Below are 44,371 nucleotides of genomic sequence, written 5' to 3' on the forward strand. Positions count from 1 at the left end.
TGCGAGCCACGTCGGATACCAGAACGAGCGGACCTCGCGTTTGGCCTGATAGCGCGAACCCGCGCCGCCATCGAATCCGTCGTACGACGGGGCCTGCAAAAACAGCGTTTTCATGAATGCTCCTGCACATCTCCGCATGCGTGTCCTGCGCGATCCGCGTGGCACCTGAACGGCTGATGCGCGGGCTGCGGGCAATGACGCGAATGGTACGGAGGGAAGCTGAAAGGAATCTTGACTTCTCGAGGATAACCCGGACAAGGATAACCCGGCCGCGAACAACACGTCACGACCATTACCGCCAGATTACCGGATTGTAATCACGTGCCGGATCGTGCGCCGGTATGATTCCACAATGAGTCTGGCGTGGAGCCTAACGATGCGAATCCTGATCGTCGAGGATGAAGTGAAGACCGGTGCGTACCTCAAGAAAGGTCTCGAGGAGTCCGGCTACGCGGTCGATGTCGCGAACGACGGCCCCCAGGGGCTGATCCTCGCGCAGGAGGAGGAGTACGACGTGATCGTGCTCGACGTGATGTTGCCCGGCATGGACGGCTGGGGCGTCGTCAAGACGCTGCGCACCACCCGCACGACGCCGGTGCTCTTCCTCACGGCACGCGACGACGTCAGCGATCGCGTACGCGGCCTCGAACTCGGCGCGGACGACTACCTCGTCAAACCTTTCGCGTTCGTCGAGCTGCTTGCGCGGGTGCGCACGCTCGCGCGTCGCGGGCCGTTGCGCGAGAGCGAACTGATCAAGGTCGGCGACCTCGAAATCGACGTCAACCGGCGGCGCGTGAAGCGCGGCACCACGCGCATCGATCTCACGCCGCGCGAATTCTCGCTGCTGCAACTGCTCGCGCGCCGCCACGGTGAAGTGTTGAGCCGCACGCAGATCGCCTCGTACGTGTGGGACATGAACTTCGACAGCGACACCAACGTGGTCGAAGTCGCAATCCGCCGGCTGCGCACGAAGATCGACGACGACTTCCCGGTCAAGCTGATTCACACCGTGCGCGGCGTGGGCTACGTGCTCGACGTGAAGGACGCCGCCTGATGCACCGCCGTTCGCTGACAGCGACGCTCTCACTCGCGTTCGGCGGTACCACGCTCGCGGTATTCGCGCTGGTCGGCAGCTTCGTGTATGTCGCGCTGGATCATCAGATCAAGGCCCAGGACGACCTCGACATCGTGCTCGCCGCGCGCCACGCGCGGCGGCTCGCGGAAGAACTCGACACATTGCGCGGCGTGCGCGAGCACGGCGACCGACTGATGAGCACGGTGCTCGGCAACGAGGCGATGTCGATGGAGGTCGTCGACCAGCAGGGCAACGTGCTGATCTCGCACAATCTCGCGAACGCGCCGGCTGATTCGACCGCTTCGGACGCATCGGCGGCGCTCGGCGAGCCGCTGCCGCACGTCGTGCCGGTGCCGTCCGCCGCCCGCATCACCGACGCGTCGATCGCCGATTGGCGCGACCGCGCCGGTGCGCCGATCCGCGGCATCGTGGCCGAAGCGAAGCTGCACAACGGCGACGTCGCGAACCTGCTGATCGCGCGCAACATGACCGACCGCTGGGAGCTGCTCGACCGCTATCGCGACCAGCTGCATACGGCGGGTGCCGCCGGCGTCGCGCTCGCGCTCCTGCTCGGCTATCTGCTGATCCGCGCGGCGCTGCGGCCAGTGCGCGACATCGCGACGAGTGCGGGCAGCGTCACCGTCGACCGCCTGCACACACGCATCTCGGTCGAACGCGTGCCGCGCGAACTCGAAACGCTGGTCGCGTCGCTCAACGCGATGCTGGAGCGCATGGACTACGGTTTCCAGCGTCAGTCGCGCTTCACTGCGGACCTCGCGCACGATATGCGCACGCCGCTCGGCAACCTGCGCGGCGCGACCGAAGTCGCGCTCGCGCGGCCGCGCTCCCGCGAGGAATACGAAGCGCTGCTCGCGTCGAACCTCGAGGAATGCGACCGGCTGTCACGGATGATCGAGAGCGTGCTGTTTCTCGCGCGCGCCGAGCATCCGCAGTTCGTCAAGCACATGCGCAGCTTCGACGCGGCGCAGGAACTCACGCGCGTCGCCGAATACTTCGAGGGCGTCGCCGACGAAGCGAACGTGACGGTCGGCGTCACCGGCCACGCGACGCTGACCGCCGACCTCGAACTGTTCCGCCGCGCGGTCAGCAACCTGCTCGCGAACGCGATCCGCTATACGCCGCCGCGCGGCCGCATCACGCTCGATGCGCACGCGGACGAGCAGGATGTGCAGATCGTCGTCGCGAACGATGGCGAGCCGATCGCACCCGAACACATCGAACGGATCTTCGACCGCTTCTATCGCGTCGATCCGTCGCGCAGCTCGCTGCGCCCATCGGGTGCTGCGAGCGAAGCGACCGGTTCGACCGGCCTCGGCCTCGCGATCGTGCGGACCATCATGGAACTGCACAACGGCTCGGTACGCGCCATGAGCGACGCGTCCGGCACCCGCTTCATCCTGACTTTCCCGCGCGGCTGACCGTCTGAGCGACGGGTGTGACCTTCTGGTCGCCGGGAGCAACCTTTTGCTCGCCGGGCATGACCTTTTGCTCGCCGGGCGTGACCTTTTGCTCGCCGGGCGCGTCCCATGGACCGCCCAGCGCCTTCAGCAACGCCACGCTCGCGGCGAAGCGACGCGCGTCGATCTGCTCGTCATTGCGCTCGTTCGTGAGCGCGATGGTCTGTGCGGTAACGACGTCGAGGTAGCTGACGGCACCCGCCTGGTAGCGGTTCGTCGTGAGGCGCAGCGAAAGATCCGCCGCGGCGGTCGCGCGATGCTGACTGACCGCTTCGTCCGCGAGCGTGTGCAGCGCGGACAGGTTGTCCTCCACCTGCTGGAACGCGACCAGCACCGACTGCCGGTAGTCCGCCACGGCCCCGTCGTATTGCGCGGTCGCGCCGTGCAGCGTCGCTTCGCGCCGGCCGCCATCGAACAGCGTGCCGGCCAGTTGCGGCCCGAGCGACCAGAACAGACTCGGCGCCGTGAGCCACGGGCCGAAGAACGTGCTCTCCAGTCCGGCGCTCGCCGATAGCAGCAGGTCCGGAAAAAACGCGGCATGCGCCTCGCCGATCTGCGCGTTGGCCGCGGCCACGCGCCGTTCGGCCGCGGCGACGTCGGGTCGCCGTTCGAGCAGTTGCGAAGGCAGGCCCGCGGGAATCGTGGGAATTGTGGGAATCGTGGGAATCGTGGGAATCGTGGGAATCGTGGGAATCGTGGGAATCGTGGGAATCGTGGGAATCGTGGGAATTGCGGGAATCGTGGGAATTGCGGGCAGCGCCGAAGGCGCCGACGACGCAGCGAGCGGCGGCAGCGAAAACGTCGACGCCGGTTCGCCGACGAGCGTCGCGATCGCGTGCTGCAACTGGTCGCGCGATACGTCGATGTCACTGTCCTGGGTGCGCGTGGATTCGAGTTGCGTGGTGGCCTGAGCGACGGCCGATGCGTCGATCGCGCCGTCGCGCAGCTGTTGCTGCAACAGTTTCAGCGCCGCTGCATCCGCGGTGACGGTGCGGTCGAGCAGCTGCTTTTGCGTGTCGAGCGAACGCAGCGCGAAGTAGTCGAGTGCGAGGTCCGCGCTGACCGACAGGCGCACCGCTTCGAGATCGGCGGCGCTCGCCTGCGCATTCGCGCGCGCGGCTTCGGTCGCATCGCGCACGCGACCGAACAGATCCGGCTCCCAGCTCGCGGTCAGCCCCACCGAGTAGTCGGGCACGGTCTGGCCCGCGAGCGAGTGGCCCTCCACGTTCTGCGACGTGCGGAAGCGGTCCGCCGCGAGACCCGCGGTGACGGTCGGGAAAAAACCCGCGCGCTGATAGTCCACCATCGAACGCGCCTGCTGCAACTGCGCGACTGCATTGCCGACGGTCTGATTCGAAATGTCGACGCGCGCTTCGAGGCGGTTCAGGTCCGGGTCGCCGAAGACCGTCCACCACGCGCCGCGCGGCATACCGTCCGCCGGCGTCGATGGCACCCAGCCGGCCGCGGCTGCGAGCGGCGCGCCCGCGTAATGCGCCGGCACGTCGACCGATGGCACACGGTAAGGCGGCAGCGTCGAACAGGCCGACAGCATGGCAATCGACAGCAGGGCCGCCACGAGCGGTTTCGTGCGCAATACGTGCAACACATGCGGTACATGCGGTTCGCGCGAACCGGAGAGCGTTGGGTGGGTCATCAGCTGTGCGCTCCCGCTACGATGCTGACCAGCTGGCCCGCGTTCAGCGAATCGCCGGGATTGTCGATCACGCGATCGGTGGGTACCAGGCCCGTCGTGATTTCGACACGCGTGCCGAAGTCGCGGCCGATATGCACGGTTTTCAGCGCGGTGCGGCCGCTCGCATCGACGACCGCGACCATCGTGCCGGCGGGACGGAACATCAGCGTGCTGACCGGCACGTCGAGCGCCGCCGACGTCGCGCGCAACTGCAGATGCACCTGCACGTACGCACCGGGCATCAACGCGCTGTCGGGGTTGTCCACGTCGACCTCGACGCGCAGCGTACGGCTCACCGGATCGATCGCGCCGGTCGTGCGCGCGACCCGTCCGACGATCTGCCGGCCGGGATACTGCGGCGCCGTCAGGTACACGCCGGTCGACGTCGTCACGTACGGCGCGTCGTCCTGCGGCACGTCGACGAACACACGCAGCGTGCCGGTCTGCTCGACGTGGAACAGCTCGCCGGACATCCCCGCCGCACCGGGCGTGCCGCCTGCGGTCACGAGCGCGCCGACGTCGACGTTGCGCGCGGTGACGATGCCATCGAACGGCGCGACGATCTTTTCATACGACACCAGCTCGCCGAGATGCGCGGCATTCGCACGCGCGGATGCCAGCATCGCGTCGCGCGCCTCCATGTCGTTCATCTTCGTGTCCGCGTCCTGCTGCGCGACCGACTGCGTTTTCAGCATGTCCTGCCAGCGCTGCGAGGTCGCCTTCGCGTAGTCGAAGTTCGCCTGGGCGGTCGCCTCGTCGGCGCGCGCCTGGCGATACTGCGCATCGAGGTCCGGCGCATCGATCACGGCAAGCGTCTCGCCGGCCTTCACGTGCGTGCCGATGTCGGCGGTCCAGTGCGCGAGATAGCCGCTCGTGCGCGCGTAGATCGACGCCTCCGCGAACGGCGTCACCGCGCCGGGCAGCAGCAGATCCTGCACGGCGGGCGCCGGCTGCGGCGCGATCACCGACACGCTGAGCGCAGTTTGCGCGGCAGTCTGCTGCGTGAGTGCGGCACTCGCATGCAGGCGCGGCACGATGCCGGCCGCGAGCAACGCGAGCGCGATCGCCGCGACGGCGAACGGCATCGTCTTGCGGCGCGGCTTGCCGCTCGCGGCGGAATCCGGCGGAGGAGATGAATCGGTCATGAGCAGTTTCTCGTCGAAGTCGGAATGGGAATCAGGGAGCGGAAACAGCGTCGTCGGCGTCGGCATGGGTGCGATCGCCACGTGCGGCGCGTGCGGCACGGCGGCGGTCGAGCGCCGCATGCGCGATCCCGTAGACGACCGGCACGAACAGCAGCGTCGAGATCGTGCCGAACGCGAGGCCGCCGATCACCGCGCGGCCGAGCGGCGCGTTCTGTTCGCCGCCGTCGCCGAGGCCGAGCGCCATCGGCAGCATGCCGATCAGCATCGCGAGCGCGGTCATCACGACCGGGCGGAAGCGGGTGAAGCCCGCATCGAGCGCGGCCCGCAGCGGCGGCACGCCGCCGCCATGCAGTTCGCGCGCTGCGTTGATCACCAGAATGCTGTTCGCGGTCGCGATGCCGATGCAAAGGATCGTGCCCGTCAGCGCCGGCACGCTCAGCCGCGTATCGGTCGCGAACAGCATCCAAGCGATGCCCGCGAGCGAGCCCGGCAAACCGCTGACGATGATCAGCGGATCGAGCCACGACTGGAAGTTGACGACCATCAGCAGGTACACCAGCGCGATCGCGAACACGAGACCGCCCGCGAGCCCGGAGAACGAATCGTGCATCGCCTGCACCTGGCCGCGCACGACGATCGACGCGCCCGGCGGCAATTGCGTGCGCGCCTGGTCGACGAGCTTCGTCACGTCCGCGGCGACGCCGCCGAGGTCGCGGCCCTGCACCGACGCGAAGATGTCGAGTACGGGCTGGACGTTGTAGTGCGACACCACCGCTTGCTGCGTGCCGCGCGACAGCGTGCCGAGCGCGCCGAGCAGGTTCTGCGGCTGCGGACCCAATCCCGCATTCGTCGGCGTGCCGCTCGCGGTCGCCGCGACTGGCACGTTCGCGAGCGCCTGCAGCGAGCCGACGTCGTATTGCGGCACCATCGTCATCAACGGATAGCTGACGCCGTTGTGCGGATCCATCCAGAAGTTCGGCGACGTCTGCGAACTGCCGGACAGCGCGATCAGCAGGTTCTGCGACACGTCGCGCTGCTGCAGACCGGCCTCTATCGCGCGCGTGCGGTCGACGTTCACGTTGATCGCCGGCTCGTCGCCGGGCTGCTGGATGCGCGCATCGACGAGCCCGCGCACGCCGCGCAGTTTCGCGAGCAGGCGGTCCGCGACGACGCGGTTCGCGTCGAGCTTGTTGCCGACGATCTGGACGTCGATCGGCGCGGGCAGGCCGAAATTCAGGATCTGGCTCACGATGTCGGCGGGCAGGAATGCGAACGTCACGCCCGGGAATGCGCGCGTCAGATCGTTGCGCAACGCGGCCACGTACTGCGCGGTCGGCCGGTGCCCTGCGGTGAGCGTGACCATCACGTCCGCGTCTTCGGTGCCGATCGGGTCCGACGAATCGTAGGTCAGGTTGATGCCGCTGACCGGCACGCCGATGTTGTCGAGGATCGTGGTGAGCTGCTGCGGCGGAATCACCTGGCGGATGCGCGCTTCGACCTGATCCGTGATGCGCGCGGTTTCCTCGATCCGCGTGCCGGTCGGCGCGCGCAGATGCAGCCGGATCTCGCCGGTGTCGACTGCGGGAAAGAAGTCGCGGCCCGCGAACGCGAGCAGCGATGCCGACGCAATGCAGACGATCAGGAAGCTCGCGATGAAACGGCCCGGCCGGTCGATCGCGCGCGAGAGCACGCCGCGATAGCCGTCACGCAAATGTTCGAAGCGTCGCTCGAACGCGGCCTGGAAACGCACGAGGCGTGCGAGCGGGCCCGTGCCCGTCGCGGGCTCCGCGCGGCGCGCGCGCATCAGATACATCGCGAGTGTCGGCACCAGCGTGCGCGAGAAGAAATACGACGCGCACATCGCGAACACCACTGCTTCCGCGAGCGGCACGAACAGATAGCGCGCGACGCCGGACAGCATGAACATCGGCACGAACACGATGCAGATCGACAGCGTCGACACGAATGTCGGCACCGCGATCTCACCCGAGCCGTTCAGGATCGCGTCGTGCAGCGGCTCGCCGTTCTCGAGGTGATGCGTGATGTTCTCGATTGCGACGGTCGCGTCGTCGACCAGAATACCGACGGCGAGCGCAAGCCCGCCGAGCGTCATGATGTTGATGGTCTGCCCGAGCACCGACAGCGCGATCAACGACGTCAGCACCGCGAGCGGGATCGACACCGCGATGATCAGCGTCGCGCGCCAGCTGCCGAGAAACAGCAGGATCATCACCGCGGTCAGGCACGCGGCGATCACCGCTTCGCGCGCCACGCCGAGAATCGCCGACTTCACGAACACCGACTGATCCGACAGCGGCGTGATGTGCAGCGCACTCGGCAACCCGGCCGCGATGTGCGGCAACATCGCCTTCACCTGCTGGATGATCGTAAGCGTCGACGTGCTGCCGGATTTCTCGATGGTCAGCAACGCGCCGCGCTTGCCGTCGCTGCGCACGATGTTGGTCTGCGGCGCATAGCCGTCGCGCACATGCGCGACGTCCCGCACGTAGATCACGCTGCCGCCCACCGTCTTCACCGGCAGGTTGTTCAGCGCCGCAACGGTATCGGTGCTGCCGTTCATCTGCACGTTGTATTCGCGCGTGCCGATCTTTGCGGTACCGCCCGGCAGGATCAGGTTCTGCGCATTGACGGCGTTGACGACGTCGATCGGCGCGAGCCCTTTGGCCTGCAGCGCGCGCGGGTCGATATCGACCATGATCTGGCGCACCTTGCCGCCGAACGGCAACGGCACCGATGCACCTTGCACCGTCGCGAGCTGCGTGCGGATGAAGCTGTTGCCGAGGTCGTACAGTTGCTGCTCGGACAGCGTCGGACTCGACAGACCGAGCTGCAGGATCGGCACCGTCGACGCGTTGTACGTGATGATGTTCGGCGGCAGCGTGCCCGGCGGCAGGATGCGCAGGATCGATGCCGAGTTCGATGCGGCTTCCGCGATCGCGCGATTGATGTCCGCGCCCTGATGGAAAAATATCTTGACGACCGATACGCCGTTCAGCGACTGCGACTCGATGTGTTCGATGTCGTCGACATCGGACGTGAGCGCGCGCTCGTAGCTCGACGTGATGCGGTTCGCCATGTCCTGCGCGGAGAAGCCGTTAAACGACCAGACGATGCTGACCACCGGGATATCGATGTTCGGAAAGATGTCGGTGGGCGTGCGCATGATCGACAGCGGCCCGACGATCAGGATCAGCACGGCGAGCACGATGAACGTATACGGGCGCCGCAGGGCGAGCCTGACAATCCACATGACGTGTTCCTGGGAAAAAGGGGAAATCGGAAGGCGCGGCGCGATGCGGGCGAGAGCGTGCGCGGCACGGACTTGGTGAGACGGGATTGTGCGGAACGGGGGCTTACCGGCCTACGTCGCGTGCATTACAAGCCCGTTATCTGCGTCGCGCGGCGAGGCGCACGCGCAATGCGCACGGCGATCGTGCGCAGATAACAGAACCGTAATCGAGGGGTCAGCCCGGGGAAAGGCCGGCTGACGACAATGGGTCATGTGGTGTGGTTCACGCCACTTTTATTTCCGACTCATTGGAGAGACATCATGAAACTGCTTGCCGCTTTTGCGCTGACCGCGCTCAGCCTGACCTTCGGTGCCGAAGCTTTCGCCCAGACCCCGGCGCCCCTCACCCGCGCCGAAGTGCGCGCCCAGCTGGTCCAGGCCGAAGCCCAGGGCCTCCTGCCCGTCCGCAAGAACGACTACCCGCCTTCAGCCACGACGATCGCGCGCAACCGCGAAGTCTATGCGCTCGAGCATGGGCAGAACGGGGACACCACGATGCAGACGTACGGCGCGCCGGCTGCGCAGCCGGGCAGCGCATCGGACTGACGATGCGCACCGGCTCGTCGTACGGCGCGGCGCACGGGCCATGCCCGGCGCGCGCCGCCTGCCGGACACGCGGATCGCATGACGCCGTGCATCGCACTGCGCGCGGCAAGCAACGCCGTTACACAGGCTCGCGGCACACCGCGAGCCTTTCCGGTCGAAGCCGCGTCAGAACACGTGGCGCATCGCAACGCGCGCGATGAACTGGTTGGCCGTCGTGGACGGCGCATCGGCGCCGGTAATAAACGCCGTATTGAGCGGTGCCGCGACCGCGCTGCCGCCGGCCACGTGCTGATACATGCCCTGCACGTACACATCGGTGCGCGGCGACAGGTTGTAGTCCGCCATCAGGCCGATCTGATGCCATTTCGGTTTCGTGTTGCCGGCCGCGCTGTCGAAATGACCCAGCGTGTAGGTGTACATCGCGCCGACGAACGCGTTCCTCAGGAACTGGTACTTCGCGTTCACTTCGAAGTTGTCGAACTTGAGACTGCTCGCCGGGTTCGAGAAATTACCCACGTACACCGAGCCCGTCGCGTCGTTCAGCGACGTGTGGCTATAGACGAAGCCGAGAATCGCCGGGCCGACCGTATAGTTGATGCCTGCACCCCATACCTGCTCGCGGCCCGCGAAGAAGTCGGTATCGTTCGTCGCGAGCGAGCCGCCTGCTGTTGCGCCCGCGTTGTTGATCTGCATGTACGCGGCCGCGATCGACACCGGGCCGCCGACATACTGCGCGCCGAGGCTGTACGAACGGTTGTTCGCGAAGCCGCCCGCCTGGTTACTGAAACCGTACAGGCCGCCGAACGAGAATCCGCCGTACGTGTTGCTCGCGTACTTGATGCTGTTGTTGAGCCGGAATGAGTTGTCGGTGTTGTCGTTGTCGTATGGGTGCGACAGCAGAAAGCCCGCCCAGTTGCCGTTGGCCGTGAGCGGCGCGAGATAGTCGACGACCGAGTCGTACTGGCGGCCCATCGTCAGCGTGCCGTACCGCGCGGAACTGATGCCGACATACGCCTGGCGCCCGAACATCCGGCCGCCCTGTCCCAGGCTGCCCGAATTCACGTTGAAGCCGTTTTCCAGCTGGAATACCGCCTTCAGGCCGCCGCCCAGATCCTCGGTACCCTTCAGCCCCCAGCGGCTTCCCTGCGCGAAGCCGCTTTGCATCTGGACCGCGGAATGGCCGCCGGTATTGTTCGTATAGTTCAGCCCTTCGTCGATCAGGCCATAGAGCGTCACGCTGCTTTGCGCGGAAGCCGCCAACGGGACCAGCGCGCAGCCGGCGGCCGTGCCGGCGATCAGGATTCGTTTCATCGGTGTAGTCGTCCTCAGTGTGGGAAACCCGGGCGGCCGGAACGGAAGGCCGGCAACCGGTGCTCGCACTGTATGACCTACAAAATGCCGTTCCGCAGCAATTCTGAATTGCCGGTCCGGTGTTGCGCGGCCCCCACTGGCGCGTGCCCGTTGGCCTCTGCGCGCGGGGGTTCGTCGCGATAGCGCGCGACGACGAAGTCCACGAAACTGCGCGCCGCGGCCGACATATTCGGCTGCCCCGAATACAGCACCCAGACAGTCCGCTCGGCGTCGCACAGCGACACGTCGGTCAGAAGCGGCAGCAGCCTGCCGTCACGCAGTTCGTCCTGAACCGTCGAGTGCGACAGCCGCGCGACGCCGAGCCCCGCCTCGACCGCGCGCTTGATCAAGAACGGGCTCTGCATGCTGAGCACCGGCTGGACGATCACGCGCTGCGTGCCGTGCGAGTCACGGAACGCCCAGTAGCGGCTCGGCGCGTCAGCCGCAAGCAGCACGTCGTGGCGCGACAGTTCCTCGGGCTTGCGCGGCGTGCCGCAACGCGACAGATACGCCGGGCTCGCGACGATCACGTCGCGCGTCTGCGCGAGTGGGCGGCACACCAGCGACGAATCGCGCAGACGCCGCTCGGTGCCGAAACACACGTCGAATTCGGGGACGGCGACGTCGGCCATGTTGTCGAACACGGTCAGCTCGAAGTTCGCGCGCGGTTCGTCGCGACGATAGGCGGCGAGCACGTCGGGCAGATCGGTCGCTGCGTAGCAGGATGAAGACGCGATCTTCAGCGGCCCGGTCGGCTGCGTCGTCGCCACCGACACACATTCGTCCATCAGTTCGAGTTGCCGGATCAGTTCGACGCAGCAGCGCCGGTATGTCTCGCCAGTCAGCGTCAGCGACACGCGGCGCGTGGTACGGTTGATCAGCCGCACACCCAGATGCTGCTCGAGCGTCGCGACGCTACGCGTCACCACCGACGCCGAGATACCGAGCTGCCTGGCCGCTTCCGCGAAGTTGAGGCACTCCGCCACGCGGGCGAAGATGCGAATCGACATGAGTTGGTTCATCGCTTGGTCCGCAGGCTTTCCGCGCGCCCGGCGCGAGCGAGCGGCCGGCCGCATGCGCGGGACGAACCAGCTTAGACGGACAGTCCTTACCCGATACCGTCGCGTTCATTACGATGTTGTTATCTTTGGCGACGGCCCGCGGGCGGTGCGTCGATGCGTTTGCGGCGGATCAGTCCAGCGGCGGAACGACGCCTTCGGACAGCGTCTTGAGCAGGCGTGCGCGGCGGCGTTCGAGGTCCGCGATCTGACGCTCGATCGAAGCGAGCCGCTTGCGCTGAGCCCCGGTGGTTTCGCTGCAGGCACTCGCGCCTTCGATCATCCGCATGCAGTCGGGAAACGCACGGATGTCGGCGAGACTGAAACCCGTCGCGATCATCCGCTGGATCTGCCTGACCTGCGTGACGGCCGCGCGTGGAAACACCCGGTAGCCGTTGCTCGCGCGCACCGACGCGAGCAACCCGTGTTCGTCGTAGTGGCGGATCGAACGCACGCTCGCGCCGGTCTCGCGTGCGAGTGCGCCGATGGTCAGCGGGTTGTGTGCGGAGGCCTGTTTCATGGAGAAAAAGGATAGCAGTATTTGCGATTTTTCCGCTTGACCCTCACATCAGCGTGAGGGTCGAGACTGGGGCATTCCGACAACCAGGAGTACTTGTCCATGCCTCTCCGACTGTTTCGTCACGCGCTATTCCGTGCCCTCTATCCGCTGGTCGCTTTCAGCGCGCTGCTTGCTGCGTCGCCCGCTGCGCTCGCGGATACAAAAACCTACACGGTCACGGCACCCGACGGCGTCGTGCTCGCCGTCCAGGAAGCGGGGAATCCGCAAGGCACGCCGATCGTGTTCATTCACGGACTGCTCGGCAGTCATCTAAACTGGGACGAGCAGGTGAAGAATCCGCGGCTTCAGCGCTATCGGCTCATCACGTACGACATGCGCGGCCACGGTCTTTCCGGCAAACCGACCGATGCCGATTCGTATCGCGACGGACGCCGCTGGGCAGACGATCTCGCCTCGGTCATCGAGACTTCGCATGCGCGCAAGCCGGTGCTGGTCGGATGGTCGCTGGGCGGTGTCGTGATATCGAACTACCTCGCGGCATATGGAGACGACGGCATTGCCGGCGCCGTGTATGTCGACGGCGTGATTGAACTGAAGCCGGAGCAGATCGTCGCGCATCCGGACGTGTATCGCGACATGACCTCGGCGGATCTGAAAACGCACCTCGACGGCGAACGCGCTTTTGTCGCCCTGTGCTTCCATCGCAAGCCCGATACGGCTACGTTCGAGCGGCTGCTCGCGAACGCGGCGATCGCGTCGTGGGACATGCAGCGTAACGTTCAATCGATGACGGTCGAGGCTGCCGCTGGTTTGAGCAAAGCGCGCGTGCCGGTCCTGCTGATCTACGGTGCGCGCAACGCGCTCGTGCAGGCCAGGCCCGCGATCGGACGGGCAATGCAGCTGAATCCGCGGATACGGAGCACGCTGTATGCGGAGTCAGGGCATGCACCGTTTATCGAGGAGCCGGTGCGCTTCGATCGGGATCTGGTTGCGTTTGTCGATGGGGCTTCGGTGGGGCGAGCGGAATAGTCGCAGCGAAGCTCGTATGACCGACGGCGAGGCGGCTCCCGGTTCGGAATCCGCTACTGGCCTTCGCAGAAGCGCACACGCGCCGCGACGTTCCCGATACGCTGAAACTGTCCGACCTCGACCCCAGGGAACTCCATGCGTACCGATGCAACAGGTAACCGTCGTGTCGGTACGCCGACTCCCGAGACGAACTCGCCCGCACCGGCGACACCACAACGAACGGCGGCGGCCTCACCCACCCCTGATTCATCGGCGTCGCACTTCGGAAAACTTCGCGATCTCGTCAGCCGAAAGAAACCTGTGCGCGACGAACCGCTCGATGTCGTCGCCGTCGGCAACGGCTTCGTCAGTCGCTTCACGGTGGGCCATATCGCGGATACACGCAAGGTCGCGCCGAAGGCATTGCGCGTCAATCAACAAAGCGCGGACGGCAACGTCAACATGGCGATCGTAGGGCCGTCGCTCGAAGACGTCGGGCGCGCGTATGGCCCGCGCGGTTATGCGTCGTGGGACGCGAAGCACCATCAGGTCAATCTGCAAGACTATCTGATGGAGTTCAACTGCGGCAAAAGACCGCCGATCGACGCAGAGCTCTACAAGATCACGCTCGACATCGAAGAACGCCGTCTGCGCGGCCAGCGGCCAGTCCGGTTCGCCAAACCCTACACGAACCCGGAAAACAACATCCGCTATACGCTCGATTCGGAGTACCGCAATCCGCACTCGCTGGAGAAATTCAACAGCGCACAGCGATTCCTCCATCCCAACAGTTATTCCGGCAAGAACGTGTCGCGCGAGACGTTTCGCCGCTATGTGATTCACACCGTCGAGAAAATTGTCGCCAGAAGCAAGCGGGTGAACGTGCGCGGTATCGAAGGCGAAGTCACGCGGATCGACTACGACGAGCAGAAACAGCTATTTACGTTGACGGTGAAGAAAGCCGGTTCCGATAAAACGGAGCAACTGACTGCCCGGCGAGTGGTCCTGGGGACGGGACAGGAGCGCGACTTCGTACCCGACGTACTGAAGGGTATCGTGCACGACGCGCGCTTTTATTCCGGCGACGACGTATATGACCGGCTGCTTTCGGAAGCGCACGCGAATCCTGCGCAGATGCAGAACCGCAGAGGGCTCCTGGTCGGCACGGGTCTCACGATGAACGATGTTGCAAAAAGCCTGCTACGACTGAAGGTCGGCAACTTCCACATCATCTCGCGCCATGTGCTCACGCACGAGCTGCCGCAGGACATGCCACCGCTCGAACAGTGCCTTGGCCGCGATTACGAGCCACTCCTCGAGAATCTGGACCGGATTCACGACAGACTGAATCCGGACCAGGTCCACCCTGCGTCCTTTAATGGACGGGGCGATATCGTCGATCGCTACGTCGGCAAGGTCAAGGAAACGTTCCTTTCTGCAAAATCGCTTGCCGACAGCTACGAACCGTCGAGCGACGAGCCGCTCATCATTCGCGGTCAGCCGTTCGACCGCAAGCTCGTGTGCCGCGCGTTGCTCGCACAGTATGCCGCGTACCGCTACGAAGGTCTGCGTGGCGGCCTCTTCCGCGAAAGGTATGGCGAAGAGACCGCGAACGAAATCGTCGAGCGGCTCTTCCGCGAGATCGATGAACCTTACTCTGCATGGATCACGACGTCGCATACCTCGAACACCGACGCCAACATCAAGGTCAATCGCTGGCTGCGCGAATCGGGCAAACTCGAAGCAACCTCGATCACCGGCGTGAAGAAGGTCGGCGAGCGTTTCGACGTCAGTTTCGCGAACGGCAAGACGGAGAGGTTCGACTACATCGCGAATTTCGCTGGACGTCGACAAGTACCGGTTTTCGATCCGAAAGAAAATGAAAACGATCAGCTGACGACGAGCCTCATTGAACAGGGCTTGATCCAGCCTCACCCGACGGGCATCGGCGCGAAAATGGATGAAACGGGACGCGCGGTTCCCGATCCACGGCGTTTGGGGAATGGTCCGACGCCGAACCTGTTCCTCGCTTCCGCATTGGCGAGGGGTGAACTGATGTTCCCGACGAATCCGGACCGCGACCCGCTCGGCCATGTCATTTCCCAGGCGGCGCCCGGTCTTGAGCCGTTGACGAAACAGATTGCGGATTCGATCGTGCTCGACATGACCGGCTGGAAACCGCACGCTGATCACGAACTGGACTTCGAGTACACCGAAGCTGGGGTCAATCCGGTGCCGCGCAGATAGAAGCGAGCGAGCTTCAGATAAACCGGCTTTGATCGTCGGCGGAGGGCAGGAAGCACTGCTCGCGGCGCCTGAAAATTCGATAGCGGTTCCGGGCCACGAATCGATAGGCGGCGTCGCGGATCGGCGCTGGTACGAGCCAACCGAGCCACAGCAACCGCCACGCGCCGCCGAGCTGATGGGCAATGCGCAGAATCGCGGCAGTATGCCGATACGATTGCTCGCCGTCGACGAGCAGAAGCGTCTCGAGGTTCTCGACGGAAAGTCCTGCCGCTTTGAGCAGCGCTTCGCCGGCGGGTGATTGCATCGACGCGAACCTGAAAACCTTGCGCCTGTCCCGCTTCAACAGGAACCGCACCCAGCTGCTGCACAACAGACATCTGGCATCAAACACAAGGATCATGTGCTTCCCCCTGGGGACCGACGTCGAGCGTTCCCCGATAGGCCACCATATGCCGCGTACCGGGCCACGTCGCGAGTACATCGAAGCGGAACGACCCATTATCGCCCTGTTCCACCGCGTGAATGCGCGGCACCAACGAACGCGGCACGGGAATACCCAGAAACGTGACCTTCCGCAGGTGCATCGCAAGCTGCACGCTACTCGCCTCCAGCGCAAACCAAAGACGAATCGGTCCGATCGCTTCGGTCAGGAAACCGCCACGCGCAGACAGACGGGAACGCATGGTTCGCGCAGGAAAGATGCGTGTCCATGATTCCTCGAGCGGGTTCGCATCCAGCTCGAACGCGAAGGTCTCGAGCTGCGACTCCGCCGGAAATCGCAGCGCCAGTGCAACCAGACGACCGACGGCGGTCGTCGCTCCCGTGACGGTGACCGTACCGCTCAAGCGAACGCGACCCTGCAGCGAATGAAACGCGCGCACCTCGAACGGCAGGTTCGCGAACTCGCTACCGAGTACCTGCCGATAGATCGGAGCGCCGGTGTTCAAAGCGTCTCCTCGGTCGTATAGATCGCAAGATCGCCGAATTGCGCCTCGAAGTCCTTAAGCGTCAGCAAGCCCACGCACGGCGTTGCCCCCGCTTCATGTAGATCGCCATTTTTCAGTTTGCGCACGAGTGCGGCTGCGGCGAGCGCCGGAACGTAAGGGCCGTCGCCGTCTTTCGCGACGAGCGTCCAGCGCTTCCCGAGCGGCTCGCCAGATAGGCCCTTGCCCACAACGTCGACATGCATCGCGCCTGCGTCGGTCCCGAGACGGATGACGGCCTCGCTGGCCCATTTCGCAAAAGACGCGAATGCGGTGAGATTCGGCAACAGACGAACCCGCCGCAACGCACTCACCGCCGCCAGACCGAGATGAAGCACGGGCAGTTCGAGACCGCCCCGGAACACGACGGACCGCACCGCAGGGTATCGATCGGCGTGAAGCGTGAGGTCGGGCACATCGCACAGTGCGAGCCATCGCGAGCCGACAGGTGCCGGGTACGCGTGGCGCACATGCTTGAACCAGCCCGCGGCACACTCCCAGCGCGCATTGTTCCAGATGCGGATCGGCTCGCCGCAGTAGCTGAGAATCGCCGCGACTGTCGCGGGCCCTCTGTCCGTGCGATTTCCCGGTGTGATGCCGATGTCGATGTCCGTCATTTCGGAAAACGCCGGTGCCAGGGTGTCGAGAACCGCGCTCGAGAACGCGGGGACCGAGCTGGCGCCGCTCGTGACCAGCAGGCCCGCCGCCTTCGCTTGCGCGTCGAGTGCGCCGATGCCCAGCACGAAGTCGCGTGCATCGGCGAGGTCGAGGTAGTGCGCACCCGCCTCGATGCACGCATGGGCGACGCGATAGTCCTGCCGTTGAAAAGGACCGTTCAGATTGACGACGATCGTCGCACCCGTTGCCGCAACCTGCGAAGACAATGTCGCCGAGGTGGAGTCGATCTGCGCCGATTCGAATTCGCAGCGAGCGCCCGCAAGCGAGAGCGCGTCGATGAGCTTGTCGGCTTGCGATCGATTGCGCCCGGCGATGACGACGCGAAGCTCCGCGTCGGGACTGAGCAATTTCGCCAGCCTTCCCCCGAAGAATCCGTAGCCGCCTATCAGTAGCACCGTGGTCTTGTGGTTTTTCATGGTCGAACAGCAGAGCGGTATGTTTGTCAGTGCGTATTCTCCGCTACGAATGACGGCACTGCATACTCCTGTTATCGAACCCTCTTCGGCTCGGTATTACATCGGGACGGAAGCATCGCCCAGCATCCCCCCTCGTTGAACAGGCTCGAACGCGAAGCGGCTGCCCATGCAAAACAAAGAGCAGCCGCTTCACTATTCGACATCTGTTAGTGCTTGACCACCGCCGTCGGATTCGCGTAGTAGCTGATCAACTTGTTCGCTAGCCAGCCGTGATCATCCGTGTTGCTGAAATTCTTGATCACGTTGGTGGTATTGCCGCCGCCCCAAAGGATCGCAAACACGTTGTTGTTAGCCGCAAGGGTCCGCTTGCCGTTGTCGCTGCTCCAGTTGTAGTTGTTCGCCTTGTTGTTGTACTCGAGCAGATATTGCTGGTAGCTCGAATTCGCCGTCAGACAGTTGTACGCGTTCGCTCCGCACGCCAGCGCGTAGTTCCCGACCGACGTATTCGTGTTCGAACTGCTCGCTGCGCCCTTGATCATGTTGCCGAGATTCGATGTGAGATTGCTGTCTCCAAAGAAGTAGACGGGGGCCGTGCTGAAGACATACGAGCCTGCCGTCCCCTGGAACAGTTCCGGGTTCGTTTCCGCCGTGTTCGGAATGTGCGAGCCGGGGATTTGCCACAACATGATCGGGATGTTGCGATTCGCCTGGCTAAGCTGCCCCACCGCGCTCAGATAGTTGTCCCATGAGCGGGCGTTGTAGAGCGTGGCCGCGCCGGGCGACGCGCTGTCGTCCATTTCATAGCGATCGAACAGGAAGAAGTCAGGACCGACCGCGTTCGACGTATCGATCGCAGCGGGGGCATTGGTATTCAGCCAGCTCGATACCGGTGTCGAATAGGCCGTGGCAATCTGCGCGCTGCTCAGACTTTGATGCAGCCAGAAACCCGAACCCACCGCCCACATGTTGTCCTGCCAGCCGAACGTCACCGTCCCCTTCGGGGCAAGCGTGCGGATCAGCCAGTTGTTGGCCTGCACCCAGCCTGCAAATCCGGCCGGAAAGGTCGGCGTGGGATAGGTGCTCGTGTTGTAGACCGGGTTGGTCACGCACGCATTAAACCAGCTTCCCACCTGACTATATGCACCGGCCGAAGTCGTGTTGTTGACGCTCGTGTTCCAGAAGGGATCGGTCTGGCCGTCAAGGCTCCATTCCGGGTAGCCATCCGCGAGAAGACTCCGAAGTATCTGCACCGGCGTACCGGTATAGGTTTTCCCCAGATAAGGCGCCGAACCCAGGCCGTTGGGGTTGGACGTGTTCGTGTAGCTCCGCGAGGTGGTCATCAGGCACATGGCCTGCGCGATCGCCTTGTTGACCGCGCCGGCAGGCAACGCCGAATTGACGTTACCGACATAGCCGTTTTGCTGGATTGCCCCGAGCAGGTCCGGATTCATCAGCAGCGACCCGTAGTAGTTTTGCCCCTGATAAGACACGGGGAAACTGCCCAGCATCATCGCGTCGGCCGCGAGACTGGCGAAGTGGCGTCCCATCAGATATGTCGCCGCCGGATTGCCTGAACTGAGGCCCGCGGCGCCGTTGGTGAAGTCGTCGAAGTTTGCGCCGCCACTCATCTGCGCGGTGTATTCGACAATGGCGACTCGCGTCGGATGCTGATTGATCGGAGCGAGCGCATTGAAATCGTTGGTCATCCGATAGGCGTTGGTCGGCGGATCGATCACGCCAGGATCGCCGTTCCCGTTCACGCCCGCATACTTGAAGACCACGTCGACGGGCTTGCCGCCAAAGTCGTCGTTGCCTCCGGTCGATGTGGCAGTCGGCGGCGTGATGTTGGGGCCGCCAATGGCGCCCATCGCGATGAATGACGGCCAACCGGGAACGGAGCCGCCGGTCCAGCTGGTCGGGGTCGGGGTCGGCGTGGGAGTTGGGGTCGGCGCGGGAGTTGGTGTGGGCGTCGGTGTAGGGGTTGGCGTCGGTGTAGGCGTCGGGGTGGGTGTGGGAGTCGGCGTTGGCGTTGGCGTCGGTGTGGACACGACACAGCTGCCTGCAACGGTCCATGGCTGACCGCTCCCGGAGACTCCGCTATTCGATGCCGGATTTTGCCCCTGGGTCCACCAGTTCGCGCGGTATTCGACACCGTTGTACGAAACGATGTTGCCGGCGGTGTAAGCCACGCTGCTATTCCAGCCTGCGGGGCAACTACCGGCGGAACCCGTCGGCGTTGGAGTCGGCGTCGGTGCCGGGGCGGACGCGCCCCCGCCCGACGCTGCTCCAACAGGCGCCCACAGACTCGCCGTAGTCGGATTCCAGCCAGAGCTGGAATAGTCCTGCTGATTGACGATTGCCCGATAATTCTGGCCGTTATACGTGACGATTGTTCCCGCAGCGTAGTAGGTGTCCGGTGCCCATGCGGGATAAGCATTGGCATTCCTGTACGACGCACCGATCAACAACAGGACCGACGCAGCGAATAGCGTCGGCTTCAAAATCTTCTCCAGTTTCCTCGTTTCCATATATTGACCTTTTAGATGTTATTCATTTGAATTAACGACGAATTACCGCGATGGCGACCAGTCATCCCGGAAGCGTTGTTGCAAATAGCGAAGTGCCGAGCCAAACGTTTGCGCGATGGCTCGAACTGAGAGCGCAGGCATCCAGATGGCATGCGCAGCGGGTTGGTGAGATCGGATGGGTCCTGGTAAATGCCGGGCATCGGTTCGATCCTGCAGATCGGAACGATGATGTTTCTGAAGTATTTGAATGCCGGCGCATGGCGTTCATTCGTGATTTGATGCCGCGATAGTCCCCGCGTTGTGTGCTCAGCTAGTAGCCGGTCTTTGTCCTGCGACTTGCTCGTCGCAGTCGCATGTTATTCGAATGGCGAGCGTAACAGACCATGGCATCCGAATTGCACCATAGATCAAATACCGGCAATACACGATTTATAGATTGTCCGGTATTTCTTTGCAGTAGCGGGACTCTGGGCACATCACCGACGATGACGTACCCGAATGACCGTCGCGGGATCAGGTCAGAGTCGCGTCCCGACTGATCTGCTTTCGCTTACTTCGGCCTATTGCCCACCACGTCGATGGCACTCTGCGATTTCGCGCGCACACGCAATTCGAATTTCTGGATCTTGCCGGTCGAGGTCTTCGGCAACTCGCCGAACTCCACGGCCTTGGGCACCTTGAAACCTGCCAGATGCTGCCTGCAATGCGCGACGATCTCCTCGACGGTGGCGTATTCGCCTGGCTTCAGTTCGACGAACGCACACGGTACTTCGCCCCACTTTGCGTCCGGCATTGCGACTACAGCCGCCACCGCCACGGCGGGATGAAGGTACAACACGTCCTCGACTTCGATGCTCGAGATGTTTTCACCGCCTGAAATGATGATGTCCTTGCTGCGGTCGCGGATGCGGATATAGCCATCGGGCGCCATCACGCCGAGATCTCCGGTATGAAACCAGCCGCCGCGAAATGCCGCATCGGATGCGCGCGGATTTTTCAGGTAGCCCTTCATGCAGATGTTGCCGCGAAACATGATTTCGCCGAGCGTCTCGCCGTCGGCGGGTACCGGTGCAAGCGTGTCGGGATCGAGCACCGCGACGGCAGCCTGCAGGTGATAGCGCACGCCCTGACGTGCATTGAGCGTCGCACGTGCGTCGTCGTCGAGCGCGTCCCATTCCTCCTGCTTTGCGCACACGGACGCCGGCCCATAAACCTCAGTCAATCCATAGACGTGCGTGAGATCGATGCCGATGTCCTTCATGCGCGCGATCACGGCCGGCGACGGTGGCGCTCCCGCTACCATCGTCGCGACGCGATGCGTGATGCCTTCGCGCCAATGCGCGGGTGCATTGGCGAGTGCGCCCTGCACGATCGGCGCGCCGCAGTAGTGCGTGACACGCTCGCGCCGGATCAGGTCGAACACCGTCTGCGCGTCGAACTTGCGCAGGCAGACGTTGACGCCTGCACGCGCCGCGACCGTCCACGGAAAACACCAGCCGTTGCAGTGAAAAAGCGGCAACGTCCACAGATATACCGCGTGCTTGGGCATGTCCCATTCGAGGATGTTCGATAGCGCATTGAGGTACGCGCCGCGGTGGTGATACACCACACCCTTCGGATCGCCGGTGGTGCCCGACGTGTAGTTCAACGCGATCGCATCCCATTCGTCGCGAGGGAGCATCCACGCATAGTGGGGATCGCCCTCGGCGAGAAACGTTTCGTAATCCGTGGCAGTCGAAAAGCTTGCTGGATCGGCGGGCATCGCATCGGCCACGCTGACGATGCGTAGCTCAGGGAGTTCGGACGCAACGGCCTCTGCGATCGCCGCGTATTCCGTATCGACAATCAGCACCCTCGCTTCGCCGTAACGCAGCATGAAGATGATGGATTTCGCGTCGAGTCTGGTGTTCAGCGTGTTGAGCACGGCGCCGCACATCGGCACGCCGAAGTGCGCCTCCACCATCGCTGGAATGTTCGGAAGGAGCACCGCCACCGTATCGCCGCGGCCGATGCCGGTCCGCTCCAGTGCGCTCGCTAGCTGCCGGGTGCGCGCATAGGTTTCCCGCCAGGTACGACGAATTTCGCCGTGCACCACCGCGAGACGATCGCCGTACACCTCAGCAGCGCGCGCGATGAAGTCGACAGGCGTAAGCGGTACGTAGTTGGCTTCGCGACGCGCGAGGCCCGCGTCATACATGTGTTCCATCGCAGTGTCTCCGGGGCGGACGCGTCGGCCTTGTCAGGGAGTTGTAACGCTACGTGGACAGTCTATTTTTTTAGCAGGTTTGTCAACCTGGGCGATACGCAAGGCGGCGCGCGATACCGCGGCGAGGGACTCGATAGAAGGCGGCGTAGCCATCCATCGCCAGCCACAATGAACCGCTAGACAACCGCCACCGTCGCACCCGCGCTTTGAAGACGCCGCCGTGCCGCATCCGCCTGGTCGGCCGACGGGAAATCCTTCAACTTCTGCGGCGCGGACTCGACGAGATCCTTCGCGTCCTTTAGCGACAACTGAGTCAGCTCACGCACTTCCTTGATCACGTTGATGAGGTTGGGCCCACTGTCGACGAGGACCACCGTACACCCATTCGGCGCGCCACCAGTCGTGACCGTGGTGTACGTGGTGGTCTTGAACGACCCCGCTGATTTCACCGCCTCATAGGGATCGCCGTAACCCATTTCGATCGAATCGATCGAAATGGTCTTCGGATCGTCGGGGTCGCAGCGCAGGGGCACTTCCGCTCCTGCGTGTGCGATGCGCGCCGCTTTCTCGGGCGTCGTCAACGAGATCGTCAGTTCGGCGCGGTATGGCCAGCCGCGCTCCGGCGTGACCTCGAGTTCGAGCCGCCATTTGCTGAAGCCGCGCGATGCCAGCGACGCCTCAGCCAGCGGGATCGAGTCCGCAGTCTTTACGATGCCCTTCGCCTTTGTGCCCGCACGAAGGATCTGCGGTCCGAGTACCAGCGCATCGAGCCGGTTCGACCCCTGCGGCAACGTCTGTCCGCGTGTCAGCGATGCGGGTGCAAGCGAAACCTTCGACGGGTCGTTCGGATCGAGCACAACGTAGAGGCGATCGCCGCGTGTGACCGATGCGCCGTCGGGCACAGACAGGGTAACCCGACGCTTTGGCGCACCGATCGCGTCGAGTTCGAGCGCCGCCTCGGGGCTTCCCGTTGCCAGCGACGAGACCGACAGCACCTCCGCGACGCCGAGTGTCGATGTATCGACCGGCGTGGTGTCCGCCGCGCCCGTCGTACTGAATCCCGCACTCGCTGCGCTTGCGGATGTGGTTGCCTTCGCGACCGCGTCGGCAATCGCCGCGCTCATTTGCGACTGAAACGCGTTGTTGCCGAAGGTGGTGTTGATCGTCGTTTCGAAGGTACGCCTGATCTCACGCGCCCGTTTTATCGAGCGGCGGATCGACCAAAGAATGATCGCGACCACAACCACCGGAATGACGATGGCGAGTGAATTCATGCTGTACCTCGAACGTTAGCTACTCCACCCTACCGAGCAAGATCGCTTCCCGGCTGCGCAACGTCTGCTGGAGCGCGGTCAATCCTTCCTGCAGTTCGACGAGATGCTCGAGCATCCAGACCCCCGCGCGCCCGTCGGTCATGGCATTCAGCAGTGCGCACTGGCCGACGAGCCGCTCGTCGCTGCGGATCAGCGCTTCAAGCGTGCCTGCCTCGTCGCGATAGCGCTGCGTCATGCGATCGTTTTCCGGCACCGGCTGCGCCTGCACCCGGCCGCCGAGCACACCGATATCCGCGGCCAGACGCTCCAGCTTGCGCGCATCGGCGGTCAGTGCAGGATCGGGGAACGGCTTCTCGCGGGTCGGCGTCGGAAAGAACTCGCGACGGTACGCCGCCTCCGCGGCTTCGACGGTCGCGCGCGCGGTGCCGAGCAACCAGCCGGCCTTGCTGCGCACGAGCTGATCGTCGGCACGCAGCTGGTTCTCCTTGCGATAGAAGTTGTAGCCCCAGCCGTGAAACAGATTGATCGCGGCCTGTCGCAATGCGCCTTCGTCGTAGAAGCCCTGGTCCATGATCAGGTGGATCCCGTCAGTCCCGTGCCGGCTCCCACCGGATAGATTCCGGTGGCCGGACTGCCGATCTGGAACGGCAGGCCCGCGGCCGCATTGGGTGCGGACACGAGGCCCTTCTCAGCCATCCGCAGCGCGAGGTAGTAGCGGACTGCTTCGATCGGCGTGAGACCGATGGCCTGCAGCGAGATCAGTTCGCGCATCCGCTCGTCCTTCGGCACGATCAGCACCTTCAGATCGTTCAGCATGATGCCGAAGATGCGCAGGAAGTCAGACAGGTGCGTCTTTACCGATTCGCGGATCTCGGTGATGTGCTCGTTGATATTTTCCATCTTCGTGACCTGCACGATCTGGTTGATCGCCTGTTCGATCGCCGGGCTCGCGTAATCGGCGACTTCCTGCGTATCGATCACATTGCCGTTGAACGGCAGATGGGTAATCAGATCGAGAGCCGCTTCCTTCGAATCCACATGAATGTAGTAATCGACCTGATACGCCATCTCAGCCATTTCGGCACTGGTAGCGATACCCTGGCTGCGGACCAGTAGTTTCGAGCGGTTGATATAGATGACTTCGAAAATCCATGGCGACGAACCGCCGAAAAAACCCTGCGCAATCGAACCCAGCAACGGTTTATCCGGTGTGGTCAGCGCATATTGGCCGGTATCGTAAACATTAAGAACCGCACCGCGCGATTTGAGCACGCAGAAGTGATTGCTTTCGACGGTGAGCAGCGAACCGGACACAATGCTGTCATCAACGATCTTGACCGCAATGCTGCGCGTGCCCAGCATATCGGTACCATCGCGCTGCAGCGACGTGATGACCTGTCTCGTGATTGCCATGCGTTCCTCCGTAGTGACCTGCGTCCGGGCGGCGCACGCCGGCCGGGATACGATGTGGAAATGCGGACAGCGAATATCGAACAACCAGCCGATGAAACCGGAAATCGGGCAACGCTAAAGATAATCGATTAATCAGCGCTTATCCAGCGATTGCGCATAGGGTTACTTGCAGCATTCAATGTGATTACAGGTCGGGATAGATTGTCAGTACACGGGATTCGCGCGGTGACGGTGTCGCCCGCCTGGACCGGGTCGCCTACAATGGGACGGATCTGGTTTAGCCGCCTCCGTTGATGGACGCAGACGCTTCCCACCTATCCGGACTCAACCTGAATCCACAAAGGGAATCCCATGTCGAAGAAAATCTCGATCCCCTCGAGCAATAGCCCGTTCGACGCCTGGCTCGCCTTACCCGAAGCCGGCAGCGGCCCGGTCATCGTGCTTCTGCAGGAGATTTTCGGCGTCAATGCCGAGATGCGCGAAGTCGCGACGCTCTATGCGAGCGAAGGCTACGTCGTACTCGTGCCCGACCTGTTTCACCAGTTCGAGCCGAACATCGAACTTGGCTATGGCGAAGCGGATCACGCGAAGGCCTACGACTACTATCAGCGCTTCGACATCGCGCGTGCCCTCAGCGATATTCGCGCGACCGTCGATCACGCGCGAAGCATGCCGGAGTCGAACGGCAAGGTCGGTGCGCTCGGTTTTTGTCTGGGCGGCAAGCTGGCCTATCTGGCTGCAGCCGAATGCGGTGTCGACTGCGCGGTGGGCTACTACGGCGTCGGCATTCAGGATGCGCTCGATCTCGCAGAAAAGATCACCTGCCCGATGGCGCTGCACTTCGGCCAGACCGATTCAATGAATCCGCCAGAAGCAATCGATGCAATCAAGGGCGCGCTTGGCGACAAGCCGAACGTCAAGCTTTACGTGTACCCCGATGCCGGTCATGCGTTCAACCGCAGCGGCCCGACTTTCGTCAAAACAGCCGCGATGCCCGCGCATACGCGCAGCCTCGACGTGTTCCGCAAGACCCTCGGTCCCGACTACGACCTGAGCGCCCTCGCCGACCATCATTTCTACCTCGAGTTTGCCGCGCGCGATGCCGAAGCGACGATGCAAACGATGACGCCGCAGCCCTACGTCAATCACGTGCCTACGATGACAGGCGGCACGGGCTATGCCGAGCTGAAACGCTTCTACGCGAATCATTTCATTCCCGGCAATCCCGCGGACATGAAGATGGTGCCGATCTCGCGCGTCGTTGGTGTCGATCGGATGGTCGACGAATTCGTCCTGTGTTTTACGCACGATCGAGAAATCGACTGGCTGTTGCCTGGTGTTGCGCCGACCGGAAAATACGTGGAGATCCCGATGCTCGTAGTGGTCGCGTTCCGCGGGTCCAGGCTCTACAACGAGCACATCTACTGGGACCAGGCGAGCGTGCTCGTGCAGATCGGCTTGCTCGATCCGACGGGTTTGCCGGTTGCCGGCATCGACGAGACGAGAAAATTGATGGACGAAACGCTGCCTTCGAATACGTTGATGCCGCGCTGGAAAGAAAGCGCGCCGAAGAACTGAACGCCTTGCATCTGTTCGACGCGCACCCTCAAGACATGGACGCGACTGCCACGCGCACTTCACGATAAGCGGCCACCAGCGCATCGAGATCGAACGCCCGGTTCGAGGACATCGGGAAGCGAGGGAAGGGAGTCCAATTCGGTCATCGAGTGGAGGAGTGCCTGAAAAGAAACCGGCTTGCCTGCCGCGCCGCGGAATCGCTGCCGATACCGGCGATTCGACTGGTTTTACCCGAATGACTGGAGCAAGCTTGCCAACCTGTATTGACGGGCGACGACCGAGCTTACCGCAATGGTCTGGCCGGGCAGCAACGACGTAGCGCGCAACACGGCCATCGAACCATGCTTTTTTGAAGCCGGTTGTGGTGCGTTACCATCGAGTACCCCGCTTCTCTTCCGGTAGCCAGAACGATGAACATCCGCTTTCTCGAGACCTTCATCTGGCTCGCCCGGCTGCAAAATTTCCGCCTCACTGCCGAAAAGCTGCATACGACTCAGGCCGCAATATCGAATCGCATCGCGTCGCTGGAAGGCAACTTCGACGTGCGCCTGTTCGACCGCAATTCGCGTTCGGCGACGCTGACGCCCGCGGGACGCAAACTCCTCGCTTACGCCGAACGCATCGTGCGGCTCAGCGAGGAAATGCACCGCGAGGTCGATGACACGACGGGCGATAGCGGCTTGATCCGCATCGGCGTCATCGAGTCGATCGTGCACAGCTGGTTTCCTGCGTTAATGGCGCTGATGCGCGAGCGCTATCCGCATCTCGAAGTCGAGGTCACGAGCGACACGACCATCCATCTCGCGCAATTGCTGCGCACGGATGCCGTGGACCTGATCCTCCAGACCGATCCGATCGCCGGCGCGGAATTCGTCAATCATCCGCTATGCACATTTCCGCTGCGCTGGGTCGCAAGCCCGACGCTCGGTTTATCCGGCAGCGTCATCGGACTCGAGCGCGTGGCGGAGTTTCCGATCATCAGTTTTTCGCGCTATTCGGGACCGCACGCGGCACTTGAACGTCTGTTCGCCGATGTCGAGCGGCCCGCGCGGATCAACTGCATTACGTCGGTCGCCGCGGTGATCCGGCTGACCACCGACGGCTTCGGCGTCGCCGCGCTGCCGCCGGCGATCATCCAGCGCGAACTCGCGGAAGGCACGCTGGAAGTGCTCGACGTCGACGTGGGTTGCGAACCGTTGCCGCTCGTCGCGACGTATCGCACGCAAAGCGGCACGCTGCCGGCACGCCTCGTCGAGCTGGCCACCGAACAGGCGAAGCGCTTCATGCAGACGCTCAGTCCTGAACTCGCGGACACGCCATCGATCAACGGTGCGCGGCTCAAAAGGACCAAGGGAAAAACGTCGGTCACAGCAACCGCATCGCGCAAAACCGCCAAGCCCGCCGCAAGTGCAAGCCGCCGCCGCTCGCCCGATTCCGATGCGCCGCATCGACCGGCGCCACGCGTCAAGCGCAAGGCACGCGCGTAAGTCATAAGCAAACCTGATCGCTGCGGATTTTTTTTCTTGTTGGATCGAATTGGCCGGCTCTGGCCAACTGCGCGCTGATCGACCTGTCTTTCATGCCCGCTGGAGCCCTCTCAAGAGCGTCAAGCCACGCATCTGGACCGGCCATCCAACCCGTGAGCGATCCCCACCGGCGCAGTGAGCCGCACCACGGCCCCCCACCCTGAACTCCTGGACCTTCGATGAGCAATCTTTCGGCACCCGCCTACCGCCATCGCATTTTTCTGCTGATTCTGGCGATGGCGCTCCTGAATTACGTCGATCGGGGCGCCATGTCGTACGCCGCCGCGGGTATCACGGCCGAATATGGCTTCGACAAAAGCACCTGGGGCTCGGTACTCGGCTACTTTGGCTACGGATATATCGTGGGTGCGCTATGCGGCGGCTTGCTGGCGGACCGGTTCGGTCCTCGCCGGGTCTGGCTCGTCGCGGGTGCCGCATGGTCGGTGTTCGAGATATTGACGCCGTTCGCAGGCCATATCGGCCTCGCGTTGCTCGGCGGCTCGACGATCGCGGGTTTCGCCACCGTTCGCGTGCTGTTTGGCTTTGCCGAAGGGCCGACCTATTCGCTGATCAACAAGAGCGTGGCGAACTGGGCCACGCCGAAGGAACGCGGCGCCGTTGTTTCCGTGGGACTTCTCAGCACCGCGCTTGGCGCACTGCTGACGGCGCCAGTGGCCGTCGGCTTGCAGCAGATCACCGGCGGCTGGCGCAGCATGTTCGTGATTCTTGGGGTCGCGAGCCTTCTCCTGCTGCTGGTTTTCACGCGCCGCTTCACCGATCGCCCCGACGACAATCCGCGCGTGTCCGAGGCCGAGAAGGCGTTCCTGCGCGAACAGCACGCGGCCCATCACGGATCGAACGTGACAGAGGATTCCCGGATGCCCTGGTGGAGTTTCTTTCAGAACCGGAGTCTCGTTCTGAATGCGGTCGGCTATTTCGCGTTCATCTACGTCACGTTTCTGCTCGTGACCTGGACGCCGAAATATCTGCAGGATCAGTTCCACTACAACCTGTCGGCGCTGTGGTACATGGGGATGATTCCGTGGACCGGCGCGTGCATCACGGTGTTGCTTGGCGGACGTCTGACGGACTGGCTGCTGCGTCGCACGGGCAGCCTGGTCGTTGCACGCAGCTGGTTTGCGGCCGCGTGCCTGCTGATCACGACGCTGTGTTTCATCCTGGTGTCCAAGGCACACACCATCTCCGGCGTCATCGCGCTGATGACAATCGCGAACGCCTTCAACTCTCTACCCAACGCGGTCTATTGGGCCGTCATTCTCGACAGCGCGCCGCCGAACCGCACAGGTACGTTTAGCGGCATGACCCATTTCATCGCGAATACGGCATCGTTCCTCGCGCCGACGCTGACCGGCTACCTCACCACGCAGTACGGCTATTCCTCGATGTTCGTGGCGGCGGCCGTTGCCACCGGGATCGGCATGGGCGCCATGCTGCTGGTACGGCCGGGTATCCGTTCCGGGAGCACGTTGCGTGGCTCTGCGGTGACCGCTGCGGAAACGTGAGACGTGACATGGCGCGTAAGCAATAAGAAAACCTGATTGCTGGGGATTTTTTTTCTTGTTGGATTGAAACGACCGACTCTCGCCACACTGCGCACTGACCGACACACTTCATGTACGCAGGAGCGTTTCTCATGAGCCTTAAGCCGATTCAACCTTTTGGCCAGCTTTGCATCTGGACCGATACGGACGCCGACCCGCAGGCGGAAGCCGATTTCAACGCGTGGTACGACCGCGAACATATGCAGGAACGCGTCGGGTTGCCGGGCTTTCGCCATGCGCGGCGCTTCCTCGCCAATGACGACGGTGCACGCCGCTATCTGGCGCTCTACCTGACCGATTCGCTCGATGTGTTCCGCAGCGCGACTTACCAGCAAGCTTTCACGGTACAAACGGACTGGTCGCTGCGCAACTTTGCGCGGATGACCAACACGCAGCGGCGTGTCGGAGAGCTGGCACTCGAAGCCGGCGCGGGCGAAGGCGGACAGCTTGCGCTGTTCGTGCTGCCCGCCGCTGCCGCCGACAGCACGCGATGGCATGCACAGGCCGAAGCCGGCGCGCAGACCCCAGGCATTCACGCGGTCCGGATGTTCTATACCGATCCTGAACTGTCGGCCCCGCTCGCGACCGCCGGTCAAACGCCTGCGCGCGCAGCGGCCGATGCGATCGTCCTGATCGAAGGCAGCGATGCCGCGGCTACCCGAGCCCTTGCCACGAAGCTGGCGGCCGAAGCCGGTGCAACGACGGACGACGTGCGCACGTTCACCCAGCTATGGCGGCTCGCCGCGTGACACGCCGGCATTCCGCCTTCTGCTCCCTGCCCGTCTGCATTCCAACCTCGAGAATCCGATGAACACGCTCGCACAAGGATCGACATCCGGTCGGCCGCGCACCAGTCGCGGCCGGCTCGCGACCGCCAGCATGGTTGGCACGTCGCTCGAATGGTACGACTTCACGGTCTACAACACGCTCGCTGCGCTGGTGTTCAATCACCTGTTCTTTCCATCGGTCGATCCGCTCGCGGGCACGCTGCTCGCGTTCTCGACCTATGCGGTGGGTTACGTCTCGCGACCGCTCGGCGGTTTCGTGTTCGGCAACCTCGGCGATCGGGTGGGACGACGGGCGGTGCTGATGCTCACGCTCGTGCTGATGGGCCTCACGACCGCACTGATGGGCGTGCTGCCGACCTATGAGGCGGCCGGCATCGCGAGTCCGATCATGCTGGTCGCGCTGCGCTTCGTGCAAGGCGTGGCGCTCGGCGGCGAATGGGCCGGTGCGGTCCTGCTTTCGGTCGAACATGGGGATCAGAAGAAGCGCGGTCTCAATGCCTCCTGGGCGCAGGTGGGACCCTCGTTCGGCACCCTGCTCGGGACCGGCTTCATCGCAGCGATCACGATCGCGATTTCCCCAGGCGATTTCCTGTCGTGGGGATGGCGCATTCCATTTTTTGTGAGCCTGCTGCTCGTGGCTTTCGGACTGTGGGTACGAAATGGCGTCGAGGAAACACCGCAGTTCGAGCAGCTGAGCGAAGCGCATGCGACGGCGAAGGTGCCTGTTGTCGAGGTTTTCAATCTGCACTGGCGGCGCCTGCTCGTCGCAGGCGGATCGCGTATCGGTTCCGACGTGCTGTACGCGCTGCTTGTCGTGTTCACGCTGACCTACGTGACCACGGTATTGAACCTGTCGCGCTCGCTTGCGCTGGGCGCAGTGCTGGTCGGCACGGCGTTCAACGCGCTGTCCGTGCCGCTGTTCGGCGCGCTGTCGGACCGCTTCGGTCGACGTCCGGTCTATCTGGCGGGCGTCATGGCGGCAATCGTCTGGGCGTTCATGTTCTTCGTGATGATGGATAGCGCCCGCCCCTTGTCCATCGTGCTCGCGGTCGTCGTAGGCCTCGTGATTCACGCGATGATGTATGGCCCGCAGGCGGCTTTCGTCACCGAACAGTTTCCGACTCGCGTCCGCTACGCCGGTTCGTCGCTTGCCTATACGCTGGCGGGTATCGTCGGCGGCGGTTTCGCGCCGCTCATCATCGTCGCGCTGTACCGTCACTCGCACGGCACCACGGCGATCTCGCTGTACGTAAGTGGCGCGCTCGTGGTGACGGGTATTGCGCTACTCGCTGCACGGGAAACAGCCAGGCGGCCACTGGAACAGTGATTGGAGCGCGGTCACACGCGACCATGACAACAAAATAAAAGCGGCCGGGCTTGCCGACCGGCCGCGTTGCTTCAGCACTTCTACGGGCTGTGTCTATTGCCTGCGATCACGCAAGGTCGTAGCGATCCAGGTTCATCACCTTGGTCCAGGCCGCGACGAAGTCACGGACAAACTTCTCCTGCGCATCCGAGCTTCCATAGACTTCGGTCAGCGCCCGCAACTGCGAGTGTGAGCCGAAGATCAGGTCGACACGCGTGCCGGTCCACTTGAGCTCGCCCGATGCGCGGTCACGTCCTTCGAACACGTCGCTCGCGTCCGACACCGGCTTCCATTCCGTGCCCATGTCGAGCAGGCTCACGAAGAAGTCGTTGGTCAGCGCTTCCGGACGCTTCGTAAAGACACCGTGCTGGGTCTGCCCGTAGTTGGTGTTCAACACGCGCAGACCGCCGACGAGCACCGTCATCTCCGGCGCGGTCAACGTCAGCAGTTGCGCCTTATCGACCAGCAGCGCCTCGGCCGTTACCGGAAACTTGCCTTTGAGGTAGTTACGGAAGCCGTCCGCGTTCGGTTCGAGTACCTCGAACGCTGCCACGTCGGTTTGCGCCTGCGAAGCATCCATGCGCCCCGGCGCGAACGGAACCGTCACCTGATGACCGGCATTTTTCGCTGCCTGCTCGACGCCTGCACTACCGGCCAGCACGATCAGGTCGGCGAGCGAGATTTTCTTGCCGCCGGACTGCGCGCCGTTGAACTCACGCTGAATGCCTTCGAGGGTTTCCAGCACTTTCGCCAGTTGGGCCGGATGGTTGACCTCCCAATCCTTCTGCGGCGCGAGGCGGATGCGGGCACCGTCTGCCCCGCCGCGCTTGTCCGAGCCACGGAAGCTGGATGCCGACGCCCATGCGGTCGACACCAGTTGCGAGACCGACAGTCCCGAAGCCAGAACCTTGGCCTTGAGGGCGGCAATGTCCTGCGCATTGACCAGTTCATGGTTGAGCGCCGGAATCGGGTCCTGCCAGATCAGTTCTTCAGCCGGAACTTCCGGGCCGAGATAGCGTGCACGCGGACCCATGTCGCGGTGCGTCAACTTGAACCACGCACGGGCAAACGCGTCCGCGAACTGATCCGGATTCTCGTAGAAGCGCCGCGAAATCTTTTCATAAGCGGGATCGAACCGTAACGACAGGTCGGTCGTCAGCATCGACGGGGCACGGTGCTTGCCCGGGTCGTGCGCATCCGGGACGGTCCCTGCGCCCGCATCGCCTTTTGGCTTCCATTGATGTGCGCCGGCTGGGCTCTTCGTCAGTTCCCATTCGTAGCCGAACAGGTTCTTGAAGAAGTCATTGCCCCACTTCGTCGGCGTGGTGGTCCAGGTGACTTCCAGGCCGCTGGAGATAGCGTCGCCACCCGAGCCCGTGCCGTAGCTGCTCTTCCAGCCGAGGCCCTGCTGTTCGATACCGGCCGCTTCCGGCTCGGGCCCCACACTGGTAGCCGGACCGGCACCATGGGTTTTGCCGAAGGTGTGGCCGCCCGCGATCAGCGCAACGGTCTCTTCGTCGTTCATCGCCATCCGGGCGAATGTCTCGCGAATATCTACGGCCGCGGCCAGCGGATCCGGGTTGCCGTTCGGGCCTTCCGGATTCACGTAAATCAGGCCCATTTGCACTGCAGCAAGGGGATTCTCGAGATCGCGGACACCGGAGTACCGCTTGTCGCCACCCAGCCACGTGGTTTCCGTACCCCAGTAGACGTCCTCTTCCGGTTCCCAGACGTCCGGGCGGCCGCCCGCAAAACCGAAGGTCTTGAAGCCCATCGACTCCAGCGCGACGTTGCCCGTGAGAATGATCAGGTCGGCCCACGAGATTTTCCGGCCATATTTCTGCTTGACCGGCCAGATCAGCCGGCGTGCCTTGTCGAGACTGACGTTGTCAGGCCAGCTGTTGAGCGGCGCGAAGCGCTGCTGGCCCGCACCGGCACCGCCACGGCCATCGCCGGTACGATACGTGCCGGCGCTGTGCCATGCCATACGGATGAAAAAAGGCCCGTAGTGACCGAAGTCCGCCGGCCACCAGGACTGCGAGTCGGTCATCACCGCCAGCAGATCCTTCTTCACGGCGGCCAGGTCGAGCGTCTTGAATTCGTCGGTGTAGTTGAAATTTTCACCCATCGGGTCCGACAGGGAGGAGTGCTGGTGCAGGATTTTCAGGCTCAGCTGGTTGGGCCACCAGTCCCGGTTCGACGCGCCGTCGCCGGCGGTGTGGTTGAACGGACATTTCGCTTCATTGGACATGTGTTGCCTCCTTTGATTGTGGGCACCCAGCTACGCGGCTGTGTTTAGAGTTCGTGTCGTGGCCTTAAATCCTAGTGCTTTCCAACTTATCGAGGAAATAGGTTTATTTGATGGCGAAGCATCAGAAAACCTAAGAGCAGGATTTTTCTGCGGTCACTCGCGGCGAGAGCCGTCCGGCTCTCACTTCCTCGGCTGCAGATCCGTCTCCTGACCCGTAAGCATCCGCCCGTTGTGCCGTGCAGCGCGCTCGTGTCGTCTGCGGTTCAGCACGGCGAGCCGGCGCCTGCCCTGCGTGAGCGACACGACCGCATAGAACGCGACCGGCGCGAACACGAGCCCCAGCAGCGTCGCAGCGAGCACACCGCCGAATACGCCGGTGCCAATCGAGCGGCGGCTCTCCGCGCCTCCGCCGCTCGATATCACGAGCGGCACGACCCCGAGCAGAAACGCCGCCGACGTCATCACGATCGGCCGGAAACGCATCGCCGCCGCATCGACGACCGCACGCATCAACGGCAGGCCGCGCGCGTGCAGATCACGGGCAAACTGCACGATCAGGATCGCGTTCTTCGCGGCCAGGCCAATCACCGTGATCATCCCGACCTTGAAGTACACATCGTTCGGCATGCCGCGCAGCAGCACCGCGGTCACCGCACCGATCACACCGAGCGGCACCACCATCAGCACCGACAGCGGAATCGTCCAGCTTTCGTACAGCGCTGCCAGCGCCATGAAGACGGCGAGCAGCGACAGACCGACGAGCATCGGCGTCAAACGCGCGGCGACGGTCTCTTCGCGCGCCGCATCCACCCAGTCATAGGCGACGCCGACCGGCAGCGACGCCGCGAGCCGCTCCATCTCGGCCATCGCGGCCCCCGAGCTGTGGCCCTGCGTCGCGCGGCCGCTGATATCCAGCGACGGATAGCCGTTGTAGCGACTCAGCATGACGGGGCCGACGGACCAGTGCACGGACGCGATCGCCGACAGCGGCACCATCGCTCCCGTCTGGTTGATCACGGCCATGCGCATCAGGTCGTCGATGTTCATGCGGGTCGACGCGTCACCCTCCACCATCACGCGGCGCATCCGGCCCGAAGCCGGAAAATCGTCGACGTAGTACGAGCCGAAGGTACTGCCGAGTAGGTCCGCAAGCTTGTCGAAGGGCACGCCGAGCGCGTACGCCTTGGCGCGGTCGATATCGAGTTCGATGCGCGGCGCATCCGGCAGGTCTTCCGAGCGTATCGACGTCAGCATCGAGTCGGCCTTCGCCTGGGCGAACAGCTGCGCACGCGCGGTCTTCAGTGCGTCCATGCCGACCCCGCCGCGATCCTCCAGCCTCAGCACGAAGCCATCCGAGTGACCGAGACCGGGCACGGACGGCGGCAACTGGGCGTCGACCTCGCCGTCGAGAATCTTGCCGAACTGCTGGTTCAGCGAGTCGCGCAGCGCCATCGCGGTGACATCGCGTTTGCTCCAGTCTTTCAGTTCGACAAACGCCATCCCGACGTTCTGCCCACTGCCCTGAAAGCTCCAGCCGATCACCATGGTCACGTTCGCAATCGCGGACTGCTGGCGCAGGATCTGCTCCACACGCTCGGCCACCGCCAGCGTGCGCGCCTGGGTCGCGCCCGCCGGCAGCTGGATCATCACCTGCATCTGGCCTTCGTCCTCGGTCGGCAGGAAGCCGCCGGGCATCTGCCAGTACAGCACCGCGCAGAGGCCCACCAGCCCCGCGTACACCGCGAGGACGGGACCCACGCGCCGCACGGTACGCGCCGTGAGCCAGCGGTAGCTGTTCGATGCGCGCTCGAAGCCGGTCGCGAAACCGGTGGCGCAACGCGCCGCAAAACCGAGCGGTCCGCGCCGCGCGTCGCGCTGCTGAGGCGTCTGCTTCATCGGCTTCAACAGATTCGCGCACAGCGCGGGCGTCAACGACATCGCCATGAACGACGACACCAGCATCGATGCGATCATCGCGACCGAGAACTGCCGGTAAATGCCGCCGACGCCGCCCGGAAAGAACGCCATCGGGACGAACACCGCGGTGAGCACGGCCGTCACACCGACAATCGCGCCGCTGATCTGCGACATCGCCTTGCGGGTGGCTTCGCGCGGCGGCAGCCCTTCTTCGTCCATCACGCGGTGCACGCTTTCGACAACCACGATCGCATCGTCGACCAGAATGCCGATCGCCAGCACGAGACCGAACATCGTGAACACGTTGATCGACAGACCGAACACCCACATCGCGAGAAACGCGCCCATCAGGGTGACCGGAATCACGACGGTCGGCACCAGCGTATAACGCAGGTCGCGCAGAAACAGCCACATCACGCAGAACACCAGCACCACGGCTTCGAGCAGCGTGATCACGACTTCGCGAATCGCAATCTGCACGAAATGCGCGCTGTCGAACGGGATCTCGATCTTGACGCCGGACGGCAGACTCTTCGACAGTTCGTCGAGCCGGGCGCGGATCGCGTTCGAGGTTTCGAGCGCGTTGCCGCGCGGCCCCAGCTGGATGCCGACGGTGGCCGACGGCTTGCCGTTCAGGCGGGAATAAAACGAATAGTCGCTGCGGCCGAGCTCGATGCGCGCGACGTCGCGCAGCCGCACCGCGGACCCGTCGGGTTTCGCCTTCAGAACGATCTGGCCGAACTCCGCCGGCGACCCGAGCTGGCCCTTCACGATCACCGAAGCGGTCGTCTGCTGGCCGGCGACGAACGGTGCGTTGCCGACCGTGCCGGCCGTGATCGTCGCGTTCTGCGCGGCGATCGCAGTATTGACGTCGCCTGCGGCGATATCGTATTCGCGCAGCTTCATCGGATCGAGCCAGATCCGCATCGCTTCGTCCGTATCCCACTGCTCGGCCGCGCCGACGCCGGGCGCACGCTTCAGTTCGCGCAGCACGTAGCGGCTCAGATAGTCGCTCAGTTCGACCGTATCGCGTGTGCCGTCGGTCGACGTAAGCGCGACCAGCATCAGGAACGTATTGGCGGCCTTGAAGACGCTGATGCCCTGCTGCACGACCTGTTGCGGCAGGCGTGGCTCGACCTGCTTCAGACGGTTCTGAATGTCGACCATCGCGATGTCGGGATTGGTGCCCGGCGAGAAGGTCGCGTCGATTTCCAGGTTGCCGAGGCCATCGCTGGTGGTCTCGTAGAAGAGCATGCCGTCCGCGCCGTCGAGACTTTCCTCGATGACGCTCGCGACGTTGTTGTCGACCCCTTCGGTCGATGCGCCGGGATAGGTGGCCGAGATGATGATCCGCGGCGGAGCGAGACGCGGATACTGCGCAACCGGTAACTGCGGAATCGCCAGCGCGCCCGCCACGATGATGGCAAGTGCGACGATCCATGCAAAGACCGGTCGGTCGATGAAAAATGAGGGCATGCGAGAACCTGAACCTGTTTAGCTCTGGATTAGAGCCCGGACTTGGGTAAACGCCAATGCACCGGGTGTGGTCACGACGTCGGCGAGAACGTTACCACAGAGGGTCAGTCGCTCGGGGGCCTCGAAAAGAATTCAGCACATTGTGGGAGGGGGTTGTGCCTGGAAAGAGGTTTGAGCAGACGCAGGACCGACGAACGAATATCCGGCGAGCGGGACAATGGCGCGCCGGCGGTTTCGGTCAGAATGGGGAGATGCGACGGCGACGCCGGTCTTGCGAAGCGGCGCTACAGGGTTGACGCACGCCGGTAAATCGGGTCGCTCACATCTGTATTGGAGTGCCTTCAGACAGGCATCATCCCGTTTCTCTGCTTTGCTTCATCCGCGGCATCGGAAGCGATGAACTCGATGAAGCGATCCGCTTCCGCGATCTGTTGCGACCACGTGGTTCGTGCCGCCGAGAATATCGTCGTGGACTGGATCGCTTCCGGAAGCGGACCGAGCACGACGATCTCTTTCACATGCATCAGTTCGGAAAGTTGCTGGAAACCCAGGTCGACCTTGCCGCTGCCCAGCAGTTCGCCGACCGGCACGCCGGGAGGTGCCTGCACAAGACGATTGCGTATGCCTTCCAGTATCCCCCAACGCGCGAACAGGTTCATCAGATGGGCGCCGCTGGGTCCTGTCGAATAACCCATGCTCCGCGCGTTCAGAACCGCGTGCCTGAGCGCTTCCTCTGATCCGATATCGACCGGTGTATCGCCGGCACGCACGGCTACCGCGATCCCCGAAGCGACAAGATCCCGTCGGCTACTGGCCACGACGCAGTGCGCACCGGCGAGGCGCGTAATGACCTCCGCTGCGAGCACGACAACGTCGAACGGCTCACGCGCCTCGATGCGTTTGGCCGCGTCGACACCTCCTGTCGACTCGACGCTGATTCGAATCGACGAGGTTTGCTCGAAGCTGGCCACGAGGTCGGCCAGCACGCTTCGGGTTGCCATCGACGAAATGACACGGACAGGTAGAGGCAAGGTAGTCATGGTGATCTGTCCGGACGCAACGCGATCCGTTGAAATGGGCGGAAGATCATCAGTGTGCCCGCGAGCGTGCATGCCGTCACACTGTGCGCATGCAAAGTGCAGCATGAGTCCATCGATTTTGCTTATCGATGCATCGCCTTGCTAGTTTGAGGGCACGCCGCGGCGGAAGACTTTGCGTGACCCACGCCATTCCTGGCAACAGGCGCGACCGGAAAGCGGCGGCGCAACGTTACGCGGATTGGCTCACCCAACAGGACGAGCCCGGACATACGTGACTACTTGACCAGCAGACGTGTCCGGATAAAGCCCGGCGCCTCGGCCAGTGCCCGTATCAACTCGCTGGAAGGCGTTCTATCCAGATCCGTGACCACGTAGCCCGTCTCGCCCTGCGTCTGCAGATGCTGGCCGACGATGTTGACGCCTTCCCCGGCCAGCCGCGTATTCAGCATCGCGAGCGCACCCGGAGCGTTACCGTGGACGTTGAGCAAACGCGCTGGTGCGTCCAGCGGTCCTGGATTAACGTGCGGAAAATTAACCGATCCCACCGTATCGCCGGTCGTCAAAAACGATATCAGCTTGGTCGCGACTTCGGTCCCGATGTTTTCCTGCGCTTCCTGTGTGCTCCCTCCGACGTGTGGCGTCAGGATCACGTTCGGCAAGTGCTGCAACACACTTTTGAAGACGTCGGCGTTGGTCTTGGGTTCTTCCGGGAATACGTCGATCGCCGCTCCGCCCAGCCGCTTCGCTTGTAACGCTTGCGCGAGCGCGTCGATATCGACAACCGAACCCCGTGATGCGTTGATGAGGATCGCACCGGGCTTGAAACGCGCCAGTGTCGCCGCATCGATCATGAGCTTCGTCTGTGCAGTCGCGGGTACGTGAAGCGTCACGACATCCGCACAGGACACCGCGTCGGCAAGAGATTGCGCGGCTCGCGCGGACCCCAGAGAGAGTCGCGCCTGCACGTCGTAGTACACCACCCGCATTCCCATGGCTTCAGCAAGCACACCGACCTGCGACCCGATATTTCCGTACCCCACGATCGCGATGGTTTTGCCGCGCGTCTCGAACGATCCGCTCGCGCCCTTGGCCCATGTCCCGGCATGCGCCAGCAGGCTCTTCTCCGGCACGCGACGCAGGAGCAGGATCGCTTCGGCGATCACCAGCTCAGCCACCGAGCGCGTGTTCGAAAACGGCGCATTGAAAACAGGAATCCCTGCGTGCGCAGCGGCGTTCAGGTCGACCTGCGAGGTTCCGATACAGAAGCAGCCTATTGCGAGCAGGTGACGTGCGGTATCGATTTCGTCGCGCCCGAGGTGCGTTGCCGATCGAATTCCGATCAGGTCATGTGCTTCGAGTGCACCCTTCAACTCCGCGCCGGCGAGCGCGCCAGCGCGGCGCTCGACCTCTACTTCTGCTTCGCTGAAGCGCGCAACAGCGGTGTCATGGATATTTTCCAGTAGAAGAACAGAGGTCATAGGACGTTTATGTGTCAGTGACGTGGGCTCATTCATGAGCCCAGCAGCGGTGCCCGGATAACGCGCCGAATTTCTTCGGGCTGGATCGCACCGGACGCATCGACGCTCGAGTCTCGAGCGTCACGACGATGTTACCGCTTGCCAGACATTTGTGTTTTCAACCCTATGAGTTGTACGGTTCTCACCTTCTGCGTTTCCCTGTCCGGATTGGCGACGAACAGGAGTGCTACTCCGCCTGCTCCTGTTGTTCCTGCGCAAGAATTGCCCGCTTTACACGTATCAATTCGGCAGCATGTGCCTTCTGATTCTTCTGAATACGCTCGGTCGGACCTACGACCGAAAGCCCGTAGAGATCGCCGCCGATCCGCACGGCTACCGCTATCGCCGATAGTTCCGGCGCGCTTTCGCCAAGATTCGCGCACCAGCCTTTGGCGCTCGCCGCCGCGGCTTGCCTGACCAACGCCCGCAGATCGGCAACGGTCGCAGTGGTAAAGCGTTCGAACGACAACTGCGCGCCGAGCGCCTGCTGCGCGGCAGGATCCAGTTCGCCAAAAATCGCCTTGCCGATCGAATTGGCGTGCAAAGGACGCAACTCGCCCGGCGCGCGCGTGTAGCGAATCGCCCTGGTGGACTCCACCACGTCCAGATACACCACGTCCGTTCCGTAGATCTTGCCGAGCACGGCAGTCTCGCCGCTCGCGTCGCGCAATTCGACGAGACGCGGATGCACCATCTCGACAATGGGATCCACTGCATTGATTGCACTGGCGAGCGTCTCCAGACGTCGCGTCGGATAGTAGCCGCCACGCTTCCTGATTTCGTACAGATAGCCGCGGCTAACGAGCGTACGCGCAAGCGCAAGGCAACTGGACACCGGCACGTTCAACAGTCGCGCGAGTTCGGTAAGCGGCAGCGGCCGCTGCTCGACAGCAAACAGTTCGAACAGGTCCAACGTGCGAGCAACGAGTTTGACATCCATGGCGGTCAGGTCAGGCGTTTTGAACCTTCAGTACGACTTCGGCAGGCCCAATACTTTCTCCGCGATAAAACACATGATCATCTGCGGGCTCACGGGTGCGAGCCTCGGAATCATACACTCCCGCAGATAGCGTTCGACGTGATATTCCTTTGCGTAACCCATTCCACCGAGCGTGGCGATCGCCGTCTGACACGACTGGAACGCGGCCTCGGCGGCGAGATATTTGGCGGCATTCGCTTCAGCACCGCACGGTGCGCCGGCGTCATAAAGCGACGCCGCCTTGAACACCATCAGGTTGGCTGCCTCGAGCTGCATCCACGCCTGCGCGAGTGGATGCTGGACCCCCTGATTCTGGCCGATCGGACGACCGAATACGACGCGCTCTTTCGCGTATTGCGTCGCGCGCTTTAATGCCGCCTGGCCGAGACCGACCGCCTCGGCCGCGATCAGGATCCGCTCCGGATTCAGCCCGTGTAGCAAATAGCGGAAGCCCGCGCCTTCGTCGCCGATACGATCCTCGACCGGAACACGCAAGCTGTCGATGAACAGCATGTTCGAATCGACCGCCTTGCGTCCCATCTTCTCGATCTCGCGCACTTCCACGCGCTCACGATCCAGATCGGTGTAGAACAGTGTGAGGCCATCGGTCGGTTTCGCAGCCTGGTCGAGTGGCGTAGTCCGCGCAATGATCAGCATCTTGTTCGCGACCTGTGCGGTTGAAATCCAGATCTTTCGACCGGTCAGCACATAGTGATCGCCGTCACGCACGGCCTGGGTTTTCAGATGCGTGGTATCGAGTCCGGCGTCGGGTTCGGTGACCGCGAAACAGGCTTTGTCGCGACCTTCGATCAGAGGCGGCAGGAAGCGCCGCTTTTGTTCCTCGCTGCCGAACACCTGCACCGGATTCAGTCCGAAGATGTTCATATGCACGGCGGAGGCACCGGACAATCCCGCGCCCGTACCGCTGATCGTGCGCATCATCAGCGCGGCTTCCGTCATGCCAAGCCCCGAGCCGCCATACTCCGGCGACATCGCGATGCCAAGCCAGCCCGCGTCCGCCAGCGTACGATGAAAGTCGTGCGGAAAACCGCCTTCGCGGTCGCGCGCGAGCCAATACTCGTCGTCGTATTTTTCGCAGATCTTCTCGACTGCGGCCTGGATGGATTGCTGGTCCTCAGTAAGTTCGAAGTTCATATCAACGTCCTGTCATCCTTGGTGTGCACTCAGAGCGGAAACACGCCGACGAGCACCCCTGGTAAACACCATGAAGGCCGCGGCGGCGAAGAGAAAGGGAGTCGTGATGTCTGATGTTCGGCAAGCTCCGCACCTGTCTCCATGGCAAAGCAAGGCTGCTTCCTATTGTCGACAGGTGAGCCCGGGATCAGGCGCAAACGTCAACCCTCAGCGGGCTGCTTACCGAAGACCTGCGCCGCGTGTTCGTTCAGGGCGGGCGGCGTGGTGCGATAAGTAGCCGGCGTACGGCTCAGTTTGATTGGCGAAGCAATGCCACGATACGTACCCATCTCAACCCGCATTGCACGATGCGCCGTATGCGGATGTTCCAGCGCCGCGCTCAGGCCGAGCACCGGCGCGCAGGGCACGCCGCGCCGGATTAGCGTGTCAGCGAGCAGTTCGCCTTGCCACGAAGCAAAGCGCTGCTCCAGTTCAGCACGCAACTCGCGCCGATGGGCGCTGCGCTCTTTGTTGCTGGCAAAACGCACGTCGTCGAACAGGGGCTGTGCGTCGATCACTTTGCACAATGCCGCGAACTGCGCGTTGTTGCCCACCGCCAGAAATATGTCGACGCTGCCTGTGTGGAACATGTCGTAGGGCGTGATATTCGGATGCGCGTTGCCGCTGCGTTGCGGCTCCTCACCGGAATAGAACCAGTTCGGCGTATGCGGATGCAGGATCGACAACGCGTTGTCGAACAGTGTCGATTCGACGAACTGGCCGCGGCCGCTCGTCTCGCGTTCGCGCAAGGCCATCAGGATCCCGAGCGCAGCGTTCAGCCCGGTCACCAGATCGACGATCGGCACGCCAATACGCAGCGGCGCCCCTCCCGCTTCACCGTTTACGCTCATCAGACCGGTGAGCGCCTGCACCGCCGCGTCGTAGCCGGGCAGCGCGCCGAGCGGCCCGTCCGCGCCGAAGCCCGAGACGCGACAATGCACGAGCCGCGGGAAGCGCGCCTGCAGCGTGTCGTAGCCAAGTCCCCAGCGTTCCAGGGTGCCGATCTTGAAGTTCTCAACGAGCACGTCGGCGTCTTCCAGCAGATGCAACAGCTTCGCCCGCTCGGTTTCCTGCGTGAGATCGAGCGCCACGCCGAGTTTGTTGCGATTCACACCGACAAAGTAAGACGCCGTGTCGCCGTTAAACGGCGGCCCCCATGTGCGAGTTTCGTCGCCGCTGGGTGGCTCGACCTTGATAACGTGCGCGCCATGGTCGGCCAGGATCTGCGTGCAATAAGGACCACCGAGCACGCGTGACAGATCGATAACGCGAAGTCCCGCAAGCGAACCCGGCGTGAGATTGAGCAAGGCTTGTCTCCTGACTGAGCGGCCAGGGTAAGCCGCCATTAATTTCTGTATGTGAATTATACTTTATGTACATGAAATACAGAAGTCAAGCGACTTCGGCTGGTCGTGTTGCGACAAGAAGGGGGAAGTGAAGGGTGGTGGCCTGCACAGGACAGGTAAATCATCTCAAGTGACGTCGTGCGTCTGCCGCACATCAATGTTATTTGCTCGCGGCATAAAGCAGCGACGGTAGGTCGGCCTTCACCTCCCCTTCTTGTCGCAACACGACCAGTCGAAGTCGCTTGACTTCAATATTTCTCATGCATAAAGTATAATTCATAGGTAGAAATTAATGGCGGCTTGCTTTCGCCGCTCAATCAGGAGTCAGGCGCATGTCTTCACGATCGTGAGCGACGAGCCCGCCCGAATTCTCGTGAGCGCGAAAGAAGCAACTGACCGCCCGACATAAAAAAGCATCTGGAGGAGACACCATGCTGGCCTTGACCGGACTTATCGCGGTATTGACGCTGCTCACGCTCATCCTGACGAAGCGGATGTCGCCGCTCGCCGCGCTGATCACCGTGCCGATCGTTGCCGCGCTCGTCAGCGGTTTTGGTCTGCGAACGGCTGCCTTCATCGTGAAGGGCATCGAGAGCGTGTCGTCGGTTGTCGGGATGTTCATCTTTGCGATCGTGTTCTTCGGCATCGTCACCGACGCCGGCATGCTCGACCCGATCATCAACCGCATCCTGCTGATGATGCGCGGACGGCCCACGCGAATCCTGACCGGCACCGCGCTGCTCGCACTGCTGATTCATCTCGATGGCTCCGGCGCCGTGTGCTTTCTGATCACGGTTCCCGCGATGCTGCCGGTCTTCGATCGCCTCAAGATGGACAAGCGCCTGCTGACCTGCATGGCGGCGCTGGCTGCGGGCGTCAACTTCATGCCGTGGACCGGTGTGA

General features: G+C 63.2%; 32 protein-coding genes. 11 read left to right on the forward strand and 21 right to left on the reverse strand.

Going from position 1 to position 44,371, the window contains the following annotated elements; translation table 11 throughout:
* Positions 1-376 precede the first annotated feature (376 nt).
* Both ACREXZ_RS28460 and ACREXZ_RS28465 read left to right on the forward strand, forming a co-directional pair.
* Positions 377-1,054 (forward strand): heavy metal response regulator transcription factor, encoded by a 678-nt coding sequence (locus ACREXZ_RS28460; RefSeq protein WP_431767475.1) that lies wholly within the window; start codon positions 377-379, stop codon positions 1,052-1,054.
* Entirely contained in the window at positions 1,054-2,514 is a 1,461-nt protein-coding gene (locus tag ACREXZ_RS28465; protein ID WP_431767476.1) for a heavy metal sensor histidine kinase, read from the forward strand. Before ACREXZ_RS28460 ends, ACREXZ_RS28465 begins: the two co-directional genes overlap by 1 nt.
* Here ACREXZ_RS28465 and ACREXZ_RS28470 read toward each other — a convergent pair.
* The 3 genes from ACREXZ_RS28470 to ACREXZ_RS28480 form a co-directional block, all read right to left on the reverse strand.
* On the reverse strand, positions 2,489-4,105 hold the full coding sequence (locus ACREXZ_RS28470; RefSeq protein WP_431767504.1) for an efflux transporter outer membrane subunit: 1,617 nt from the start codon (positions 4,103-4,105) through the stop codon (positions 2,489-2,491). The genes ACREXZ_RS28465 and ACREXZ_RS28470 overlap by 26 nt on opposite strands.
* 101 nt (positions 4,106-4,206) lie before the next feature.
* A complete protein-coding gene (locus ACREXZ_RS28475) occupies positions 4,207-5,391 on the reverse strand; it encodes an efflux RND transporter periplasmic adaptor subunit (RefSeq protein ID WP_431767477.1) in 1,185 nt (394 codons plus the stop codon).
* Between the two features lie 31 nt (positions 5,392-5,422).
* Entirely contained in the window at positions 5,423-8,662 is a 3,240-nt protein-coding gene (locus ACREXZ_RS28480) for an efflux RND transporter permease subunit (RefSeq protein WP_431767478.1), read from the reverse strand.
* A gap of 300 nt (positions 8,663-8,962) precedes the next feature.
* Between ACREXZ_RS28480 and ACREXZ_RS28485 the strand changes: the two genes are divergently transcribed.
* Positions 8,963-9,247: a DUF4148 domain-containing protein gene (locus ACREXZ_RS28485; RefSeq protein ID WP_431767479.1), complete on the forward strand. Its 285-nt coding sequence runs from the start codon at positions 8,963-8,965 to the stop codon at positions 9,245-9,247.
* A 165-nt stretch (positions 9,248-9,412) separates the two neighbouring features.
* Here the strand turns inward: ACREXZ_RS28485 and ACREXZ_RS28490 are convergent, their stop codons facing one another.
* The 3 genes from ACREXZ_RS28490 to ACREXZ_RS28500 form a co-directional block, all read right to left on the reverse strand.
* On the reverse strand, positions 9,413-10,558 hold the full coding sequence (locus ACREXZ_RS28490; RefSeq protein WP_431767480.1) for a porin: 1,146 nt from the start codon (positions 10,556-10,558) through the stop codon (positions 9,413-9,415).
* A gap of 77 nt (positions 10,559-10,635) precedes the next feature.
* On the reverse strand, positions 10,636-11,619 hold the full coding sequence (locus ACREXZ_RS28495) for a LysR family transcriptional regulator (RefSeq protein WP_431767481.1): 984 nt from the start codon (positions 11,617-11,619) through the stop codon (positions 10,636-10,638).
* Between the two features lie 169 nt (positions 11,620-11,788).
* Positions 11,789-12,175 (reverse strand): MerR family transcriptional regulator, encoded by a 387-nt coding sequence (locus ACREXZ_RS28500; protein WP_431767482.1) that lies wholly within the window; start codon positions 12,173-12,175, stop codon positions 11,789-11,791.
* A 99-nt stretch (positions 12,176-12,274) separates the two neighbouring features.
* Here ACREXZ_RS28500 and ACREXZ_RS28505 point away from each other — a divergent pair, with 99 nt between their 5' ends.
* A complete protein-coding gene (locus tag ACREXZ_RS28505) occupies positions 12,275-13,204 on the forward strand; it encodes an alpha/beta fold hydrolase (protein ID WP_431767483.1) in 930 nt (309 codons plus the stop codon).
* A 300-nt stretch (positions 13,205-13,504) separates the two neighbouring features.
* Entirely contained in the window at positions 13,505-15,430 is a 1,926-nt protein-coding gene (locus ACREXZ_RS28510; RefSeq protein ID WP_431767484.1) for an FAD/NAD(P)-binding protein, read from the forward strand.
* A 13-nt stretch (positions 15,431-15,443) separates the two neighbouring features.
* Here the strand turns inward: ACREXZ_RS28510 and ACREXZ_RS28515 are convergent, their stop codons facing one another.
* From ACREXZ_RS28515 to ACREXZ_RS28550, 8 genes are all read right to left on the reverse strand, one after another.
* Positions 15,444-15,830 (reverse strand): thiol-disulfide oxidoreductase DCC family protein, encoded by a 387-nt coding sequence (locus tag ACREXZ_RS28515; protein WP_431767485.1) that lies wholly within the window; start codon positions 15,828-15,830, stop codon positions 15,444-15,446.
* Positions 15,814-16,377, reverse strand: a complete 564-nt coding sequence (locus tag ACREXZ_RS28520) for a DUF4166 domain-containing protein (protein WP_431767486.1) — start codon at positions 16,375-16,377, stop codon at positions 15,814-15,816. Before ACREXZ_RS28520 ends, ACREXZ_RS28515 begins: the two co-directional genes overlap by 17 nt.
* A complete protein-coding gene (locus ACREXZ_RS28525) occupies positions 16,374-17,507 on the reverse strand; it encodes a saccharopine dehydrogenase family protein (RefSeq protein ID WP_431767487.1) in 1,134 nt (377 codons plus the stop codon). The genes ACREXZ_RS28520 and ACREXZ_RS28525 overlap by 4 nt, the downstream gene beginning before the upstream one ends.
* 206 nt (positions 17,508-17,713) lie before the next feature.
* Positions 17,714-20,035 carry a carbohydrate-binding protein gene (locus ACREXZ_RS28530; RefSeq protein WP_431767488.1) on the reverse strand — a complete coding sequence of 774 codons (2,322 nt, stop codon included), beginning with the start codon at positions 20,033-20,035 and terminating at the stop codon, positions 17,714-17,716.
* A 550-nt stretch (positions 20,036-20,585) separates the two neighbouring features.
* Positions 20,586-22,241 carry an acyl-CoA synthetase gene (locus ACREXZ_RS28535; RefSeq protein WP_431767489.1) on the reverse strand — a complete coding sequence of 552 codons (1,656 nt, stop codon included), beginning with the start codon at positions 22,239-22,241 and terminating at the stop codon, positions 20,586-20,588.
* A 176-nt stretch (positions 22,242-22,417) separates the two neighbouring features.
* Positions 22,418-23,515 carry a ribosomal protein L7/L12 gene (locus tag ACREXZ_RS28540; RefSeq protein ID WP_431767490.1) on the reverse strand — a complete coding sequence of 366 codons (1,098 nt, stop codon included), beginning with the start codon at positions 23,513-23,515 and terminating at the stop codon, positions 22,418-22,420.
* Between the two features lie 19 nt (positions 23,516-23,534).
* Positions 23,535-24,086, reverse strand: coding sequence for a hypothetical protein (locus tag ACREXZ_RS28545; RefSeq protein WP_431767491.1), 552 nt, complete (start codon positions 24,084-24,086; stop codon positions 23,535-23,537).
* A 2-nt stretch (positions 24,087-24,088) separates the two neighbouring features.
* On the reverse strand, positions 24,089-24,928 hold the full coding sequence (locus ACREXZ_RS28550; RefSeq protein ID WP_431767492.1) for an SPFH domain-containing protein: 840 nt from the start codon (positions 24,926-24,928) through the stop codon (positions 24,089-24,091).
* Between the two features lie 351 nt (positions 24,929-25,279).
* Between ACREXZ_RS28550 and ACREXZ_RS28555 the strand changes: the two genes are divergently transcribed.
* The 5 genes from ACREXZ_RS28555 (at position 25,280) to ACREXZ_RS28575 (ending at position 31,709) form a co-directional block, all read left to right on the forward strand.
* Complete coding sequence (locus ACREXZ_RS28555; protein ID WP_431767493.1) at positions 25,280-26,506, forward strand: dienelactone hydrolase family protein; 1,227 nt, start codon at positions 25,280-25,282, stop codon at positions 26,504-26,506.
* 410 nt (positions 26,507-26,916) lie between these two features.
* Complete coding sequence (locus ACREXZ_RS28560) at positions 26,917-27,993, forward strand: LysR family transcriptional regulator (RefSeq protein ID WP_431767494.1); 1,077 nt, start codon at positions 26,917-26,919, stop codon at positions 27,991-27,993.
* Between the two features lie 218 nt (positions 27,994-28,211).
* A complete protein-coding gene (locus ACREXZ_RS28565) occupies positions 28,212-29,555 on the forward strand; it encodes an MFS transporter (RefSeq protein WP_431767495.1) in 1,344 nt (447 codons plus the stop codon).
* A gap of 131 nt (positions 29,556-29,686) precedes the next feature.
* Complete coding sequence (locus ACREXZ_RS28570; protein WP_431767496.1) at positions 29,687-30,343, forward strand: hypothetical protein; 657 nt, start codon at positions 29,687-29,689, stop codon at positions 30,341-30,343.
* Between the two features lie 58 nt (positions 30,344-30,401).
* Complete coding sequence (locus ACREXZ_RS28575; RefSeq protein WP_431767497.1) at positions 30,402-31,709, forward strand: MFS transporter; 1,308 nt, start codon at positions 30,402-30,404, stop codon at positions 31,707-31,709.
* A gap of 106 nt (positions 31,710-31,815) precedes the next feature.
* Here the strand turns inward: ACREXZ_RS28575 and katG are convergent, their stop codons facing one another.
* The 7 genes from katG to ACREXZ_RS28610 form a co-directional block, all read right to left on the reverse strand.
* Positions 31,816-33,999, reverse strand: coding sequence for a catalase/peroxidase HPI (gene katG / locus ACREXZ_RS28580; protein WP_431767498.1), 2,184 nt, complete (start codon positions 33,997-33,999; stop codon positions 31,816-31,818).
* Positions 34,000-34,179: 180 nt separating this feature from the next.
* Positions 34,180-37,392, reverse strand: a complete 3,213-nt coding sequence (locus tag ACREXZ_RS28585) for a multidrug efflux RND transporter permease subunit (protein ID WP_431767499.1) — start codon at positions 37,390-37,392, stop codon at positions 34,180-34,182.
* A 341-nt stretch (positions 37,393-37,733) separates the two neighbouring features.
* Positions 37,734-38,432 carry a substrate-binding domain-containing protein gene (locus ACREXZ_RS28590; RefSeq protein ID WP_431767505.1) on the reverse strand — a complete coding sequence of 233 codons (699 nt, stop codon included), beginning with the start codon at positions 38,430-38,432 and terminating at the stop codon, positions 37,734-37,736.
* A gap of 275 nt (positions 38,433-38,707) precedes the next feature.
* A complete protein-coding gene (gene serA / locus ACREXZ_RS28595) occupies positions 38,708-39,946 on the reverse strand; it encodes a phosphoglycerate dehydrogenase (RefSeq protein ID WP_431767500.1) in 1,239 nt (412 codons plus the stop codon).
* Between the two features lie 190 nt (positions 39,947-40,136).
* A complete protein-coding gene (locus tag ACREXZ_RS28600; protein WP_431767501.1) occupies positions 40,137-40,889 on the reverse strand; it encodes an IclR family transcriptional regulator in 753 nt (250 codons plus the stop codon).
* Between the two features lie 27 nt (positions 40,890-40,916).
* On the reverse strand, positions 40,917-42,083 hold the full coding sequence (locus ACREXZ_RS28605; RefSeq protein WP_431767502.1) for an acyl-CoA dehydrogenase family protein: 1,167 nt from the start codon (positions 42,081-42,083) through the stop codon (positions 40,917-40,919).
* 200 nt (positions 42,084-42,283) lie between these two features.
* Complete coding sequence (locus ACREXZ_RS28610; protein WP_431767503.1) at positions 42,284-43,429, reverse strand: CaiB/BaiF CoA transferase family protein; 1,146 nt, start codon at positions 43,427-43,429, stop codon at positions 42,284-42,286.
* 470 nt (positions 43,430-43,899) lie between these two features.
* Between ACREXZ_RS28610 and ACREXZ_RS28615 the strand changes: the two genes are divergently transcribed.
* Positions 43,900-44,371 (forward strand): SLC13 family permease (locus tag ACREXZ_RS28615; RefSeq protein ID WP_431766960.1); only part of this gene is annotated, 472 nt, incomplete at its 3' end.

The organism is Paraburkholderia sp. (genome assembly GCF_050742655.1).
In the GTDB taxonomy this organism is placed as follows: Bacteria; Pseudomonadota; Gammaproteobacteria; order Burkholderiales; family Burkholderiaceae; genus Paraburkholderia.

Excerpts from the sequence above, each read along its gene's own strand:
- ACREXZ_RS28500 (WP_431767482.1), bottom strand. The coding sequence starts at position 12,175 with ATGAAACAGGCCTCCGCACACAACCCGCTGACCATCGGCGCACTCGCA.
- katG (WP_431767498.1), bottom strand. The coding sequence starts at position 33,999 with ATGTCCAATGAAGCGAAATGTCCGTTCAACCACACCGCCGGCGACGGC.
- ACREXZ_RS28575 (WP_431767497.1), top strand. The coding sequence starts at position 30,402 with ATGAACACGCTCGCACAAGGATCGACATCCGGTCGGCCGCGCACCAGT.
- ACREXZ_RS28590 (WP_431767505.1), bottom strand. The coding sequence starts at position 38,432 with ATGACTACCTTGCCTCTACCTGTCCGTGTCATTTCGTCGATGGCAACC.
- ACREXZ_RS28485 (WP_431767479.1), top strand. The coding sequence starts at position 8,963 with ATGAAACTGCTTGCCGCTTTTGCGCTGACCGCGCTCAGCCTGACCTTC.
- ACREXZ_RS28525 (WP_431767487.1), bottom strand. The coding sequence starts at position 17,507 with ATGAAAAACCACAAGACCACGGTGCTACTGATAGGCGGCTACGGATTC.
- ACREXZ_RS28545 (WP_431767491.1), bottom strand. The coding sequence starts at position 24,086 with ATGGACCAGGGCTTCTACGACGAAGGCGCATTGCGACAGGCCGCGATC.
- ACREXZ_RS28505 (WP_431767483.1), top strand. The coding sequence starts at position 12,275 with ATGCCTCTCCGACTGTTTCGTCACGCGCTATTCCGTGCCCTCTATCCG.
- ACREXZ_RS28570 (WP_431767496.1), top strand. The coding sequence starts at position 29,687 with ATGAGCCTTAAGCCGATTCAACCTTTTGGCCAGCTTTGCATCTGGACC.
- ACREXZ_RS28480 (WP_431767478.1), bottom strand. The coding sequence starts at position 8,662 with ATGTGGATTGTCAGGCTCGCCCTGCGGCGCCCGTATACGTTCATCGTG.
- serA (WP_431767500.1), bottom strand. The coding sequence starts at position 39,946 with ATGAATGAGCCCACGTCACTGACACATAAACGTCCTATGACCTCTGTT.
- ACREXZ_RS28535 (WP_431767489.1), bottom strand. The coding sequence starts at position 22,241 with ATGGAACACATGTATGACGCGGGCCTCGCGCGTCGCGAAGCCAACTAC.
- ACREXZ_RS28465 (WP_431767476.1), top strand. The coding sequence starts at position 1,054 with ATGCACCGCCGTTCGCTGACAGCGACGCTCTCACTCGCGTTCGGCGGT.
- ACREXZ_RS28470 (WP_431767504.1), bottom strand. The coding sequence starts at position 4,105 with ATGCTGTCGGCCTGTTCGACGCTGCCGCCTTACCGTGTGCCATCGGTC.
- ACREXZ_RS28540 (WP_431767490.1), bottom strand. The coding sequence starts at position 23,515 with ATGAATTCACTCGCCATCGTCATTCCGGTGGTTGTGGTCGCGATCATT.
- ACREXZ_RS28550 (WP_431767492.1), bottom strand. The coding sequence starts at position 24,928 with ATGGCAATCACGAGACAGGTCATCACGTCGCTGCAGCGCGATGGTACC.
- ACREXZ_RS28475 (WP_431767477.1), bottom strand. The coding sequence starts at position 5,391 with ATGACCGATTCATCTCCTCCGCCGGATTCCGCCGCGAGCGGCAAGCCG.
- ACREXZ_RS28515 (WP_431767485.1), bottom strand. The coding sequence starts at position 15,830 with ATGATCCTTGTGTTTGATGCCAGATGTCTGTTGTGCAGCAGCTGGGTG.
- ACREXZ_RS28460 (WP_431767475.1), top strand. The coding sequence starts at position 377 with ATGCGAATCCTGATCGTCGAGGATGAAGTGAAGACCGGTGCGTACCTC.
- ACREXZ_RS28565 (WP_431767495.1), top strand. The coding sequence starts at position 28,212 with ATGAGCAATCTTTCGGCACCCGCCTACCGCCATCGCATTTTTCTGCTG.
- ACREXZ_RS28605 (WP_431767502.1), bottom strand. The coding sequence starts at position 42,083 with ATGAACTTCGAACTTACTGAGGACCAGCAATCCATCCAGGCCGCAGTC.
- ACREXZ_RS28600 (WP_431767501.1), bottom strand. The coding sequence starts at position 40,889 with ATGGATGTCAAACTCGTTGCTCGCACGTTGGACCTGTTCGAACTGTTT.
- ACREXZ_RS28495 (WP_431767481.1), bottom strand. The coding sequence starts at position 11,619 with ATGAACCAACTCATGTCGATTCGCATCTTCGCCCGCGTGGCGGAGTGC.
- ACREXZ_RS28555 (WP_431767493.1), top strand. The coding sequence starts at position 25,280 with ATGTCGAAGAAAATCTCGATCCCCTCGAGCAATAGCCCGTTCGACGCC.
- ACREXZ_RS28490 (WP_431767480.1), bottom strand. The coding sequence starts at position 10,558 with ATGAAACGAATCCTGATCGCCGGCACGGCCGCCGGCTGCGCGCTGGTC.
- ACREXZ_RS28560 (WP_431767494.1), top strand. The coding sequence starts at position 26,917 with ATGAACATCCGCTTTCTCGAGACCTTCATCTGGCTCGCCCGGCTGCAA.
- ACREXZ_RS28530 (WP_431767488.1), bottom strand. The coding sequence starts at position 20,035 with ATGGAAACGAGGAAACTGGAGAAGATTTTGAAGCCGACGCTATTCGCT.
- ACREXZ_RS28585 (WP_431767499.1), bottom strand. The coding sequence starts at position 37,392 with ATGCCCTCATTTTTCATCGACCGACCGGTCTTTGCATGGATCGTCGCA.